Here is a 42791-nt window from a genome sequence, read left to right as displayed (position 1 = left end):
GGGCGGGACCTCGGAAGGAGGTCCCGCCCCGCCTACGGGGGTGCCGCGTGGGTGCTAACGGCCGGCCGTCTCGGTGTCCTTGCCGAGGGCCTGCTGCCGCAGCAGCCCGATCACCGCGAGTACCGCACCGAAGCCGCCGGTGAACAGCAGCTGGATGCGCTGGTTCTCGTCGCGCAGCATCAGCAGCAGCACCGCGACGATGCCCGCCAGCGCCACCCACGTCAGCACCGGGAAGGCCCACATCTTCACCACGAGCTTCTCCGGAGCCTCGCGCTCCAGCCGCCGCCGCATCCGCAGCTGGGCGACCGCGATGAAGCCCCACACCACCAGGACCGCCGCGCCGACCATGTTCAGCAGCCACTGGAAGACCGTGGTCGGCCACCAGAAGCTGAAGAGCACCGCGAGGAAGCCGAAGGCGGAGCACAGCAGCACGGTGCGGCGCGGGACGCCGCCGCTGACCTTGCCCAGGAAGGCCGGGCCCTGGCCGCGGGAGATCAGCGAGTACGCCATCCGCGAGGCGCCGTAGATGTTGGCGTTCACCGCGGAGAGCAGGGCGATCAGGATGACGACGTTCATCACCTGGCCGGCCGCGGGGATCTTGAGGTAGTCCAGGACCGCCACGTACGGGCCGCTCTTGGCGATCGAGGGGGCGCTCCAGGGGATGACCGTGACGATGACCGCCATCGAGCCGACGTAGAACAGGGCGATCCGCCACATCGCGGTGCGCACCGCGCGTGCGACACCGCGCACCGGGTCCTTGGACTCGGCGGCCGCGATGGTCACCGTCTCCAGGCCGCCGTAGGCGAACACCGACGCCAGCAGACCCACCATCAGGCCGTCGACGCCCTTGGGCAGGAAGCCGCCGTCACCGGTGAGGTGGGTGGCGCCCGGCGCCTGGGTGCCGGGGAGCACACCGCAGATGGCGAGCACGCCCAGGATGAGGAAGGCGGCGATCGCGGCGACCTTCAGGGCGGCGAACCAGAACTCGAACTCGCCGAAGTTGGAGACCGCGGCCAGGTTCGTACCGGTGAAGATCACCATGAACAGCAGGACCCACATCCAGGGCTCGCTGCTGGGGAACCACTGGTGCATCACGTCCGCGGCGCCCAGCGCCTCGGCGGCCACCGCCACACACAGCAGCGCGGTGAACATCCAGCCCACCGTGAATCCGGCCCAGGAGCCGATGGAGCGCTCGGCGTGCACGGAGAAGGAGCCGGAGGCCGGATTGGCCGCGGCCATCTCGCCGAGCATCCGCATGACCAGCATGACCAGGGCGCCGGAGACCGCGTAGGCCAGCACGATCGAGGGGCCGGCCGCCGCGATGCCCTCGCGGGAGCCGACGAACAGGCCCGCGCCGATCACGCCGCCCAGGGCGATCATCGACAGATGGCGCTGCTTGAGGCCGTTGGACAGCGCGGAGCCACTATCGGGGCCGGCGCCCTCCGTCGCGCTGGTCTGCGCGGGGGAGGCGGACGAGGGTGTCCGATTCATGTCGTACCTGTCCCAGTAGGTGAGAGCGGAGCAAGGCGAACCGCGGTGTCCCGAAGCCGCGACCGGTGCGACGGTGCCGCCGGGGCATCGGGTCGCGCAAGGGCTGCCGATGGCGCAACTCCGGGATCCTCGGCAAAGCGGGCTCAGTCTGAGTGCCGGTGTCCGCTCAGGGCAACAGTCGTGCAGCGAATGTTCGGTATTCAGACACGATCGTCACCGTGCGTGCCTGACGAGTCGTCGATTGCCACGCCGTGTGACGTCCGTCTCGGAGCCGCACGGCCGCCCGGCGCGGCTCAGCGTCGCGGACGACGGCCCCTCAGCTCCCGTACGCCCGCCACCAGCAGCACCGCGGCGGTCGCCCCGGCCGACCACAGCAGCTGCGGACGGGCGGTGTCGTCGGTCAGCATCAGCACGATCACACCGGCCATCGCCAGCAGCGCCGCCCAGGTCAGATACGGAAACGCCCACATCCGCAGGGTCAGCTTCTCGGGCGCCTCGCGTTCGATGCGCGGACGCAGCCGCAGCTGGGAGACGGCGATCAGGCCCCAGACGAACAGCAGCACCGCGCCGACCGCGTTGAGCATGTAGAGGAAGACCGAGTCCGGCCACTTCAGATTCAGCAGAACGGAGACGAACCCGAAGGCCACCGAGGCCAGTACGGCCCGGCGCGGCACCCCTCCGCCGGACACCTTCAGCAGCGCCCGTGGCGCCTCACCCCGCTCGGCCAGCGAGAACACCATCCGCGACGAGCCGTAGAGATTGGCGTTCAGCGCCGAGAGCAGCGCCACGAACACCACGATGTTCATGATCTGGCCCGCGCCCGGTACCCCGACGCGCTCCAGCACCGCGACGTAGGGGCTCTGGCCCGGCCGCATCGACGACCACGGCAGCAGGGCCACGATGACCAGCATCGAGCCGACGTAGAAGAACAGGATCCGCCACACCGCGCTGCGCACCGCCCGGCCCACCGCCCGCGCCGGATCGTCCGACTCGGCCGCGGCGATGGTGACGACCTCCAGCCCGCCGAAGGCGAACACCACGGCCAGCACCCCGGAGACCACCCCGCCCCAGCCGTGGGGCAGGAACCCGCCGTGCCCGGTGAGGTTCGCCGTCCCGACCGGCTCGGTGTCCGGCAGCACCCCGAAGACCGCCAGCAGCCCCAGCACCAGGAACAGCACGATCGCGGTGACCTTCAGCGTCGCGAACCAGAACTCGAACTCCCCGAAGTTCTTCACCGCCGCCAGGTTGGCCACCGTGAAGACCACCATGAAGATCAGCACCCAGCCCCACTGCGGCACCGCCGGCACCCAGCCATGGGCGATCTGCGCCGCGCCGGTGGCCTCCACGGCCAGCACCACCACCAGCAGGAACCAGTACAGCCAGCCGACGCTGAAACCGGCCCAGCGGCCCAGCGCCCGCTCCGCGTGCACGGAGAACGCACCGGAGGCCGGCATCGCCGCCGACATCTCACCGAGCATCCGCATGACCAGCATCGCCAGCGCGCCCGCGATCAGGTACGACAGCACGATCCCCGGCCCGGCCACCGCGATCCCCGCGCCGGAGCCCACGAACAGGCCCGCGCCGATCACCCCGCCCAGGCCCAGCATCGTCAGGTGGCGCTGCTTGAGCCCCGTGGACAGCGGCTCCTTCTCGCCGGCGCCCTCGACGAGCGGGGACTGCCCGGCGGTGGTCGGTGTGTCGTGCATCGGCTCGTAACTCTCACAGGGGGGCGGGGCGGCGGGGCCGCCGGAGGTTTGGGGGAACTCCACAGGTCACCGCGGGGCGGGCCCCAGTCTCCCCGCACCCCGCGCGCTACCACAAAACCGGCGCCCTGCGACGGCCGGGTTCGTGATGAGCATCACGTGACCTGCAAAGACGTCACACGCCCCCGCAGGGCCGGGCATTGTGGCGGTTGTTCGGAACTCTCCAAGCCGGCCGGTACGGCTTTGTCACCGCCACACGATGATCGCCACCGGCCGCCTGGACTAACGTCATCGCGTCCCGTCCCGTCCCGACCCCTCACACCCCGCGGAGCCCCGATGAGCACTGCCGCCCTCGTTCGCCCCGGCACGGTCCTCGCCGACCTGCTGCCCGCCGCCACCGCCTCCCGCGCCCGCGTCCGCGACGCCGCGCTGGTGGTCGGCGGCGCCGCGCTCACCGGCATCGCGGCGCAGATCGCCGTCCCGGTCCCCGGCTCCCCGGTCCCGGTCACCGGCCAGACCTTCGCCGCCCTCCTGGTCGGCGCCTCGCTCGGCGCGGGCCGCGGCCTGCTCTCGCTCGCGCTCTACGCCCTGGCGGGCATCGCGGGCCTGCCGTGGTTCGCCGGCGGTGCCTCCGGCGCCGGCGGTGCCACCTTCGGCTACATCGCCGGCATGCTGCTCGCCGCCGGCCTGGTCGGCGCGCTGGCCCGCCGCGGCGGCGACCGCGGCGTGCTGCGCACCGCCGCCACCATGGCCGCGGGCACCGCGGTGATCTACGCCGTGGGCGTGCCCTACCTCGCGCTGAGCACCGGCATGTCCCTGGGCCAGGCCGCCGCGGCCGGCCTGGTGCCGTTCCTGATCGGCGACGCCCTCAAGGCGGCGCTGGCGATGGGCGCGCTGCCGACCGCCTGGAAGCTGGCGGGCCGCCGCGGCTGACGCGCCGTACACGCACCGACGGGCCGGGCCCCGCACTCACCGAACGGTGACTGCGGGGCCCGGCCCGTCGTGCGTGGCGCCTACTTCCCGGCGGTCGTCCGCGTCCGCCGGCGCTCCAGCACCAGCCCGATCACCAGCACCACCGCGGCCGCGACCACCGACAGGATCATCTGCTCCCGCCCGTCCGGGTCGTAGAACATGTAGCCGACGACGAAGACGATCAGCCCGATCGTCGCGTACGTCAGCCACGGGTACAGCCACATCCGCACCGTCAGCCGCTCCGGTGTCTCCCGCTCGATGATCCGGCGCATCCGCAGCTTCGAGAAGCAGATGACCAGCCACACGAAGAGCGCCACCGCGCCCGACGAGTTCAGCAGGAACTGGAAGACCGTGTCCTTCGAGGTGTAGCTGAAGATCGTCGCGATGAAGCCGAAGGCGACCGACGCCCAGATCGCGACCGCCGGCACCCCGCCCTTGTTGACCTTCTTGAACGACTTGGGCGCGTCGCCGCGCTCACCGAGCGAGTACGCCATCCGGGAGGCCGTGTAGAGCCCGGAGTTCAGACAGGACAGCACCGCGGTGAGCACCACGATGTCCATGACCGTGCCCGCGTACGGAATGTCCAGCGACTTCAGCACCGCCACGTACGGGCTCTTGAGCACCGCCGGGTCGTTCCACGGCAGCAGCGTCACGATCACCGTGATCGAGCCGATGTAGAAGAGCGCGATCCGCCAGATGACGCTGTTGACGGCCTTGCGGACGGCCAGCACCGGGTTCGGCGACTCGCTGGCCGCCAGCGTGACGATCTCGCTGCCCATGAAGGAGAAGACCACCAGCAGCATGCCGGAGAGGATCGCGCCGGGACCGTTCGGCAGGAAGCCGCCGTGCCCGGTCAGATTCGACATGCCCACGGCGTGATCGCCCGGCGGCAGCCCGAATATCGCCAGCGCGCCGACCACGATGAAGACGACGATCGCGACGACCTTGATCCCGGCGAACCAGAACTCGAACTCACCGAACGAGCCCACCGAGATCAGGTTGGTGCCGGTCAGCACGACCATCACGATCAGCGCCCAGGCCCATTGCGGGACGGACGGGACCCAGCCGGTGAGGATCGCGGCCGCGGCGGTCGCCTCGACGGCCAGCACCACCGACCAGAAGAACCAGTACAGCCAGCCGATCGTGAAGCCGGCCCAGCGGCCCAGCGCCCGGTCCGCGTAGGCGGAGAACGACCCGGATGTGGGGGAGGCCGCGGCCATCTCGCCCAGCATCCGCATCACCAGCACGACCAGCAGCCCGGTCAGCGCGTACGACAGCAGGATGCCCGGCCCGGCGGCGGCGATACCCGCGCCGGAGCCCACGAACAGGCCGGCGCCGATGACCCCGCCGATCGCGATCATCGACAGATGGCGGTTCTTCAGTCCTGCCTGCAGCCCGTCCTGCGACTGCCCCCCGGTCGGTCCGCCGCCGGGTTCGCCGGTGGTGGGGACCTTCGTGGCGGTGGGGGTTCCCCCTGCTCCCTGAGAGCCGGGGTGAGGGTGCGCGCCCATGTGCACCGTCCTTGTGTGGTTCACGGATTGGAACCACAGCATTAGATCTTCGCTAACCCGTGGATTGGAAGGCCTGACGCTGGATCGTTGCATGAAACACTGGAAGGTTGCGCGCAATGCATACGTACACAAGGTCCACTGGCGATTCCGTCCGCACCGCCGCACAAAGACCCGGCGACGCCTACCCGCCGAGTCCCATGTCACACTCATGCCATGCGCGTGTATCTCGGCTCCGACCATGCAGGTTTTGAACTCAAGAACCACCTCGTCGAGTGGCTCAAGGCCCACGGCCACGAGCCCGTCGACTGCGGTCCCCACATCTACGACGCCCAGGACGACTACCCGCCGTTCTGCCTCCGCGCCGCGGAGAAGACCGCCGCCGACCCGGACAGCCTCGGCATCGTGATCGGCGGCTCCGGCAACGGCGAGCAGATCGCCGCCAACAAGGTCAAGGGCGTACGGGCCGCGCTGGCCTGGAGCGAGGAGACCGCCCGGCTCGGCCGCGAGCACAACAACGCCAACGTCATCTCCGTCGGCGGCCGGATGCACACCGAGGAAGAGGCGACCAAGTTCATCGAGGTCTTCCTGGGCACCCCCTACTCGGGCGAGGAGCGGCACACCCGCCGCATCGACATGCTCTCGGCCTACGAGACCACCGGCGAACTCCCCGCCATCCCGGCCCACCACCCGCAGGGCTGACCACCGCACACCGCCGTCGCCCGCCCACCCCGAGCGCCGGGGCGGGCGGGCGCGCCCACTGGAGACCACGCATGCCCGAGGGCCACACCATCCACCGCCTGGCAGCGGACTACGCCGAGCGCTTCGTGGGGCGGACGGTCCGGGCGACCAGCCCGCAGGGCAAGTTCACGGACGGCGCGGCCCTCGTCGACAACCAGGTGCTCGAGCGCACCGAAGCGCACGGCAAGCACCTCTTCCTCGGCTTCGGCCCGGACCGCTGGATCCACGTCCACCTCGGCCTGTTCGGCAAGCTCGGCTTCGGCGGCGTGCCCGCCCCGCCGCCCACCGACACCGTGCGGCTGCGCCTGGCGGGCCCCACCGCACACGCGGACCTGCGCGGCCCCACGACCTGCGCACTGATCACCGACGCCGAGAAGCAGGCGATACACGACCGCCTCGGCCCCGACCCGCTGCGCCCCGACGACGACGGCACCCGCGCCTGGCAGCGGATCTCCCGCAGCCGTACGACCATCGCGGCGCTGCTGCTCGACCAGAAGATCATCGCGGGGGTCGGCAACGTCTACCGCGCCGAGGTCCTCTTCCGGCACGGCATCGACCCCTACCTCCCGGGCCGCGACCTCGGCCGCGCCGCATGGGACGCCATCTGGGCCGACCTGGTGTTCCTGATGGCCGAGGGCGTCCGCCACAACCGGATCGACACCGTGCGCCCCGAGCACCTGCCCGAGGCCATGGGCCGCCCGCCGCGGGTCGACGACCACGGCGGCGAGGTCTACGTCTACCGCCGCGCGAACCAGGACTGCCACATCTGCGGCACCGAGATCCGCACCGCCGACCTCGCCGCCCGCAACCTCTTCTGGTGCCCGGCCTGCCAGCCGGCTACGGGCGGGCGCTGACCGCCGGGCCTGCAAGCCGGCTACGGGTGGGCGCTGATCGCCGGGCCTGCCAGCCGGCTACGGGTGGGTGCTGATCGCCGGGCCTGCCAGCCGGCTACGGGTGGCGCTGATCGCCCGGAATGCCGTCCGGCCTCGGGGTTGCCGTTCGGCCCCCCCGGTAAATCGTCCGGGCCCCGGGCATACCGTCCGCCACCCGGAATACCGTCCCCCGGGGGGTATACCTTTCCCCCTCCCGGAATATCGTCCGCCACCCCCGCGTTGTGGCCCCGCAGGGGGCCCTCCCATCCCCTACGGGATCTGTTCGCCCACCCCCTAGGCCCGCCCCGGCAGTCCCTAGAACCCGTACGGCAACCAGGGCGCCACATCCGAGCCGAACGCCACCGAGGCCGCACCCAGCGCACCCGGCCGCAGCTCGCGCACCCGCCCCGCCGCGGCCAGCGACGAGAGCGTGAACCCGCCCAGATAGGCGGAGCCCAGCTCCCGCACGGACAGCGCCAGATCGGCCGCGTCCGCCGTCCGCGCACAGCTCGCGCCCTTCGCGTCACCGGACAGCCGCCACCGCCCCTCGTTCCACGGGCAGAACGGGTCCGCGACCTCCAGCACCACGTCCACCGGTGTCCGGTACGTCCGCGCCGCCAGCGCCGCGCCCACCTCCACCGGCCGGACGAACAGCGACTCGCGCAGCCCGATCCCGCAGCGCCGCTGGTCCGGCACCAGATGCAGCAGCGCGTCGTCCACCGGCCGGGTGGCCACCGACACCGACGACGACAGGTCGATCCCGAACAGATAGCGCCACAGCGCCGCGTACACCACCGGGTCCAGCGCCTCGACGTGCCGTACGAGCACCGTCCCGCACGGACCCGCGTCGTCCCACCGCGGTTTGAGGGCGTAGCGCGCATAGCCCCGCACCTCGCCGTCCACCTCGGCCAGCACACACTGCAGCGTCGCGACCCCCGGCTGCTTGCCGGGCACGTCGAGCACGGTGACCTTCTCCCAGCCCGGTGGGCGGGTCAGCATTCCGGGGCGGGCCGGCACCAGCTCGGCGTAGACCCGCTCGCAGTCGGCCAGCGCCGCCACCGGATCCGCCAGCCGCAGCCGTACGCCGTCCACCCCGGGCAGCTCGGGCGCCGGCAGCCGTTGGGTGTCGACTGCCAGCCGCATGTCCTGGGCCGCCGCTCCGTAGCCGAAGCGCCCGTAGATCGCCGGCTCCGAGGCGGTCAGCACCGCCAACGGCTCACCGCGTCCGCGGACGTCCGCCAGCTGCCGGCGCATCATCGAGCGCAGCACCCCGCGCCGGCGGTGCGTCGGCTGCACACTGACCATCGTGACCCCGGCCGCCGGCACCTCGGCCCCGCCCGGCACCGTGAGCCCGAACGAGATCGCTCCCGCCGTGCCGACGCACCGCTGCCCGTCCCAGACGGCGAGCGAGCGCTCGACCTCGGTCAGTTCGCGCCGCAGGGCGAGCTCCTCCGGCGACGGCAGCTCCCCGAAGGCCGCGTTCAACGCGTCGGACCAGACGTCCCACTCGGCATTCCGCAGTACCCGAAGATCCGTCGTCATGGACCATCCCTAGCAGGACGCTCTCCGGTCGCGCGACCGCATTTCGAACGCCGTTTCCCTGCAATTGGCCGGGGTGACGTGCGGCGAATCGACGCGCCGCCGAACGGGTGGATAAGGTCCCAGAGCGATGACAAGCGGCCCGGGAACGGAAACCCTGACGGCCCGGGTGCACAAAGGCCTGCACCGGGCCCGCGTCGGCGTACGCAAAGCCGGGGTCGACTACTTCCGCGGTGAGGGCTCCGACCGGTTCGCACTGGTCGCCCTGCTGATCGCCATCCCCGCCATCGCCGCGGGCACGCTCTGGCACCCCGAATGGATCGCCCCGACCGCCCTGGTCCTGCCGGTGATCGCCGGCGGTCTGCTGCTGCGGCCGGCGAACCTCCTCGTGCTGTACGGCGCCTCCGCGGCCGCCCTGGTCGTCGAGTCCGCGCTGTTCGGCCCGTATGACGAAGGACCGGACCGGATCACCCCGGGCACGGTGCTGGTCGTCGCCGCGGTCGGGTTCTTCGGACTGCTGATCGCGCAGTTCCGCAGCCGGGTCGGGGTGCCCTGGCGGCGCGGCGGCACCATGCTCTTCGACCTGCGCGAACGCATCCGAGTACAGAGCAAGCTGCCCCGGCTGCCCAAGGGCTGGCACCACGAAATGGCGCTGCGCCCGGCCGGCGGCCAGTCCTTCTCCGGGGACTTCGTCGTCGCCTCCCGCACCCACGGCGGCAACATCCTCGAAGTGGTGCTCACCGATGTCTCCGGCAAGGGCATGGACGCCGCCTCCCGCGCGCTGCTGCTGTCCGGCGCCTTCGGCGGCCTGCTGGGCTCCCTCCCGCCGCACGGCTTCCTGCCCGCCGCCAACGGCTACCTGCTGCGCCAGGACTGGGACGAGGGCTTCGCGACCTCCATCCACCTCGTCCTCGACCTGGAATCCGGCGACTACGAACTCCTCTCCGCGGGCCATCTGCCGGCCCTCCAGCTCAGCGCGGGCAGCGGCCGCTGGGAGGAGAAGCCCGGCGAGGGGCCGCTGCTCGGCGTCTACGACGGCGCCCAGTTCGACCCGATCAAGGGGACGCTGCGGCCCGGTGATGTGCTGATGCTGTTCACCGACGGCCTGGTGGAGGCCGCCGACCGCGATATCGCCGAGGGCATCGACCGCCTGACCGGCGAGGCCGACCGCTACGTCGCCAGCGGCTTCGCGGGCGCCGCCTGGCATCTGATCGAGGCCGTCGCCAAGGACGTCAACGACGACCGGGCGCTGCTGCTGATCTGCCGGGACGCGTAGCCGCGCGCCGACTGCGGCCGGCCGGGGGTGGGGTTTTCCCCAGTCTTTTTGTGCGGTCTTCCTCATGTCCGCGGCGGGGTCCGGATCCGTACGTTGAAGGAGCAGAGACCGGCCGTGACGGGGCCGGGCCGGACGAGACGGGGGGCGCGGGACATGGGGTTGCGCGGCGGGCGACAAGCGGCACGGGGTGCCGAGGCGGCGGGCGGTTACGCCGTAGAACTGCGGGGGGGTGCGCCGTCAGTACGGCCGGGGAGCCGGCGCCGTCCAGGCCCTGCGCGGCATCGATCTGTCGCTGCCGCACGGTTCCTTCACCGCCGTCATGGGCCCTTCGGGCTCCGGCAAGTCGACCTTCCTGCAGTGCGCGGCGGGCCTGGACCGCCCCACCGCCGGCTCCGTTCGCCTGGCGGGCACAGAGATCAGCCGTATGAGTGAGAACCGCCTCACGGTCTTGCGCCGCAGCCGTCTGGGCTTCGTCTTCCAGTCGTTCAATCTGCTGCCGGCCCTGACCGTCGAGCAGAACGTCCTGCTGCCGATGCGGCTGGCCGGCCGGCGCCCGGACCGCCGGCGGGCGGCGGAGGTGCTGGCCCGGGTCGGACTGGGCGAGTATGCGGGCCGTCGCCCCGGCCAGCTCTCCGGAGGCCAGCAGCAGCGGGTCGCGATAGCCCGCGCCCTGGTCACCAACCCCGATGTGATCTTCGCCGACGAGCCGACCGGCGCCCTGGACACCGGCACTGCCGCCGAGGTGCTCGCCCTGCTGCGGCATGCCGTCGACGCCCTCGGCACGACTGTGGTGATGGTCACCCACGACCCGGTCGCCGCGTCCTGGGCCGACGACGTTCTGATCCTCGCCTCGGGCGCGCTCGCCGATCGGCTGCGGGGTGCCGCTTCCGAGGACATAGCCGCCCGCATGGCCGGTGTGACGGCCCGCGGCCGGCAGTCGCCGCCTCGCCCGGAGGGGGCGCCGGCCCCGGTCCCGGCAGGGCCGCCGGGCTCGGCGCCGGCCATGGCGGACGCCCTCAGGCGCTGACGCCCTCCCGGGCCCGGGCCGTGTCGGCCGGGTCCTTGCGGAACGCCCAGGCCATCGTCGGCTCCATCGCGAAGCGGAAGACCCTGCGGACGGGGGGTGTGCACAGTGCCGTGACGATGGCCGCCGCGATCAACGTGACCGCGATCTCGCCGGGCGGCGTGTGCAGCCAGGCGTAGTCGTCGAACCAGCCCCAGAAGCGCGAGCCCTTCGCCAGGAAGCCGTGCAGCAGATAGCCGTACAGCGTCCCGGCGCCCAGCACCGTGAACCACGTCCGGCGCGTCGGCACCCAGGAGAAGAAGCAGGCCGTGAGCACGATCGAGCAGCCGAAGAGGGCGGGCGTCATCACCGCGCCGATCCACCAGGTAGTGCCCAGCTCCTGTGCGCTGTCGCGGTGGTAGAACCACGCCGAGGACATCCGGGGCGCCGCCCAGTAGGCCATCACCAGCGCGGCAGCGAAGATCGGCACGGAGGCGATCCGCACCGCCCGCCGCTGCACCAGCGCGAAGTGCTCTGCCCGCAGCGACAGCCCCAGGACGAAGAAGGGCAGGAACTGCAGCACCCGCTGGAGGTCCAGATCATCGCCGATGTCCGGCGACACGGACGCGAGGACGGCGATGGCCACCGCCAGCGGGATCGGCCAGCGCACGATCTTCCACAGCGGAGTGGTCAGCCGCCAGACGAACAGCGCCACCAGGAACCAGGTCAGGAACCACGGATCGAGCAGGCTGATGGGGTGCCCGGGATCGTCGTCCGCCCAGCGCTTGAAGAAGGCGTAGGCGGTCTCGAAGAGGACGTAGGGCACGGCCACCCCGGTGACCAGGCGCTGCAGCCGGTCCTTGCGCATGTCGAAGCTGCGCGAGAAGTAACCGGAGATGATGATGAAGGCCGGCATGTGGAAGGTGTAGACGGTCATGTAGAGCGCCTCGGCGGCCCGGCTGCCGTCGGTCAGCGGTTCCCACGCATGGCCCATCGCCACCAGCACGATGGCCAGGTACTTGGCGTTGTCGAAGAACGCGGTGCGCGCCCCGCTCTTCGGCTTGGAGGCCGCTGTGTCCTCCGGCACACCGGTCGCCTGTGCCGAGGGCTCCGTCCGGTCCGTACCCGACGCCTCCCGGGCAGCGGGGAGTTCGCGTCGAGGTGTCGGGGCAGCGGGAAACATTTGAGGCACGATAGCGGCGCTCGGCGAATGCGTAAAACCGCATGCGAGCCATTCCCCAATTGCACTGGGTGCCGTCACGGATAGCGCATGGATAAAACCAGCAATCTACGGGGCGGATCCTCCCGTTTTCCGGCCGATTTGCCGCACTTCATACCCCCAAAAGGGGCGATATCCCCTGCGAACGACGCAGAAGGAATGTCCACTTCCCGGGCGTTATGTCCCGTGACGCCGGTCACATGCCTCCGCATACCATACGGCGTGACGGACGCCACGAATAAGTGAAATTAGCCGGTCCGAGTGCGAAGAAAATGATCAGAATGACTTGGGTGAATTACCGTCGCGGCCCCGTCCGGGCGAATTCCGTAAGTGCTGGACCGCGCCGCGGCGGGCGCCCGCCGGTCATGCCGCCGTCACCCGCCGGACGCCCCCTTGCCGCCCCGCGGCCACGGATGGCAGGAACCGGGCAAAGCGTTGGCCGATGATTCGTCACCGGCCTGCAGTGGGCATGGAGTTGGTGGCACGATGGGTGCCGGGGGGTGTGCGCGGCATGCTCCCGGGCGGGTGAGGCGTTCCGACCAAGGGTGTGATCAGTTGTGGCTCTTTCGCTGTCAGTTGTGCTGCTGTTGGGGATCATCCTGATCGTGCTGATCAGAGGAAAGTCGATCAAGGCGGGTCCGGCGATCGTCGCCGTGCTCTTCGGCTTCTTCCTCGCCTCCACCGGCATGGCGCCGTCCATCAACCGGTTCTTCAACTCCCTGGCGGACACCATCAACCACATCACGTTCTAGGCCCGGATCGCGTTCCAGGTCCGGCCGATCCGGGTGTCCGCCGGCCCCTGAGCCGGCCGCCGCACAAGGCCCGGCCACGCGCACCGCGGCCAGGTCCAGTCGTACGGGCTATGCGTCGCCGGTCCGCGCCACCACCTCGCGCACGGCCTCCTCAGTGCGCCCCACGAGCGCCGAGCCGTCGTCCGCAGTGATGATCGGCCGCTGGATCAGCCGGGGGTGCGCCGCCAGAGCCGCGATCCACCGCTCGCGCGCGGCGTCGGTGCGCTCCCACTCCTTGAGCCCCAGCTCCTTCGCCTCGGCCTCCTGGGTCCGGGTGATGTCCCAGGGCTCCAGGCCCAGCCGTGCCAGCACAGCGCGGAGTTCGCCCGCGTCCGGCGGGTCCTCCAGGTACTTGCGCACGGTGTACTGAGCGCCCTCGTCGTCCAGGATCTGCACGGCGGAACGGCACTTGGAACACGCGGGATTGAGCCAGATCTCCATGCCCGCCACTTTATTGATCCGCGCGCCCGGAGCGAAGAGGGGCGCACACGTACGGGAATCCACGTACGGGAATCCACGGACGGGGGAGGCCGCCGCGTGGCGCGGGGGCCGAGCGGGGAGGGGAGCCGAACGGCGGGAGCCGATCTGCCGAGAGCCGGCCTGCCGGAAATGCGGAGAACCCCGAGCCGTCCGGCCCGGGGTTCTCCCATGGAAGAGCGGGCGACGGGAATCGAACCCGCGTAGCTAGTTTGGAAGACTAGGGCTCTACCATTGAGCTACGCCCGCAAGCACCGCCGGTCACCAGACCTCGGCACGCAGTGCATCCTAGCGGGTCGCGGCGGTGCGCCGCACACCCCTCTGCCCGCCCGTACCCCGTCCCCACCGGTCACGGCGATATCTGGCAGCCGTTCTGTCCGCGGCCATGTACCCTACGTGTCGCACCGACGGGGTGTGGCGCAGCTTGGTAGCGCGTCCGCTTTGGGAGCGGAAGGTCGTCGGTTCGAATCCGGCCACCCCGACCAGCAGGTCAAGCCCGGCAGCACTGGCCGGGCGCAGCCCCCGGCCCACCGGGGCACCCGCGAGATCGGCGGGGCGTGCAAGATCACGTTGTGGGCGTCATCCTCCTAGCGGTTACTATGCAAGCTGCGTGCCCGTGTGTCTGTGTACCGGGCGTGATCGGCCGGGCCCGGGCAGCCGGTATCCGGTAGATCTCAAGCAGAACCCCAGAAGTCAGCCCCAAGGAGACCGAACCGTGAAGAGCGCCGTGGAGACCCTGAACCCGACTCGGGTTCGGCTCACTGTCGAGGTGCCCTTCGAGGAGCTCAAGCCCAGCCTCGACGCGGCGTACAAGAAGATCAACCAGCAGGTCACGGTGAAGGGCTTCCGCCAGGGCAAGATCCCGGCCCGCGTCATCGACCAGCGGTTCGGTCGTGGCGCCGTGCTGGAGGAGGCCGTCAACGACGCGCTCCCGAAGTTCTACACCGAGGCGGTCAACGAGGGTGAGCTGAACGTCCTCGGCCAGCCCGAGGTCGACATCACCGAGCTGAAGGACGGCGAGCTGCTGGCCTTCACCGCCGAGGTCGACATCCGCCCGGCCCTGGAGATCCCGGACTACTCCGGCATCGAGGTCGAGGTCGACGCCGTCGAGGTGTCGGACGAGGACGTCGACAAGTCCGTCGAGCAGCTGCGTGAGCGTTTCGCCTCGACCTCCCCGGTCGAGCGTGCCGCCCAGGACGGCGACGTGCTGACGGTCAACCTCGAGGCCAAGGTCGACGGCGAGGTCCTGGAGGACGGTGTCGCCGAGGGCGTCACGTACACCGTCGGCTCCGGTGAGCTGCTCGACGGCATCGACGACGCGGTCAAGGGCGTGGAGGCCGGCGGCAGCGCCACCTTCACCTCCGAGCTCAAGGGCGGCTCCGCCCAGGGCAAGGAGGCCGAGGTCAAGGTCGAGGTCACCGAGGTCAAGTCCCGCGAACTGCCCGAGCTGGACGACGACTTCGCGCAGCTGGCCAGCGAGTTCGACACCCTTGCGGAGCTCAAGGCGGACAGCCGCAAGCGCCTCGAGCAGATGAAGAAGTACGACCAGGCCACCCAGGCCCAGGAGAAGGTGCTCGACGAGCTCCTGAAGCTGGTCGAGGTCCCGATGCCCGAGAAGCTTCTCGAGGACGAGATCAACACCCGCAAGCACAACCTGGTCAACCACCAGCTCGCCCAGATGGGTCTCGACCTCGCGAAGTACCTGGAGATCCAGGGCAAGAGCGAGGAAGAGTTCGACGCCGAGACCAAGGAGCAGGCGGAGAAGGGCATCAAGACCCAGTTCATCCTCGACGAGCTGGTCAACAAGGAGAAGCTGAACGTCAGCCAGGAGGAGCTCACCGAGCACCTCATGCGCCGCGCGCAGTCCTCCGGCATGTCCCCCGACCAGTTCGCCCAGGCCGTCGTCGAGGGCGGCCAGGTGCCGATGCTCGTCGGTGAGGTCGCCCGCGGCAAGGCCCTCGCGGTCGTCGTCGAGGCCGCCACGGTCAAGGACACCAACGGCGAGGTCATCGACCTGGAGGACGAGGACGAGGCCGAGGTCGCCGAGACCGTCGTCGCCGAGGCCGAGGGCACCGACGAGAAGTCCGAGGCCTGAGCCCCGGCCGCCTCGCGGCTTGGTTGAACGACTGAAATGTACGGGCCCGAACACGCACGTCTGCGTGTTCGGGCCCGTACGTCATACCGGCCGGTCAGCCTGCGCTCACAGCGAACAGTTATCGATGCGGGATGGCGTTGTCCGACCTGCGCGTTAGGGTCCGTAGATACGAGGGCAGGGGAGTCTCCGAAACAGCGCCGGGGGCATACACGGCGCCGATCCCCGCGCCCCAGAAGACGACGCTGAGACGGCCCCGGCCGTCCGACAACGAGCAGGTGGACACGTGACGATCCCGATGCCTTCCGCCGCCGCTGAGCCGACCATCGGTGGCCTCGGCGACCAGGTCTACAACCGGCTGCTCGGCGAGCGGATCATCTTCCTCGGCCAGCCGGTCGACGACGACATCGCCAACAAGATCACCGCGCAGCTGCTTCTCCTCGCCGCGGACCCGGACAAGGACATCTTCCTCTACATCAACTCCCCGGGCGGCTCGATCTCGGCCGGCTTGGCGATCTACGACACCATGCAGTACATCAAGAACGACGTGGTGACGATCGCGATGGGCCTCGCCGCCTCCATGGGACAGTTCCTGCTGAGTGCCGGCACCCCGGGCAAGCGCTTCGCGCTGCCGAACGCCGAGATCCTCATCCACCAGCCCTCCGCCGGTCTTGCCGGCTCCGCGTCGGACATCAAGATCCACGCCGAGCGGCTGCTGCACACCAAGAAGCGGATGGCGGAGCTGACGGCCTTCCACACCGGCCAGACCGTCGAGCGGATCACCCAGGACTCGGACCGCGACCGCTGGTTCTCCGCCGACGAGGCCAAGGAGTACGGCCTGATCGACGATGTGATGACCTCCGCCGCCGGCGTTCCGGGCGGGGGCGGCACCGGGGCCTGAGCCCCGTAGCACTCGCCCCAGCCACCCCAGCCCACTTGATCGCCACCAGGATGGTGAACACCACGATGAACAACTTCCCCGGCAGCGGCCTCTACCAGCGCCCGGAGGCCGAGTTCTCCGGCCCGCGCGCGGAGTCCCGCTACATCGTCCCGCGCTTCGTCGAGCGCACGTCGCAGGGCGTGCGCGAGTACGACCCGTACGCCAAGCTGTTCGAGGAGCGCGTGATCTTCCTCGGCGTGCAGATCGACGACGCCTCGGCGAACGACGTCATGGCGCAGCTGCTGTGCCTGGAGTCGATGGACCCCGACCGCGACATCTCGATCTACATCAACAGCCCCGGTGGCTCCTTCACGGCGCTCACGGCCATCTACGACACGATGCAGTTCGTGAAGCCGGACATCCAGACGGTCTGCATGGGCCAGGCGGCCTCCGCCGCGGCCGTGCTGCTCGCGGCCGGCACCCCCGGCAAGCGGATGGCGCTGCCGAACGCCCGGGTGCTGATCCACCAGCCCTACAGCGAGACCGGCCGCGGTCAGGTCTCCGACCTGGAGATCGCCGCCAACGAGATCCTGCGGATGCGCTCGCAGCTGGAGGACCTGCTGGCCAAGCACTCCTCCACGCCGATCGAGAAGATCCGTGACGATATCGAGCGTGACAAGATTCTGACCGCCGAGGAGTCCCTGGCGTACGGTCTGGTCGACCAGATCGTCTCGACGCGCAAGTCGTCCGTCTCGATCGGTTAGGGATCTGCTCGCGATCTTCGCGAAGTGAGCCGGAGCGTTGCCCCCTTGGACCGGTACGGGATCGAGTGAACCGAGTCGGTCCAAGGGGGGCCCGTACGGGGGGCCCGGCAAGGTACCGTCGATAGGCAAGCACCCGGGTCCGCGGAACAATGCGGATCCCAGGCGAAGGGGAAGCACCTCGTGGCACGCATCGGTGACGGCGGCGACCTGCTCAAGTGCTCATTCTGTGGAAAGAGCCAGAAGCAGGTGAAGAAGCTCATCGCGGGACCTGGTGTGTACATCTGCGACGAGTGCATCGACCTCTGCAACGAAATCATCGAGGAGGAGCTCGCCGAGACCTCCGAGGTGCGGTGGGAGGAGCTCCCCAAGCCCCGGGAGATCTACGAGTTCCTGAACGGCTACGTCGTCGGCCAGGAGCCCGCGAAGAAGGCGCTCTCGGTCGCCGTCTACAACCACTACAAGCGGGTGCAGGCGGGCGAGAACGGCCCCGGCCGCGGCGACGAGGGCATCGAGCTGGCCAAGTCCAACATCCTGCTGCTCGGCCCGACCGGCTCCGGCAAGACCCTGCTCGCGCAGACCCTCGCCCGGATGCTGAACGTCCCCTTCGCGTTCGCCGACGCCACGGCCCTGACGGAGGCCGGCTACGTCGGTGAGGACGTCGAGAACATCCTCCTCAAGCTGATCCAGGCCGCGGACTTCGACATCAAGAAGGCCGAGACCGGCATCATCTACATCGACGAGATCGACAAGGTCGCCCGGAAGAGCGAAAACCCGTCGATCACGCGGGACGTCTCCGGCGAGGGCGTCCAGCAGGCGCTGCTGAAGATCCTGGAGGGCACCACCGCCTCCGTTCCGCCCCAGGGCGGCCGCAAGCACCCCCACCAGGAATTCATCCAGATCGACACCACGAACGTCCTCTTCATCGTCGGCGGTGCCTTCGCCGGCCTGGAGAAGATCATCGAGGCCCGGTCCGGCGCCAAGGGCATCGGCTTCGGCGCCACGATCCGCTCCAAGCGCGAGATCGAGTCCAAGGACCAGCTCCAGGACGTCATGCCGGAGGACCTGGTGAAGTTCGGGATGATCCCGGAGTTCATCGGCCGCCTCCCCGTTCTGACCTCCGTGCACAACCTCGACCGCGAGGCCCTGCTCCAGATCCTCGTCGAGCCGCGCAACGCGCTCGTCAAGCAGTACAAGCGCCTCTTCGAACTCGACGGCGTCGAGCTCGACTTCGACCGCCCGGCCCTGGAGGCCATCGCCGACCAGGCGATCCTGCGCGGCACCGGCGCCCGCGGTCTGCGCGCCATCATGGAGGAGGTCCTCCAGGCGGTGATGTACGAGATCCCGTCCCGCAAGGACGTCGCCCGCGTCGTCATCACCGAGGACGTCGTTCACTCGAACGTGAACCCGACCCTGGTCCCGCGTACCCGAGGCGACTCGGGTGAGCCCCAGGAGAAGAGCGCGTAGCGCGCGACACACACGAAGAGAGCCGCCCGGCAGCTGGAGAAGCTGCCGGGCGGCTCTGCGTGGTTACCGGCGAGTCGAGGGCCCCTCGGCGCCGAGGGTGCATGCCCTCTCGGCGATCGCCGGCTTGACGCTGAGCGCGGTCAGGGCGATCTGGCAATAGGGGATGTTGGTGTGCCGTGTGATGAAGCCACCCTCCCCGGTCATCTTGCACGCGTTACGGACCTTCGCCTCCACCGTGTATCCGCCTTCGGCGATGAATGAGGTGCACTGCTTGGTGGTGGCGTGGGCCGGTGCCGTTGCCACGATCGGCAGCGCACCCGCCGCCACCAGGACTCCGGTCGCCGCGGCCAGGCGGCGTATGGAGTTGCGCATAACACGTCCCCCTCGTTGTTGATCTTGCGGTCGAGGGCAAGCTAGCAGCGGGGGAAGTTGTGCGCGCGGGATGTATGAGGTTTTGGCCAAAGGTATGCGGGATGTGCCGGATCGCCTACTGCCAACCGAAAAGGCGCCCAACGAGGGGTCTCGTCGAGCGCCTTGGTGCCTCGGGGTGCGGGGCCGGGCGGTTACTTCTCCTTGCGGACCTCGTTGCGGATCTTGGCGGTCTTGTCGGCCAGGTCCTCAAGGCCGGGGGCATGTGCGGTGACCTGTCCGTCGGGGCTGATGGAGTCGGCCATCGTGACTGTGCCGATCGCACTGTTGTCCCCCCAGACGCACATGTTGGCGTTGAAGGACACGGTCAGGTTGCCCTGGGAGAAGGAGAACTTCAGCGACTTGCACTTCATCACGGCACCGTCGAAGTCGTCCGGTGAGTAGCTCTCCGGCCCCTCGACGGTTTCGACCTTGCCTCCTTCGGACTTCATGTTCTTCTTGAACATCTCGTCCTGCTTGGCGAACGCCGCGTCGATGGCGCCCGCCGGGTCGGCGACCTTTCCGTAGGTCGCCCTCAGGGACATGGGGATTTTGCTGGTGTTGACGTAGTCACCGTTGACGATCTTGGCCTCGGTGATCCCCATGGCCTTGGCGTCCTTGTCGTTGGACACGTCCTTGGGAGCGGTCGCGCCACTGGCACCGGGGACGTTGCCGGTCTTCTTGCTGAACTCCCCGTTCAGCAGCTTCTCCGGCATCGAGATCGTGTAGGGCTTCACATCCCCGCCCGAGCCGAAGACGAAGTACGCGCCGACGCCGATCGCGGCGACGACCGCGACCGCGCCGACGATCAGGCCGATCTTCTTGCCGTTGCCGCCGCCGGTCTCCTCGGGGCCCTGGGGGATCACTCCGTAGGGGGTCTGCTGGCCGCCGTAGGGGGCCTGCTGGCCGTAGCCGGGCTGGGCGGGCTGCTGGGGGTAGCCGTAGCCCTGCTGCGGGGGCACCTGGCCGCCTTGCTGGGGGTAGCCGTAGCCCTGCTGCGGGGGCACCTGGCCGCCCTGCTGCGGGTAGCCGTAACCGGGCTGCGGGGCCGGCGGCTGCTGCGGCTGGCCGTACGGGCCGGGCTGCTGGGGCTGCTGCCCGTACGGGCCGGGAGGCGGCTGGTTGTAGCTCATGGAGCGTTCCCCTCGTGACAACTGAAGACAGTTGAGTTCTGCGTGTGAAGTTCTGCGATGTTTATGCGCTGCCGACATCCTGTACGACGCCGCTGACAAGCGTTGCCCCGGGGGCGAAACCGATTCGAAGCTGCTACATCCGCGCCCGTACACTGTCCGTCGTGACCGAGAACACTCAGCAGAGCAACCACAGCGACCCCGAACTGCCGACTCAGTACACGCCGGCCGATGTAGAGGGGCCGCTGTACGAGCGCTGGGTAGAGCGGGGTTACTTCGAGGCGGACGAGAAGAGCGACAAGCCGCCGTACACCATCGTCATTCCGCCGCCGAACGTCACCGGCAGCCTCCACCTGGGGCACGCCTTCGAGCACACGCTCATCGACGCGCTCACGCGCCGCAAGCGGATGCAGGGGTACGAGACGCTCTGGCAGCCGGGCATGGACCACGCCGGTATCGCTACCCAGAACGTCGTCGAGCGGGAACTCGCCAAGGAGGGCGTGTCGCGGCACGACCTGGGGCGCGAGGCGTTCGTCGAGCGCGTCTGGCAGTGGAAGAGCGAGTCCGGTGGACAGATCTCGGGCCAGATGCGGCGCCTGGGCGACGGCGTCGCCTGGTCGCGCGAGCGGTTCACGATGGACGAGGGGCTGTCCAGGGCCGTCCAGACGATCTTCAAGCGCCTCTACGAGGACGAGCTGATCTACCGCGCCGAGCGGATCATCAACTGGTGCCCGCGCTGTCTGACCGCCATCTCGGACATCGAGGTGGAGTACCAGGACGACGACGGCGAGCTGGTGTCGATCCGGTACGGCGAGGGTGACGCGTCGATCGTCGTCGCCACCACGCGTGCCGAGACGATGCTGGGCGACACCGCCGTCGCCGTCCACCCGGAGGACGAGCGCTACGCCCATCTCGTCGGTACCGAGATCGAGTTGCCGCTGACCGGCCGCCGGATCCCGGTCGTCGCAGACGAGCACGTCGACCCGGAGTTCGGCACGGGCGCGGTGAAGGTCACGCCGGCGCACGACCCCAACGACTTCGAGATCGGCCAGCGGCACGGCCTGCCGAGCCTGGCCGTCATGGACGAGCACGCGGTCATCACCGCGCACGGCCCGTTCCAGGGGCTGGACCGCCTGGAGGCCCGCAGCACCATCGTCGGTGCCCTGCGCGCCGAGGGCCGGATCGTCGCCGAGAAGCGTCCGTACACGCACTCCGTCGGGCACTGCTCGCGCTGCAAGACCACCATCGAGCCGCGGCTGTCGATGCAGTGGTGGGTCAAGGTCGGCCCGCTGGCGAAGGCCGCGGGCGACGCGGTGCGGGACGGCAAGGTCGCGATCCACCCCAAGGAGATGGAGTCGCGCTACTTCGGCTGGGTGGACAACCTCCACGACTGGTGCATCTCGCGGCAGCTGTGGTGGGGCCACCGCATCCCGGTCTGGTACGGGCCGCAGGGCGAGGTCGTCTGCGTCGGACCGGACGAGGAGCCGCCGAGCGGCGAGGGGTGGCACCAGGACACCGACGTCCTGGACACCTGGTTCTCGTCGGGCCTGTGGCCGTTCTCCACGCTGGGCTGGCCCGAGCAGACCCCGAGCGTCGAGAAGTTCTACCCGAACTCCGTGCTGGTCACCGGCTACGACATCCTGTTCTTCTGGGTCGCGCGGATGATGATGTTCGGGCTGTACGCGATGGACGGCACCCCGCCGTTCCACACCATCGCGCTGCACGGCATGGTCCGTGACCAGTTCGGCAAGAAGATGTCCAAGTCCTTCGGGAACGCGGTCAACCCCCTGGACTGGATGGACAAGTACGGGTCGGACGCCGTCCGGTTCACGCTCGCCCGCGGGGCCAACCCCGGTGTCGACGTGCCGATCGGTGAGGACTGGGTCCAGGGCTCCCGCAACTTCGCCAACAAGATCTGGAACGCCACGCGGTTCGCGCTGATGAACGGCGCGACGGTCGAGGGCGAACTGCCGCCCGCCGAGCAGCTGTCGGCGACCGACCGGTGGATCCTGTCCCGGCTGAACGAGGTCATCGCCGAGGTCGACGCCTACTACGAGGACTACCAGTTCGCGAAGCTGTCGGACGCCCTCTTCCACTTCGCGTGGGACGAGGTCTTCGACTGGTACGTCGAGCTGTCCAAGACCACGTTCATGGCGGGCGGCCCGGCCGCCGACGCCTCGCGCCGGGTCCTGGGCGAGGTCCTGGACGTCACGCTGCGCCTGCTGCACCCGGTCGTGCCGTTCGTCACCGAGACCCTGTGGACGACGCTGACCGGCCGGGAGTCGGTCGTCGTCGCCGAGTGGCCGGCGGACTCGGGCTTCCGGGACGCGGCGGCCGAGCGGGAGATCGGCCTGGTCCAGCAGGTCGTGACCGAGGTCCGCCGGTTCCGCTCCGACCAGGGCCTGCAGCCCGGTCAGAAGGTCCCCGCGCAGCTGGACCTGTCCGGTACGGCGCTGGCGGCGCACGAGGCCGCGATGCGCTCGCTGCTGCGGCTGCAGCCGGCCGGTGCGGACTTCAGCGCCACCGCCTCGCTGCCGGTCGCGGGCGCGACGGTCGCGCTGGACCTGTCCGGCGCGATCGACGTCGAGGCGGAGCGCAAGCGGCTGACGAAGGACCTGGCCGCCGCCGAGAAGGAGAAGGCGCAGGCCACCGCCAAGCTCGGCAACGAGGCGTTCCTCGCCAAGGCGCCGGAGAAGGTCGTGGACAAGATCCGCGGCCGGCTTCAGGCCGCGGAGGCGGACATCGTCCGGATCACCGCCCAGCTGGAGGCTCTGCCGAAGGCGTAGCGCCGGTTCCCAGGCTCGTCGCAGGCCCCTCGTCCCAACGGGCGGGGGGCCTGCGCCGTCCCCGCCCCCGGCGCCCGCGTTCGCGTACCGGCCACAGCAGCACATAGGCCGTCGAGACGGCCACGAACGCCAGCCGGATCAGCCCGCGGGCGGAGTCGTCGGGCACGGCGAAGACGCTGCCGTAGAGGGCGAGCAGGCCCAGCCAGCTCCACCAGGGGACCAGGCGGCGCTGGCCGATGACGTCCCAGAGCAGGGTGCCGAGCAGCACCGACGCGGTGTAGTACGTGTAGACGCTGGGGTCGAGGGCGATGCGGGCGTTGGCGCCCAGCAGGACCACCGCGGCCCAGCGGCCGCGCCAGACCGCTATGGCGCCCAGCGTCAGGCCCAGGGCGGCCTGCGCGGGGCGGTCCCAGCCGGGGGTCTCCGGGTCGCCGACGCCCAGCCAGCGCAGGGCGGACGCCGGATGGTTGGGGATGGCGAACTTCGCCGCGGCGAACGACTGCGGATCGCCGACGAAGAACGGCAGCCAGGCCAGGGCGACCAGCCCGGCGCACCACAGGCCGGCCCGCAGCCACTGCCGCCTCGGCAGGGCGAGCAGAAGCGGCAGGAAGGCCAGCGCGGTGGGCTTGGAGTCCATCGCCAGGGCCAGGAAGACGCCGGTGAGGGCGGCGTCGCCGCGGGTGACGGCGCGTACCGCGAGGGCGGTGAAGAACAGCGCGAGGACGTCGTCGAGGTGTCCGAAGCGGACCGCGACCTCGATCCACATGGGGATGAAGGCCAGCCCGGCTATCAGTACGCGCTGCCGCAGCCGCTGGTGGTTGGTGCCGGTGCCCAGGAAGTGGTGGGCGGCGCTGCGGCCCGCCAGCACCACGATCACCAGGCCGAGCAGCGACATCAGGGCCGCGGCGAGGAACTGGCCGGTGGCCTCGGGGAAGGGGTTGAACAGGCCGGCGGTCAGAAAGCTGAGCGGGCCCATCTGGAGCTCGGGGTGGTGCGCGTAGAGGTTGAGCCCGCCGGTGCCGTCGCCCGAGGTGCCCTGGTAGATCAGTTCACCGCCGGTGCGCAGGTAGTGCCAGGAGAATCCGCCGTGCGGCTCGACGACGGCGAACCACAGCACCGTCCAGGCGCCGAGCAGCACCAGATGCATCCGCTGACTGATTGCCGGCACTCTTCCCTCAGCTCCCGCTTCCCGCCGCTGCCTGCTGCCTGCCGCCGGGGAGCGCGCCGTCCGGTGGTGACCGGTGGCCGCGGCCCGCCGTCGAAGAGGGGGAAATGCGGCGGAAAGTTGTCCCGGCGGCTGATCCGGAACGGGTGCGGGCGGCTCTCATGGCGCTCTCATGGCCCTCTCATGAAGCCCGGGCACGGTGGACCGAGCGCCCGAGGCCGGGCAGCACCGCACGTCCAGCACGAGGAGCCGCGCCCCATGAACAAGCCACTGCGACGGGTCTCGGTCTTCTGTCTGGCCCTGATACTCGCGCTGATGGGCTGGGCGACCTGGATCCAGGGCGCGAAGGCCAGCGACTACAAGGAGGACCCGCACAATCCGCGGGTGGCGATCGGCAAGTACGCCGCGCCGCTGGGCAACATCCTCGTCGGCGGGGAGCCGGTCACCGGCTCCGCCGCCACCTCCTCCACGCTGAAGTACAAGCGGACCTACAAGGACGGCCCGCTGTACGCCCCGGTCACCGGCTTCACCTCGCAGATCTTCGGCAGCAACCAGCTGGAGAGCCTCTACGGGGACCTCCTGGACGGCTCCGACAGCCGGCTGCAGAGTCCCACCGACGCGCTGACGCGCACGCGGGCCAAGGGCGGCGACGTGGCCACCACCATCGACGCCGAGGTGCAGAAGGCCGGCTACCGGGCGCTGGGCGACAAGAAGGGCGCAGCCGTCGCCCTGGACCCGGCCACGGGGCGGATCCTGGGCATGGTCAGCACCCCGTCCTACGACCCGGGGAAGTTCGCCGGATCCTCCGCCGCCGACCAGAAGGCCTGGCAGCGGCTGTCCGACGACAGCGACGACCCCGAGGTCAACCGGGCGCTGCGGCAGCCGCTGCCGCCCGGTTCCACCTTCAAGCTGGTGGTCGCCGCGGCCGCGCTGGAGAGCGGCCTGTACTCCTCGGTGGACGTGCCCACCGACAGCCCCGACCCGTACACGCTCCCGCACACCCGCACCACGCTGAAGAACGAGAGCGCCTCGGCGCCCTGCGAGAACGCCACCATCCGCACCGCGCTGCAGTACTCCTGCAACACCGTCTTCGCGAAGATGGCCGTCGACCTGGGCAAGGACAAGGTGAAGGCGCAGGCCGAGAAGTTCGGCTTCAACGACGGCAAGGTGGACACCCCGGTGCGGGCCGGCAGGAGCAGCTACCCCTCGGACATGGACGAGGCGCAGACCGCGCTGTCCGGCATCGGCCAGTTCGACGACCAGGCGACCCCGCTGCAGATGGCGATGGTCGCCGCGGCCATCGCCAACGGTGGTGAGCTGAAGACCCCGCAGCTGGTCGACGCGCTGACCGACGGCGGCGGCAACACCATCGAGCGCAGCGGCCCCAAGACGTACGGCACGGCCATGTCGGCGCGGACGGCCGCGCAGCTGCGGTCGGCGATGCAGACGGTGGTGGACGAGGGCACCGGGTCGAACGCGAAGATCGGCGGACTGACCGTCGGCGGCAAGACCGGTACCGCGCAGCACGGCGTCGACAACAGCGGTACGCCCTACGCCTGGTTCGTCTCGTACGCCGAGGACGCGCGCGGGCACCAGGTCGCGGTCGCCGTGATGGTCGAGGACGGCCACGCCGCCCGCAACGAGGTCTCCGGCAACGGGCTGGCGGCCCCGATCGCACGGGCGATGATGGCGGCGGCGCTGAAGTAACGGGGCGCACGGCGGCGCCGGCCGGGGCCCGGATGCGGCGCGGGGGCGGTCACCGGGCAGCGCAGCGCACCGCTGTCAGCGGTGCCTCGTAGACTTGTCGTCGTGAGCGAGCGCCCCCAGAACGACGACCCCGACCCGACCGACCCCTTCGACGAACTGGTCGAAGCCGAGACGGACCGTGACCCCGACCTCGCGGTGATCGAGGCCGGCAGCCGGACCCTGCGCGCCCAGGCAGGACCGCCGCAGGGGGACCCGATTCCCGCCCGGCCGGCCGACCCCGAGGTCGACCGCGCGCTGCGCGCCGTGGAGGAGGAGCTGGCCGGCCGCTGGGGCGAGACCAAGCTCGACCCGTCGGTGCAGCGCATCAAGGCGCTGATGGACATCCTGGGCGAGCCGCAGCGCGCCTACCCTTCCATCCACATCACGGGCACGAACGGCAAGACCAGCACCGCCCGCATGATCGAGGCCCTGCTGTCCGCCTTCGACCTGCGCACCGGCCGCTATACGAGCCCGCACGTCCAGTCGATCACCGAGCGGATCAGCCTGGACGCCGCCCCGATCTCCGCCGAGCGCTTCATCGAGACCTATCGGGACATCGCCCCGTACGTGGAGATGGTCGACGCCCAGCAGGAGTACCGCCTGTCGTTCTTCGAGGTGCTGACGGCGATGGCGTTCGCCGCCTTCGCGGACACCCCGGTGGACGTGGCGGTCGTCGAGGTCGGCATGGGCGGCACCTGGGACGCGACGAACATCATCGACGGCGACGTCGCCGTGGTCACCCCGATCGCGCTGGACCACACCGATCGGCTGGGCGAGACGCACGAGGCGATCGCCGGTGAGAAGTCCGGGATCATCAAGAAGGACGCGACCGTCGTGCTGGCCCAGCAGCCGGTCGACGCGGCGTCGGTGATGCTCAAGCGCGCGGTCGAGGTGGATGCCACGGTCGCCCGTGAGGGTATGGAGTTCGGGGTCATCTCCCGTGAGGTGGCGGTCGGCGGCCAGATGCTGACGCTGCGCGGTCTGGGCGGCGAGTATCCCGAGATCTTCCTCCCGCTGTACGGCGCCCATCAGGCGCACAACGCCGCGGTGGCGCTCGCCGCGGTCGAGGCGTTCTTCGGCGTCGGCTCGGACCACGCCCGCACGCTCGACATCGACACCATCCGCTCCGCGTTCGCCGCGGTCTCCTCGCCCGGCCGGATGGAGGTCGTCCGCCGCAGCCCGACGGTGGTGCTGGACGCGGCGCACAATCCGGCGGGCGCGCGGGCCGCGGCCGAGGCGGTCACCGAGGCGTTCGGGTTCAGCCGACTGGTGGGCGTCGTCGGCACCAGCGACGACAAGGACGTCCGGGGCCTGCTGGAGGCGTTCGAGCCGATCTTCGCCGAGATCGTGGTGACGCGTAATTCCAGCCATCGTGCGATGGATCCGGACGAGCTGGCGGCGATCGCGGTCGAGGTCTTCGGTGCCGAGCGGGTCCAGGTCGAGCCGCGGCTCGACGACGCCCTGGAAGCGGCGATCACGCTCGCGGAGGAAGAGGGCGAGTTCTCCGGAGCGGGTGTGCTGGTGGCCGGTTCGGTGATCACGGTCGGCGAGGCCCGGCTGCTGATGGGAAGGAGCTGACCATGCGCACGCTGTGTGCCAGCACCCTGATAGGCGAGTTCTTCGTGATCGGCTTCGCCGGGCTGGTCGCGATGCAGCTGACCGATCTGCCGACGGCCACGATCTGGACGGTCAGCGGGGTCGCGATGGGCCTGAGCATCCTGCTGTGCGGGATGCTGACCCGCCCCGGCGGCGTCCAGCTCGGCTGGGTGCTGCAGCTCGCCCTGATCGCCAGCGGCTTCGTCGTCCCGACGATGTTCTTCCTCGGCGCGGTCTTCGCGGCCCTGTGGTGGGCGTCGGTCCACTTCGGCCGCAAGATCGACGAGGCGAAGGCCCGCTGGGCCGCCCAGGCCGAGGCCTCGGGCGACGCGGCGGGGGAGCCGGTGGGCGGGGCGGCCTGACCCGGCCGGGCGGGCGGGCGTAGGGCCTCGTCAGGGGCCGGGGGCTGGGCCACGAAGCGCCATGTCACCCATGTAGCCTCAGTGCACCCGCTGACCGTCGTTCACATCCAGGGAGTCCTTTCGTGAGCCAGCGCACCCTCGTCCTCCTCAAGCCCGACGCCGTCAAGCGCGGTCTGATCGGCGAGATCATCGGCCGCATCGAGAAGAAGGCCGGCTGGACGATCAGCGCGCTGGAGCTGCGCAGCCTGGACCGCGAGCTGCTGGAGCAGCACTACGCCGAGCACGTCGGCAAGCCGTTCTACGAGCCCCTCGTCGCCTTCATGTCCTCGGGACCGGTGGTCTCCCTGGTCGTCGAGGGCGAGCGGGTGATCGAAGGCGTGCGGGCGCTGGCCGGTCCGACTGACCCGATTGCCGCGCCGAGTGGGTCCATTCGTGGGGACTTCGGAACGATCACCCGAGAGAATCTGATCCATGCGTCGGATTCCGAAGAGTCCGCCGAGCGCGAGATCAAGATTTTCTTCCCCGGGATCTCCTGACGCTTCATCAGCTGTAAACCCCCCGTGACCAGGGGCGACCGACGAAATCATCGGTCGCCCTTTGGTGTATGAAACTCGATCGGGGGAACGCATCACCCCGACACGACGTCACCATTAAGGGGGGCGGGTGCGTGTACGGCTGACAATGGCGGAACAGCCTCCCGACGTGTTCGAGTGGGCGCACTACGAACTACGATGGAGGCTTCCGCGCCTCACAGCGCATCACCTCCTGCCGACCTCCAGTAAGCATTCGCTCCAGTTGGGAAGGCCAGACGTATCCTCATGGGGAACAACATGTCGTTCATCGGCCGTGACATGGCTGTCGACCTCGGGACCGCCAACACGCTGGTGTACGTCAGGGGCCGTGGAATCGTCCTCAACGAGCCGTCGGTCGTGGCCATCAACACCAACACCGGCGGCATCCTCGCGGTAGGTGCCGAGGCGAAGAAGATGATCGGGCGCACCCCCGGCAACATCGTCGCCGTACGGCCCCTGAAGGACGGCGTGATCGCCGACTTCGAGATCACCGAGCGGATGCTCCGCTACTTCATCCTCAAGATCCACAAGCGCCGCTATCTGGCGCGGCCGCGGGTCGTGGTGTGCGTTCCCTCCGGTATCACGGGAGTTGAGCGCCGCGCGGTCATCGAGGCCTCGACCCAGGCCGGCGCCCGCCAGGTGCACATCATCGAGGAGCCGATGGCCGCCGCGATCGGCTCCGGCCTGCCGGTCCACGAGGCCACCGGCAACATGGTGGTGGACATCGGCGGCGGTACGACCGAGGTCGCGGTGATCTCGCTCGGCGGCATCGTCACCGCCCAGTCCATCCGGGTGGCCGGCGACGAGCTCGACAACGCGATCATCCAGCACATCAAGAAGGAGTACAGCCTTCTGCTGGGCGAGCGCACCGCCGAGAGCATCAAGATCACCATCGGTTCGGCGTACGACCTGGAACAGGACGAGCACACCGAGATCCGGGGCCGCGACCTGGTCTCCGGGCTGCCCAAGACCGTCGTCATCTCGGCCGCCGAGGTCCGCAAGGCCATCGAGGAGCCGGTCAACTCCATCGTCGACGCGGTCAAGACGACCCTCGACAAGTGCCCGCCGGAGCTGTCCGGCGACGTGATGGACCGCGGCATCGTGCTCACCGGAGGCGGCGCCCTGCTCCGCGGCCTCGACGAGCGGCTGCGCCGCGAGACCGGTATGCCCATCCACATCGCCGAGGACCCGCTCGACTCCGTCGCGCTCGGTTCCGGCAAGTGCGTCGAGGAGTTCGAGGCCCTCCAGCAGGTCCTCGACTCCCAGCCCCGCAGGTAGCACAGCGCGCGTCCCGGCCGCGCGGCGGGCGCCATGCGGCGTCCGCGGCGGTCGGGCAGCAAGGCGAGAGCAGCCGGTTCGCCCGGCGGAGCACGGACACCCGCCGCCGGTGCGAGACGTCGATACGAATCGGGCTTGCGAATCGTTGATATACAGGCACAACATCTCGACAGACACGGTGCGCTGACGCTTCACCCGTCGCCACCGTCACAGCAAGGCACAACGCTCAACTCCCGAACGAGACCGGCGGGGCCCGCAGCCGGCCGGTCCTACGAGGAAGGACACGGCCGCCGCACGTGAGGGACACACGAGAGAGCCGGCTGCTGCTGGTGCTGCTGGTCGCGATCGCGTTCGCGCTGATCACGGTCGATATCCGCGGCGGCGAACAGTCCCCGCTCGATGGTGCCCGGCAAGCCGCGGCCTCCGCCTTCGGCCCGGTCGAGAGCGGTGTGGCCCGCGTCGTCGACCCGGTCGGCAACGCCGTCGGCGCCGTACGGGACTCCGGCAGCCGGCACAACCGCATCGCCAGGCTGGAGCACGAGAACGAGGCGCTGAAGGCCAAGCTCGGCTCCTCCGACCGCAACCGCAGCCGCGCCGCCGAGCTCGACAAGATCCTCAAGACCGCGGGCACCGGCCAGTACGCCATCAAGGGCGCCCAGGTCATCGCCATCGGCTCGGCCCAGGGCTTCTCCTGGACCGTCACCATCGACGCCGGCAGCCGCGACGGCATCGCCCGCGACATGACCGTGCTCAACGGCGACGGCCTGGTCGGCCGGGTCACCACGGTCGGCGCCGAAACCTCCACCGTGCTGCTGGCCGCCGACCCCGACTTCACCGTCGGCACCCGCATGGAGAAGACCAACGAGATCGGCTTCGCCAACGGGCAGGGCGTCCGCTCGCTGCGCGTCCAGCTCCTCAACGGCAAGGCCACCGTCCGCAGGGGCGACCGGCTGGTCACCTTCGGCTCCAGCAGGGACAAGCCGTTCGTGCCCGGCGTGCCCGTGGGCCGGGTCGTCAAGGTCGAGCCGTCCAACGGCGATCTGACCCGCACCCTCCAGGTCCGGCCGTTCGTCTCCTTCTCCCAGCTCGACATCGTCGGCGTCGTCGTCCAGCCGCCCCGCCAAGACCCGCGCGACACCGTTCTGCCGCCTCGGCCTGCGAAGCCCAAGCCGGCCCCGACGGTCACCGTCACGGCCACTCCCTCCGCGAGCGCTTCTCCCAGGAGCTGAACCGATGCGTTTCAACCGGATCCTGCTCTCGGCCCCGCTGGTGGTCGTCGCCCTCGTCATCCAGGTCACCATCCTCGCGCGCCTCCAACTGCCGGGGGCCGTACCGGACCTGCTGCTGCTCGTCGTCCTCGGCCTCGCGCTGGTCTACGGCCATGTCGGCGGCTCGCTCGTCGGCTTCTTCACCGGACTGCTGGCCGACCTCGCCCCGCCCTCCGACCACGCCATCGGCCGCTATGCGCTGGTGCTCTGCATCATCGGCTATGTCGCGGGCCTGACCAGGCCGGACAACGGCCAGCACCGCTCGGCGACGCTGCCGCTGGTGGTCGTGATCGGCGCCGCGATCGGCTCGACGCTGATGTACGCCGCGGTCGGCTCGCTCGTCGGCGACACCGCCGCCCGGCACGTCGGCATCGTCGGACTGCTGCTCAGCGCCACGCTCTACGACCTGCTGCTGGCCCCCTTCATCGTCCCGCTGGTGATGGCGCTGGCCCGCAGAACGGAGCCCGAACCACTGGTCGGCGACGGCTCCGGCAGCCCGAACGGCACGGCGGGCAGCCGCGACTCCGGGTACGGCTGGCTCAGCACCGGCACCGGCCTCAAGGCCAGCCGCGGCGCCATGAAGTCCATCAAGTCCGTGCGCACAGGGGCACGCATCGGCAGCCAGCGCGGCGGACTGCTCGGCAAGTCGGCCCGCGACAAGGTGGGCCGCATCAAGGGGGTCAAGCGGCTGTGACGCCCTCCCGTCCTTCGACCACCACTTCTCATGGAGGCGCCTCGCGCCATGAGTAATCTTCCGGAAAGCCGGACCTCCCGCATCACGGTCCGGCTCATCGCGCTCCAGATCCTGGTCTTCTCCCTGCTGCTCACCCTCGGCGGCCGGCTGTGGTACCTGCAGATCCGCAACGGCCAGGAGTACGCCAACGAGGCCCGCAGCAACCACGTCCAGCAGGTCGTCGACCCCGCCACCCGCGGCTCCATCCTCGACGCCCGCGGGGTCCCGCTGGCCGACAACCAGACCCGTCTGGTCGTCTCCGCCAGCCGTACCGACCTGCTGAAGATGAAGGACGACGGCAAGGCCGTGCTCGGCCGGCTCGCCAAGGTGCTCGGCATGACCGAGCAGGAGATCCGCAACAAGGTCCGGCTGTGCGACTCCAAGACCCCGCAGCCCTGCTGGAACGGCTCGCCGTACCAGCCGATCCCGATCACCGACGAGGCCACCACCCAGCAGGCACTGCAGATCCGTGAGCGCTCCGAGGACTTCCCCGGCATCATCGCCGAGCCCACCGCGGTCCGCCGCTACGCCGCCCCCGGCGACGCCAACACCGCCCAGGTCCTCGGCTACCTCTCCCCGGTGACCGACGAGGAGATCAACAAGGCCAAGAACAGCAGCTCGCCGCTGCTGCGCTCGGACCAGATCGGCCGCTCCGGCCTGGAGCGGCAGTACGACGACTACCTGCGCGGCAAGGCCGCCGTCACCCGCTACGAGGTCGACAACCTCGGCCGGGTCATCGGCCAGGCCAAGAGCGACAAGGGCCAGGCCGGTTCGAGCGTCGTCACCAGCATCGACGCCCGTGTGCAGGCCATAGCGGAGAAGCAGCTGGACCAGGCCATGAAGGACGCCCGCCAGCAGGTGGACCGCAACACCGGCACCAACTACAAGGCCGACTCGGGCGCCGTGGTCGTGATGGAGGCGAAGACCGGACGGGTGGTGGCGATGGCCTCCAACCCCAGCTACGACCCCAACGCCTGGGTCGGCGGGATCTCCGGCAAGGACTACGCGCGCCTGACCGGCAAGAAGTCCAACTACCCGCTGCTCAACCGCGCCATCCAGGGGCAGGCCGCCCCCGGCTCGATCTTCAAGGTCATCTCGACCGCGGCCTCGGTCAACGCGGGCTACGACTTCAACGGCCACTACCCCTGCACCAGCTCGTACAGCATCGGCGGTCAGGTCTTCAAGAACTTCGAGTCGCAGAGCCACGGTGACATCAGCCTCGGCCGGGCCCTGGAGGTCTCCTGCGACACCGTCTTCTACAAGCTCTCGCACGACGAGTGGAAGAAGGACGGCGGGGACAAGCCGAAGAAGGACGCCAAGAACTGGTTCTACAAGACCGCCCACCAGTTCGGCCTCGGCAAGGAGACCGGCATCGACCTCCCCAACGAGGTCACCGGCCGGGTCCCCGACCGCAAGTGGAAGCACGACTTCTGGACGGCCAACAAGGCCGGCTGGTGCGAGCAGGCCAAGGCCTGGCCGAAGAAGAAGGACTTCGGCACGAAGCTGGCCCGTGAAGGCTGCCTCGAAGGCATGAAGCTGCACGCCTACGACTCGATCAACTACGCCATCGGGCAGGGCGACACCCTGGTCACCCCGATCCAGATGGCGACCATCTACGCGGCGATCAGCAACGGCGGCACGCTCCACGACCCGACCGTCGGCAAGGCCATCATCAGCCCCGACGGCAAGCACATCCAGCAGATCCGCCCCCGGTCGCACGGCACGCTGCCGGTGAGCCGCAAGACGCTGGCGCAGATGGACGGCGCCCTCGCCGGCGTCGCCACCCGCGGTACCGCCGCCTGGCGGTTCGGCGGCTGGCCGCAGGACAAGATCCCGATGCACGCCAAGACCGGTACGGCCGAGGTCTACGGCAAGCAGACGACCTCGTGGTTCGCGACGTACACCAAGGACTACACGATCGTCATGACGATCTCCCAGGGTGGTACGGGTTCCGGCGCCTCCGGTCCGGCCGTGCGCAACATCTACAACGCCCTGTACGGAGTCGACGAGAAGGGCGGCATCAACGCCAAGGCCGCCCTGCTGCCGAAGCCGCAGGGCTCGCTGCCCAAGATCGAGAACGATGGCACGATCGAGGCTCCGCCCATCAAGCCGTACGTCCTGCCGTCGCCGTCACCCTCGGGGAGCCCACAGTGACGACCAGCCACACCTCCCGGGCGTTCTCCATCCGGCGCTACACCCCCGAGCTGGGCACCTGGGGCAAGCTGACGGCGCGTGACTCGGTGCTGCGCAAGCTGGACTGGATACTGCTGCTGTCCTGTCTGGCGCTGTCGCTCATCGGTTCCCTGCTGGTCTTCTCCGCCACCCGCAACCGCACCGAGCTCAACAAGGGCGACGAGTACTACTTCTTCCTGCACCACCTGCTCAACCTGGGCATCGGCCTGGCGCTGGCCGCCGGCACGATCTGGCTGGGCCATCGCACCCTGCGCGGCGCGGTCCCGGTGCTGTACGCCCTGTCGGTCGTCCTGGCGCTGCTGGTGCTGACCCCGCTGGGCGCCACCATCAACGGTTCGCGTTCCTGGCTGGCGATCCCCGGCGGCTTCTCGCTCCAGCCCGCCGAGTTCGCGAAGATCACCATCTCGCTCGGTATGGCGATGATCCTGGCGTCCCGGGTCGACGCCGGCGACCGCCCGCACCCCGACCACCGGACCGTCGTCCAGGCCCTGCTGCTGGCCGCCGTCCCCGTCGTGGTCATCATGCTGATGCCCGACCTCGGCTCGGTCATGGTGCTCGGCGCCGTCATCCTCGGCGTGCTGCTCGCCTCCGGCGCCTCCAACCGCTGGATCCTGGGCCTGGTGGGCACGGGTGTCGTCGGCTGCGTCGCCATCTGGCAGCTCGGTCTGCTCGACGCCTACCAGATCGCCCGGTTCGCCGCGTTCGCCAACCCGAGCCTGGACCCGGCCGGCGTCGGCTACAACACCAACCAGGCCCGGATCGCGATCGGCGGCGGCGGGCTGACCGGCTCCGGCCTCTTCCAGGGCAGCCAGACCACCGGCCAGTTCGTCCCCGAACAGCAGACGGACTTCATCTTCACCGTCGCCGGCGAGGAGCTGGGCTTCCTGGGCGCGGGCCTGATCATCCTGCTGCTCGGCATCGTCATGTGGCGCGCCTGCCGGATCGCCCGCGAGTCCACCGAGCTCTACGGCACGGTCGTGGCCGCCGGCATCATCGCGTGGTTCGCCTTCCAGTCCTTCGAGAACATCGGCATGACACTCGGCATCATGCCCGTGACCGGCCTGCCGCTGCCCTTCGTCTCCTACGGCGGCACGTCGATGTTCGCGGTCTGGATCGCCATAGGGCTGCTGCAGTCGATCCGGGTCGGGCGGCCCCTGTCGGCCTCCCGGTGACGCTGCGTCAGCTCTGCCGGTAGAGCTCGAACCACAGAGAGGTGGACCGCGCCACCCCCGCGTACGGGGTGGTGCCCCAGTCGTCGGCGAGATGGCCGGTGAGCAGCAGACCGTGATCGGCCTGCGGCTCGCCGGCCACCGCCGTGTACGACGCGGTGGACGGTGACGCGAAGGCCTGCGCCGGAAGGCGGACCGGCGCCTCGTCGTGCACGCTGATCCGCAGCCCGTGCTCGGCCGTCAGCACCCGTAGCAAGATCTCCGCCGACCGGGGTGTGCGCAGGTGGGAGCTGGTGACCGCCTCCGAGGTGAGGAGGACGGCGGTGTCGAGCAGCGGCGCGAGCGGCGTCTGCCGCAGCACCGCCCGGACGAAGTCGCGGGCGAGCTTGGGGGCGGTGGGTCTGCTCGGCGCCGCCAGCAGGAACGGGCGGGCGCCCGCCGCGACGCGGATGGGTGTCCGGGCGGCGGCTGCGGTGTGGGGGTGCACGGGTGTCTCCCTCCCCGGAGGGCCGAGTGAGCGCCGATTGCCACGCTGTGTGGGAACTCCGTGACACACCGTAAGTCACGGTGTGCGGCCTGTGCCACCCGCACTTGCGGATCCTTGACATCCCGGCCCCGGGCCCCGGGCACGGTGGGTGGTCCTCGATGGGGCCGGTCGCTAGATTCGATGCATGGCGGACACCGTGCGGGAGATCGAGCGGAAGTACGAGGCCGACGACGACATCCAGCTGCCCGACCTGACCGGCGTCGACCCGGTCGCGAGCGTGGCGGAACAGGGCGCCGAGGCCCTGGACGCCCTCTATTACGACACCGCCGACCAGCGCCTCGCCGCGGACGGCATCACCCTGCGGCGGCGCACCGGCGGCCGGGACGCCGGCTGGCATCTGAAGCTGCCGGTCGCGCCCGGGGTGCGCGACGAGGTGCGGGCACCGCTGTCCGACACGCCGCCCGCGGAGCTGACCGCCCTCGTACGGTCACGGGTGCTGGATCGCGAACTGGCTCCCGTCGTGCGGCTGCGGACCCGGCGCACGGTCCTGGTGCTGCACGACGCCTCGGGCGCGCCGCTCGCGGAGGTGGCCCAGGACGAGGTGCGGGCGCACCGGGCGGGCGAGGCCGCGGAGGCGGGTCGTGAGCCCGCGGAGGTGCGCTGGCGGGAGATCGAGGTGGAGCTGGCCGGTGGCGGTGGCGGGGGCGCCGGGCTGCTGGACGAGATCGGCCGGGCGCTGGCCGCCGCGGGGGCGCGCCCCTCCTCCTCGGCGTCGAAGCTGGCGAGAGCGCTGGCCGAGACGGGGCAGTACCCCGCCCGGCCCCGGAAGGGCGGCGTCGAGGGCTCCGGTAAGGGCGCGGGCAAGGGCTCCGGCAAGAAGAGCAAGAAGGCCGCGAAGACCGCGAAGACCGCGAAGACCGCGAAGACCGCGAAGACCGCGAAGACCGCGAAGACCGAGAAGGGCCGCACCGCCGGCGACGTCGTGCTGCGCTACGTCCGCGAGCAGGTGCGGACGATCGTCGCACTCGATCCGGGCGTACGGCGCGACCTGCCCGACGCGGTGCACCAGATGCGGGTCGCCACGCGCCGGCTGCGCAGCGCCTTCCGCTCGTACACCAAGGTCCTCGACCGTGCCGCCACGCAGCCGATCGGCGTCGAACTCAAGTGGCTGGCCGCGGAGTTGGGGGTGGACCGGGACCGCGAGGTGCTGACCGAGCGGCTGCACGGCGCGCTGGCCGAGGTGCCCCGCACACTACGGCTCGGCCCGGTCGCGGCCCGGCTGCGCATCTGGTCGCAGCGGCGCCGGGTCGGCGCGCGCAAGCAGGTGCTCGCAGTACTGGACGGTGACCGCTACCTCTCGCTCCTGAAGACCCTCGACGCCCTCCTGGAGGCGCCGCCCCTGCGCCGGGCCGCCGCCGGCCCCGCGCCCGAAGTGGTGGCCCGAGCCGTGCTGAAGGACTACCGGCGGCTGGCGCGCCGGGTGGAGGCCGCGCTGGCCGCCCCCGCCGGACAGGCGAGGGACGAGGCGCTGCACGGCGCCCGCAAGGCGGCCAAGCGGACCCGTTACGCGGCCGAGGCGGCCCGCCCGGCGCTGGGCCGCCCGGCGAAGAAGTTCGCCAAGCGCACCAAGCGGCTGCAGCAGCTCCTGGGCGACCATCAGGACAGCGTGGTGGCCCGCGGAGCCCTGCGGGAGCTGGCGACCCAGGCGCAGCGCGCCGGGGAGGGCGCCTTCACCTTCGGCCTGCTCTACGGGCGCGAGGAGGCCCTGGCCGCGGACCGGGAGCGGGAGCTGCCGGCGGTGTGGGCGAAGGCCTCCCGACCCAAGCACCGGGCCGCGCTCCGGCCGTGACGCCTCCCTCACGGGGTGCGTACGGGGCCCTCTGACCTGCGGAAAGCGACGCGTCAAGGGATGGCCGCCGGGCACGTTAGGCTTGAGGGTCACCCCTGCCCGCTGATGAAAGATCACCACGATGCCTGTCGAGTCGGTCTTCCCGCGCCTGGAGGCCCTCCTCCCGCACGTGCAGAAGCCCATCCAGTACGTCGGCGGCGAGCTGAACTCCACCGTCAAGGACTGGGACTCCTGTGACGTCCGCTGGTCGCTCATGTACCCGGACGCGTACGAGGTCGGCCTGCCCAACCAGGGCGTCATGATCCTCTACGAGGTCCTCAACGAGCGGGAGGGCGTGCTGGCCGAGCGCACGTACAGCGTCTGGCCGGACCTCGAAGCGCTGATGCGCGAGCACGACGTCCCGCAGTTCACCGTCGACGCGCACCGCCCGGTGAGCGCCTTCGACGTGCTCGGCGTCTCCTTCTCCACCGAGCTCGGATACACCAACCTGCTCACCGCCCTGGACCTGGCCGGCATCCCCCTGGAGGCCAAGGACCGCACCGAGGACCACCCGCTGATCCTCGCCGGCGGCCACGCCGCCTTCAATCCCGAGCCGATCGCGGACTTCCTGGACTGCGCGGTGGTCGGCGACGGCGAGCAGGCCGTGCTGGAGATCACCGAGATCATCCGCTCCTGGAAGAACGAGGGCCGACCGGGCGGGCGCGACGAGCTGCTCTTCCGCCTCGCGAAGACCGGCAGCGTCTACGTCCCCAAGTTCTACGACGTCGAGTACCTCGCCGACGGCCGTATCTCCCGTGTCGTGCCGAACCGCTCCGGCGTCCCGTGGCGGGTGTCCAAGCACACCGTCATGGACCTGGACGAGTGGCCCTACCCCAAGCAGCCCCTCGTCCCCCTGGCCGAGACCGTCCACGAGCGGATGTCGGTCGAGATCTTCCGTGGCTGCACCCGCGGCTGCCGCTTCTGCCAGGCCGGCATGATCACGCGCCCCGTACGGGAGCGAAGCATCACCGGCATCGGCGAGATGGTGGACAAGGGTCTGAAGGCCACGGGATTCGAGGAGGTCGGCCTGCTGTCGCTGTCCTCCGCGGACCACACCGAGATCGGCGACATCGCCAAGGGGCTCGCCGACCGGTACGAGGAAGACAAGATCGGTCTGTCGCTGCCGTCGACCCGCGTCGACGCCTTCAACATCGATCTTGCCAACGAGCTGACGCGCAACGGCCGTCGCTCGGGTCTGACCTTCGCGCCGGAGGGCGGCAGCGAGCGGATCCGCAAGGTCATCAACAAGATGGTCTCGGAAGAGGACCTGATCCGTACGGTCTCCACGGCCTACGGCAACGGCTGGCGGCAGGTGAAGCTGTACTTCATGTGCGGTCTGCCGACCGAGACCGACGAGGACGTGCTGCAGATCGGCGACATGGCGGTCAACGTCATCGCCGAGGGCCGCAAGGTCTCCGGGCAGAACGACATCCGCTGCACGGTCTCCATCGGCGGCTTCGTCCCCAAGCCGCACACGCCGTTCCAGTGGGCGCCGCAGCTGTCGGCGGAGGAGACGGACGCCCGTCTCGAAAAGCTCCGCGACAAGATCCGCGGCGACAAGAAGTACGGCCGCTCCATCGGCTTCCGCTACCACGACGGCAAGCCCGGCATCGTCGAGGGCCTGCTCTCGCGCGGCGACCGCCGCGTCGGTGCGGTCATCCGCGCCGTCTACGAGGGCGGCGGCCGCTTCGACGGCTGGCGCGAGCACTTCTCCTACGACCGCTGGATGAAGGCCGCGGAGGAGACGCTGCCCGCGTTCGGCGTGGACGTCGCCTGGTACACCACGCGCGAGCGGACGTACGAGGAGGTCCTGCCCTGGGACCACCTGGACTCCGGTCTGGACAAGGACTGGCTCTGGGAGGACTGGCAGGACGCCCTGGACGAGACCGAGGTCGACGACTGCCGTTGGACCCCGTGCTTCGACTGCGGTGTCTGCCCCCAGATGGACACCGAGATCCAGATCGGCCCCACGGGCAAGAAGCTGCTGCCCCTGTCGGTCGTCAAGTAGCGCCGCGCTCACGCGCCTTCGGCCCGGCCCCGCACCCCGCGGTGGCCGGGCCGTTGCGTGTTCACGGACAATGCGGGGTGGAACGGCAGCGCAGGGAAGCGAACGAGGGGGAAGGCCGTATGGGGGCCATCGACGGGGGACGGCGGGAGGGTCTCGACGCCGTGTCGCTCGACAAGGACCGGCGCGCACCGGACCGCTACGAGCCGGGGGAGGGGTGCCTGACCACGGTGGTCCGCATCCCGGTGCGGATCGTGGTGCTGGTGCTCGTGGTGCCGGTGCGCCTGGTGTGGGACGCCCTGGTCGTCTGCGCCAAGGCCGTCGACCGCGCGCTGCTGCGCCCTTGCGGCCGCGGCCTGGCGTGGCTGTGGCGCACCCTCGTCGTCACCCCGCTGGCCTGGTCGGGACGCACCCTCGTCGTCGCCCCGCTGGCCTGGCTGTGGCGGTGTGTGATCGCGCCCTTGGGGCGGGGGACCACGGCGGCGGTGGTGTGGCTGGTGCGGTATCTGATCGTGGTGCCGGCCCAGTTGCTGTACGCGTATGGGGTGGCGCCGGTGGCGCGGGGGATCGCGGCGGCCGTGGTGTGGCTGGTGCGGTATCTGGTCGTGGTGCCGGCCCAGTGGCTGTATACGTACGTACTCACGCCCATCGGGCAGGGAATCGCCTGGTTGGTACGGGCGTTGGGCGTGGGTGCGGTGTGGTCGGGAAAGGCGTTGTTCGTCTGGCCCTGGGTGGCGTTGTGGCGGTATGTGGTGGCGCCGGTGGGGCGGGGGATCGCGGCCGCGGTGGTGTGGCTGGTGCGGTATCTGGTCGTGGTGCCGGCCCAGTGGCTGTACACGTACCTGCTGACGCCCGTCGGGCACGGCATCGCCTGGCTGGTCCGGGGCATCGGTACGGTCGTCGCCGCGCTCGTTCGATGGATCCTGGTGGTGCCCGCCGTCGCCCTTTGGCGGTATGTGCTGCAGCCGGTCGGCCGGGCGCTGGTGGCCGCGGTGACCGTCGTCTGCCGGGAGATCGGGGATGCGCTCGGGCACTGCTGGCGGGCCGCCGGGTTCGTCTCCCGCGCCGTCGGCCGGTTCCTCGGCCGGCTGCTGCGATGGATCTTCGTCGAGCCGTTCCGCTGGACGTACCGCACGGTGCTGACGCCGCTCGGGCACGGCATCCGCGACGGCGTCTGGCGCCCGGTACGGCGGGCCCTGCGCGATGCCGGGCGGGCCACCCGCCAGGCGCTGGGCGCCGTACGGCAGTCCGCGCGGCAGACCCGTGCGGAGATCAGGCGCGCCCTGTTCGGCGGGCCCGCGGAACCGCCGCGGGCCGAGGCCGTACCGCCCCGCCGGGAACCCGGGGCTCCCGGGACACGTACTCTTGGTAGCAGTACGACCGCACTCACGAAGGACTGAGCGACACTGGGCAAGCGACAGCCCGAAGGCCCGCCGCCCGCACCGGCGGTGCAGCGCATCCGACTGCGCTACACCAAGCGCGGCCGCCTCCGGTTCACCAGCCACCGCGACTTCCAGCGCGCTTTCGAGCGGGCGCTGCGCCGCGCCGAGGTCCCGATGGCCTACTCGGCGGGCTTCACCCCGCACCCCAAGGTGTCCTACGCCAACGCCGCCCCCACCGGCACGGGCAGCGAGGCCGAGTATCTGGAGATCCAGCTCGCCGAGCGGCGCGATCCGCATCAGCTCCGCGAACTGCTCGACGAGTCGCTGCCGGCCGGCCTCGATGTGATCGACTCCGTCGAGGCGCACACCAGCGGGCTGGCCGACCGGCTGCAGGCCTCGGTGTGGGAGATCCGGCTCGACGGGGTCGCACCCGAGGAGGCCCGGCGCGCCGTGGAGGCGTTCCTCGCCGCCGACGAGGTGCTGGTCGAGCGCCGCACGAAGAACGGCATGCGGACGTTCGACGCACGGGCCGCGGTGGCACGGCTGGAAGCAGCCGGTCACGAGGGCGATAGGCCTGACGGCAATGCCTGTGCGATACTGCGGCTGGTTGTTCGGCATGTGACACCCGCCGTTCGACCCGACGACGTCCTGTCCGGCCTCCGAGCTACGGCCGACCTGGCGCCGCCGGTCCCCGCTGCGGTGACCAGGCTGGCGCAGGGGCTGCTCGATGAGGAGGCCGGCGCGGTGACTGACCCGCTAGCGCCCGACCGCGACGCTGCCACGGCCGCCCCTATCACGGCCGCCGCGCAGAGTGCCGCGAAGGCGCCGAGTGGGGCCTCCCCGGGAGCCGGGGAAGGTACTGCGTAGGACCGCCGTCGTCGCGTCGCCGATCAGCCAGGGAGCCACCCCGGTCCGGCAGACGCACTGACCAGGAGACTTTCGCCGGTCCCCGCCCACGGGGCCCGGCGAGCGAGACGACAGCTCCCGTGCGGCGCCCACGCCCCGGACTGCGGGACCGCGCTCATTACGCGGACCGCAACCGGAACCAGGCGCGGCGCCCGGGAGCGTGACGGGAGAACCGCCCGCATGCTCGAGCCCAATGAGCCCACCGAATCCACGCCGTCCCAGGACCGTGGTATCGAGGACAATCACTCACCCAGCGACACGCTGCCGCCGCGCCGCAGGCGCCGTGCGGCTTCCCGGCCGGCCGGTCCGCCGGCGTCCGGGGGCGCCGCCGAGAGCGCGGTGCTGAGCACCGAGACCGTCGCCGCGGCCGCCGATCCGGCCCCCGCCGACGAGGCCGCCGCTGCCGCGGTCACCACCGGGGACGCGGCCAAGCCGGCCCGTACGCGCCGCCGCGCCACCCGCAAGGCCACCGCCCCGGCCGGGGCCCCGCAGCCGGCCGCCGCAGAGGAGACCTCGGCCCCCGCCGAGGAGCCCGCTGTCGCCGAGGCGCCCGCGGAGGCTGCCCGCGCCGAGGCCCCGCAGACCGAGGACGCCGCACCGCGCCGTACGCGCCGTCGGGCCACCCGTAAGGTCACCGCGCCCGCCGGTTCGCCGCAGAGCGAGGCCGCCGTGGAGCCGGTGGTGGCCGAGGCTGCTGCGCCGGCCGTGCCGGTTGTCGAGGAGGAGGCCCCGGCGCCGGTCGCCGAGGAGGCCAAGCCGGCCCGTACCCGCCGCCGCGCCACCCGTAAGGTCACCGCGCCCGCCGGTTCGCCGCAGAGCGAGGCTGCCGCGGAGCCGGTGGTGGCCGAGGCTGCTGCGCCGGCCGTGCCGGTTGTCGAGGAGGAGGCCCCGGCGCCGGTCGCCGAGGAGGCCAAGCCGGCCCGTA

Annotated in this window: 33 protein-coding genes, 2 tRNA genes and 2 pseudogenes; 26 read left to right on the top strand and 11 right to left on the bottom strand. The window is 70.5% G+C overall.

Annotated features, from left to right (window positions below):
* Positions 1 to 54: 54 nt before the first annotated feature.
* Positions 55 to 1491, bottom strand: coding sequence for an amino acid permease (locus ACFWZH_RS34545; protein WP_384440602.1), 1437 nt, complete (start codon positions 1489 to 1491; stop codon positions 55 to 57).
* A gap of 293 nt (positions 1492 to 1784) precedes the next feature.
* Positions 1785 to 3197, bottom strand: coding sequence for an amino acid permease (locus ACFWZH_RS34540; RefSeq protein ID WP_384440599.1), 1413 nt, complete (start codon positions 3195 to 3197; stop codon positions 1785 to 1787).
* A gap of 333 nt (positions 3198 to 3530) precedes the next feature.
* On the opposite strand from ACFWZH_RS34540, the gene ACFWZH_RS34535 reads away from it, so the two are divergent.
* Positions 3531 to 4127 (top strand): biotin transporter BioY, encoded by a 597-nt coding sequence (locus ACFWZH_RS34535; protein ID WP_384440596.1) that lies wholly within the window; start codon positions 3531 to 3533, stop codon positions 4125 to 4127.
* An 80-nt stretch (positions 4128 to 4207) separates the two neighbouring features.
* Here ACFWZH_RS34535 and ACFWZH_RS34530 read toward each other — a convergent pair whose 3' ends face one another.
* A complete protein-coding gene (locus ACFWZH_RS34530) occupies positions 4208 to 5677 on the bottom strand; it encodes an amino acid permease (protein ID WP_384440593.1) in 1470 nt (489 codons plus the stop codon).
* Positions 5678 to 5890: 213 nt separating this feature from the next.
* Here ACFWZH_RS34530 and ACFWZH_RS34525 point away from each other — a divergent pair, with 213 nt between their 5' ends.
* The gene (locus ACFWZH_RS34525) at positions 5891 to 6376 is read left to right on the top strand and encodes a ribose-5-phosphate isomerase (RefSeq protein ID WP_384440590.1); all 486 of its coding nucleotides are present in this window, start codon (positions 5891 to 5893) and stop codon (positions 6374 to 6376) included.
* Positions 6377 to 6447: 71 nt separating this feature from the next.
* Positions 6448 to 7269 (top strand): Fpg/Nei family DNA glycosylase, encoded by an 822-nt coding sequence (locus ACFWZH_RS34520; protein ID WP_384440587.1) that lies wholly within the window; start codon positions 6448 to 6450, stop codon positions 7267 to 7269.
* A gap of 333 nt (positions 7270 to 7602) precedes the next feature.
* Here ACFWZH_RS34520 and ACFWZH_RS34515 read toward each other — a convergent pair whose 3' ends face one another.
* Positions 7603 to 8829, bottom strand: a complete 1227-nt coding sequence (locus tag ACFWZH_RS34515; protein WP_384440584.1) for a GNAT family N-acetyltransferase — start codon at positions 8827 to 8829, stop codon at positions 7603 to 7605.
* 127 nt (positions 8830 to 8956) lie between these two features.
* Between ACFWZH_RS34515 and ACFWZH_RS34510 the strand changes: the two genes are divergently transcribed.
* Positions 8957 to 10102, top strand: a complete 1146-nt coding sequence (locus ACFWZH_RS34510) for a PP2C family protein-serine/threonine phosphatase (protein WP_384440581.1) — start codon at positions 8957 to 8959, stop codon at positions 10100 to 10102.
* A gap of 153 nt (positions 10103 to 10255) precedes the next feature.
* A pseudogene (locus ACFWZH_RS34505) lies at positions 10256 to 11129 on the top strand (ABC transporter ATP-binding protein).
* On the opposite strand, the gene ACFWZH_RS34500 reads toward ACFWZH_RS34505, so the two are convergent.
* Positions 11119 to 12288, bottom strand: coding sequence for an acyltransferase family protein (locus ACFWZH_RS34500; RefSeq protein WP_384440578.1), 1170 nt, complete (start codon positions 12286 to 12288; stop codon positions 11119 to 11121). The pseudogene ACFWZH_RS34505 and the gene ACFWZH_RS34500 overlap by 11 nt on opposite strands.
* Before the next feature lie 593 nt (positions 12289 to 12881).
* On the opposite strand from ACFWZH_RS34500, the gene ACFWZH_RS34495 reads away from it, so the two are divergent.
* Complete coding sequence (locus ACFWZH_RS34495; RefSeq protein ID WP_384440576.1) at positions 12882 to 13076, top strand: hypothetical protein; 195 nt, start codon at positions 12882 to 12884, stop codon at positions 13074 to 13076.
* Between the two features lie 108 nt (positions 13077 to 13184).
* Here the strand turns inward: ACFWZH_RS34495 and ACFWZH_RS34490 are convergent, their stop codons facing one another.
* A complete protein-coding gene (locus ACFWZH_RS34490; protein WP_384440573.1) occupies positions 13185 to 13556 on the bottom strand; it encodes an arsenate reductase family protein in 372 nt (123 codons plus the stop codon).
* Between the two features lie 214 nt (positions 13557 to 13770).
* Positions 13771 to 13841 (bottom strand) — tRNA-Gly (locus tag ACFWZH_RS34485).
* A 159-nt stretch (positions 13842 to 14000) separates the two neighbouring features.
* Between ACFWZH_RS34485 and ACFWZH_RS34480 the strand changes: the two genes are divergently transcribed.
* From ACFWZH_RS34480 to clpX, 5 genes are all read left to right on the top strand, one after another.
* Positions 14001 to 14077: transfer RNA gene (locus ACFWZH_RS34480), tRNA-Pro, on the top strand.
* Between the two features lie 230 nt (positions 14078 to 14307).
* The gene (gene tig, locus ACFWZH_RS34475) at positions 14308 to 15687 is read left to right on the top strand and encodes a trigger factor (protein WP_384440570.1); all 1380 of its coding nucleotides are present in this window, start codon (positions 14308 to 14310) and stop codon (positions 15685 to 15687) included.
* 295 nt (positions 15688 to 15982) lie between these two features.
* Positions 15983 to 16585, top strand: a complete 603-nt coding sequence (locus ACFWZH_RS34470) for an ATP-dependent Clp protease proteolytic subunit (RefSeq protein WP_361315031.1) — start codon at positions 15983 to 15985, stop codon at positions 16583 to 16585.
* Between the two features lie 65 nt (positions 16586 to 16650).
* A complete protein-coding gene (locus tag ACFWZH_RS34465; protein ID WP_384440608.1) occupies positions 16651 to 17328 on the top strand; it encodes an ATP-dependent Clp protease proteolytic subunit in 678 nt (225 codons plus the stop codon).
* A 180-nt stretch (positions 17329 to 17508) separates the two neighbouring features.
* Positions 17509 to 18792 carry an ATP-dependent Clp protease ATP-binding subunit ClpX gene (clpX, locus tag ACFWZH_RS34460; protein ID WP_360942010.1) on the top strand — a complete coding sequence of 428 codons (1284 nt, stop codon included), beginning with the start codon at positions 17509 to 17511 and terminating at the stop codon, positions 18790 to 18792.
* Positions 18793 to 18855: 63 nt separating this feature from the next.
* Here the strand turns inward: clpX and ACFWZH_RS34455 are convergent, their stop codons facing one another.
* Positions 18856 to 19164: a hypothetical protein gene (locus tag ACFWZH_RS34455; RefSeq protein ID WP_384440565.1), complete on the bottom strand. Its 309-nt coding sequence runs from the start codon at positions 19162 to 19164 to the stop codon at positions 18856 to 18858.
* 191 nt (positions 19165 to 19355) lie between these two features.
* Positions 19356 to 20333 carry a hypothetical protein gene (locus ACFWZH_RS34450; protein WP_384440562.1) on the bottom strand — a complete coding sequence of 326 codons (978 nt, stop codon included), beginning with the start codon at positions 20331 to 20333 and terminating at the stop codon, positions 19356 to 19358.
* A gap of 161 nt (positions 20334 to 20494) precedes the next feature.
* Here ACFWZH_RS34450 and ACFWZH_RS34445 point away from each other — a divergent pair, with 161 nt between their 5' ends.
* A complete protein-coding gene (locus ACFWZH_RS34445; protein ID WP_384440559.1) occupies positions 20495 to 23116 on the top strand; it encodes a valine--tRNA ligase in 2622 nt (873 codons plus the stop codon).
* Here the strand turns inward: ACFWZH_RS34445 and ACFWZH_RS34440 are convergent.
* Positions 23082 to 24263, bottom strand: a complete 1182-nt coding sequence (locus ACFWZH_RS34440) for a hypothetical protein (RefSeq protein ID WP_384440605.1) — start codon at positions 24261 to 24263, stop codon at positions 23082 to 23084. The two genes, ACFWZH_RS34445 and ACFWZH_RS34440, sit on opposite strands and share 35 nt — an antisense overlap.
* A gap of 276 nt (positions 24264 to 24539) precedes the next feature.
* Here ACFWZH_RS34440 and ACFWZH_RS34435 point away from each other — a divergent pair, with 276 nt between their 5' ends.
* From ACFWZH_RS34435 to rodA, 9 genes are all read left to right on the top strand, one after another.
* Positions 24540 to 25988 carry a peptidoglycan D,D-transpeptidase FtsI family protein gene (locus ACFWZH_RS34435; protein ID WP_384440556.1) on the top strand — a complete coding sequence of 483 codons (1449 nt, stop codon included), beginning with the start codon at positions 24540 to 24542 and terminating at the stop codon, positions 25986 to 25988.
* A 102-nt stretch (positions 25989 to 26090) separates the two neighbouring features.
* Positions 26091 to 27605 carry a bifunctional folylpolyglutamate synthase/dihydrofolate synthase gene (locus tag ACFWZH_RS34430; RefSeq protein ID WP_384440553.1) on the top strand — a complete coding sequence of 505 codons (1515 nt, stop codon included), beginning with the start codon at positions 26091 to 26093 and terminating at the stop codon, positions 27603 to 27605.
* Between the two features lie 2 nt (positions 27606 to 27607).
* Positions 27608 to 27985: a DUF4233 domain-containing protein gene (locus ACFWZH_RS34425; RefSeq protein WP_384440550.1), complete on the top strand. Its 378-nt coding sequence runs from the start codon at positions 27608 to 27610 to the stop codon at positions 27983 to 27985.
* Positions 27986 to 28107: 122 nt separating this feature from the next.
* Positions 28108 to 28521: a nucleoside-diphosphate kinase gene (ndk, locus tag ACFWZH_RS34420; RefSeq protein ID WP_384440547.1), complete on the top strand. Its 414-nt coding sequence runs from the start codon at positions 28108 to 28110 to the stop codon at positions 28519 to 28521.
* A 294-nt stretch (positions 28522 to 28815) separates the two neighbouring features.
* Positions 28816 to 29835: a rod shape-determining protein gene (locus ACFWZH_RS34415; protein WP_003985182.1), complete on the top strand. Its 1020-nt coding sequence runs from the start codon at positions 28816 to 28818 to the stop codon at positions 29833 to 29835.
* Between the two features lie 296 nt (positions 29836 to 30131).
* Positions 30132 to 31064: a rod shape-determining protein MreC gene (gene mreC, locus ACFWZH_RS34410; RefSeq protein WP_384440544.1), complete on the top strand. Its 933-nt coding sequence runs from the start codon at positions 30132 to 30134 to the stop codon at positions 31062 to 31064.
* A gap of 4 nt (positions 31065 to 31068) precedes the next feature.
* Positions 31069 to 31797, top strand: a complete 729-nt coding sequence (gene mreD / locus ACFWZH_RS34405; protein ID WP_384440541.1) for a rod shape-determining protein MreD — start codon at positions 31069 to 31071, stop codon at positions 31795 to 31797.
* Between the two features lie 48 nt (positions 31798 to 31845).
* Entirely contained in the window at positions 31846 to 33990 is a 2145-nt protein-coding gene (gene mrdA / locus ACFWZH_RS34400; RefSeq protein WP_384440538.1) for a penicillin-binding protein 2, read from the top strand.
* Positions 33987 to 35201: a rod shape-determining protein RodA gene (rodA, locus tag ACFWZH_RS34395; RefSeq protein WP_384440535.1), complete on the top strand. Its 1215-nt coding sequence runs from the start codon at positions 33987 to 33989 to the stop codon at positions 35199 to 35201. Before mrdA ends, rodA begins: the two co-directional genes overlap by 4 nt.
* Positions 35202 to 35208: 7 nt before the next feature.
* Here the strand turns inward: rodA and ACFWZH_RS34390 are convergent, their stop codons facing one another.
* A complete protein-coding gene (locus tag ACFWZH_RS34390; RefSeq protein ID WP_384440532.1) occupies positions 35209 to 35685 on the bottom strand; it encodes an ATP-binding protein in 477 nt (158 codons plus the stop codon).
* A 184-nt stretch (positions 35686 to 35869) separates the two neighbouring features.
* Between ACFWZH_RS34390 and ACFWZH_RS34385 the strand changes: the two genes are divergently transcribed.
* The 5 genes and pseudogenes from ACFWZH_RS34385 to ACFWZH_RS34365 all read left to right on the top strand — a co-directional run.
* Complete coding sequence (locus ACFWZH_RS34385) at positions 35870 to 37534, top strand: CHAD domain-containing protein (RefSeq protein ID WP_384440530.1); 1665 nt, start codon at positions 35870 to 35872, stop codon at positions 37532 to 37534.
* Between the two features lie 121 nt (positions 37535 to 37655).
* Complete coding sequence (locus ACFWZH_RS34380; protein WP_384440527.1) at positions 37656 to 39581, top strand: TIGR03960 family B12-binding radical SAM protein; 1926 nt, start codon at positions 37656 to 37658, stop codon at positions 39579 to 39581.
* A gap of 119 nt (positions 39582 to 39700) precedes the next feature.
* Positions 39701 to 40978, top strand: a complete 1278-nt coding sequence (locus ACFWZH_RS34375) for a hypothetical protein (protein WP_384440524.1) — start codon at positions 39701 to 39703, stop codon at positions 40976 to 40978.
* Positions 40979 to 41026: 48 nt separating this feature from the next.
* Positions 41027 to 41827, top strand: a complete 801-nt coding sequence (locus tag ACFWZH_RS34370; protein WP_384440521.1) for a TIGR03936 family radical SAM-associated protein — start codon at positions 41027 to 41029, stop codon at positions 41825 to 41827.
* Between the two features lie 219 nt (positions 41828 to 42046).
* A pseudogene (locus tag ACFWZH_RS34365) lies at positions 42047 to 42791 on the top strand (ribonuclease E/G); the annotation flags it as partial.

Origin of the sequence: Streptomyces sp. NPDC059008 (genome assembly GCF_042749045.1) — a bacterium.
Classification (GTDB): domain Bacteria; phylum Actinomycetota; class Actinomycetes; order Streptomycetales; family Streptomycetaceae; genus Streptomyces.
Note: the sequence above shows the minus strand (reverse complement) of the source record. Positions and strands in the feature narration are given on the sequence as shown.

Coding starts and splice junctions, on each gene's coding strand:
- ACFWZH_RS34545 (WP_384440602.1), bottom strand. CDS start 1,491: ATGAATCGGACACCCTCGTCCGCCTCCCCCGCGCAGACCAGCGCGACG.
- ACFWZH_RS34540 (WP_384440599.1), bottom strand. CDS start 3,197: ATGCACGACACACCGACCACCGCCGGGCAGTCCCCGCTCGTCGAGGGC.
- ACFWZH_RS34535 (WP_384440596.1), top strand. CDS start 3,531: ATGAGCACTGCCGCCCTCGTTCGCCCCGGCACGGTCCTCGCCGACCTG.
- ACFWZH_RS34530 (WP_384440593.1), bottom strand. CDS start 5,677: ATGGGCGCGCACCCTCACCCCGGCTCTCAGGGAGCAGGGGGAACCCCC.
- ACFWZH_RS34525 (WP_384440590.1), top strand. CDS start 5,891: ATGCGCGTGTATCTCGGCTCCGACCATGCAGGTTTTGAACTCAAGAAC.
- ACFWZH_RS34520 (WP_384440587.1), top strand. CDS start 6,448: ATGCCCGAGGGCCACACCATCCACCGCCTGGCAGCGGACTACGCCGAG.
- ACFWZH_RS34515 (WP_384440584.1), bottom strand. CDS start 8,829: ATGACGACGGATCTTCGGGTACTGCGGAATGCCGAGTGGGACGTCTGG.
- ACFWZH_RS34510 (WP_384440581.1), top strand. CDS start 8,957: ATGACAAGCGGCCCGGGAACGGAAACCCTGACGGCCCGGGTGCACAAA.
- ACFWZH_RS34500 (WP_384440578.1), bottom strand. CDS start 12,288: ATGTTTCCCGCTGCCCCGACACCTCGACGCGAACTCCCCGCTGCCCGG.
- ACFWZH_RS34490 (WP_384440573.1), bottom strand. CDS start 13,556: ATGGAGATCTGGCTCAATCCCGCGTGTTCCAAGTGCCGTTCCGCCGTG.
- ACFWZH_RS34470 (WP_361315031.1), top strand. CDS start 15,983: ATGCCTTCCGCCGCCGCTGAGCCGACCATCGGTGGCCTCGGCGACCAG.
- ACFWZH_RS34465 (WP_384440608.1), top strand. CDS start 16,651: ATGAACAACTTCCCCGGCAGCGGCCTCTACCAGCGCCCGGAGGCCGAG.
- ACFWZH_RS34455 (WP_384440565.1), bottom strand. CDS start 19,164: ATGCGCAACTCCATACGCCGCCTGGCCGCGGCGACCGGAGTCCTGGTG.
- ACFWZH_RS34450 (WP_384440562.1), bottom strand. CDS start 20,333: ATGAGCTACAACCAGCCGCCTCCCGGCCCGTACGGGCAGCAGCCCCAG.
- ACFWZH_RS34440 (WP_384440605.1), bottom strand. CDS start 24,263: ATGCATCTGGTGCTGCTCGGCGCCTGGACGGTGCTGTGGTTCGCCGTC.
- ACFWZH_RS34435 (WP_384440556.1), top strand. CDS start 24,540: ATGAACAAGCCACTGCGACGGGTCTCGGTCTTCTGTCTGGCCCTGATA.
- ACFWZH_RS34425 (WP_384440550.1), top strand. CDS start 27,608: ATGCGCACGCTGTGTGCCAGCACCCTGATAGGCGAGTTCTTCGTGATC.
- ACFWZH_RS34415 (WP_003985182.1), top strand. CDS start 28,816: ATGTCGTTCATCGGCCGTGACATGGCTGTCGACCTCGGGACCGCCAAC.
- mreD (WP_384440541.1), top strand. CDS start 31,069: ATGCGTTTCAACCGGATCCTGCTCTCGGCCCCGCTGGTGGTCGTCGCC.
- mrdA (WP_384440538.1), top strand. CDS start 31,846: ATGAGTAATCTTCCGGAAAGCCGGACCTCCCGCATCACGGTCCGGCTC.
- ACFWZH_RS34385 (WP_384440530.1), top strand. CDS start 35,870: ATGGCGGACACCGTGCGGGAGATCGAGCGGAAGTACGAGGCCGACGAC.
- ACFWZH_RS34380 (WP_384440527.1), top strand. CDS start 37,656: ATGCCTGTCGAGTCGGTCTTCCCGCGCCTGGAGGCCCTCCTCCCGCAC.
- ACFWZH_RS34375 (WP_384440524.1), top strand. CDS start 39,701: ATGGGGGCCATCGACGGGGGACGGCGGGAGGGTCTCGACGCCGTGTCG.